Source organism: Xanthomonas axonopodis pv. maculifoliigardeniae (assembly GCF_041519315.1).
Classification (GTDB): domain Bacteria; phylum Pseudomonadota; class Gammaproteobacteria; order Xanthomonadales; family Xanthomonadaceae; genus Xanthomonas; species Xanthomonas euvesicatoria.
Genome location: NZ_CP167998.1, coordinates 4,300,870 through 4,358,540, shown reverse-complemented (window position 1 = coordinate 4,358,540; position 57,671 = coordinate 4,300,870). Strand labels below are relative to the sequence as shown.

Here is a 57,671-nt window from a genome sequence, read left to right as displayed (position 1 = left end):
GGCAGGGTGCTGCCGAGCGTATCGATCAGCATCTCCGCATCGCGGCCCATATAGGCGCCTTGCGTGATGGCGTGGACGATGACCTCGCTGCGACCCAACGGGTCGAACAGGCGATAGACGCCGGGGACGAGCACCCGCTCGAACCGACGATTGCGATACACCAGGCCGCGCTCGCCGTCACCGATCACGACCCTCTTGGTCCAGAACATGGCACTTCTCCTTAGGTTTGGCTCTGGTGGTCCGATCCGGGAATGCAAGCGTTCCGCCGCCCGGATCGGACTGCTGGCGGAACGTGTGCCGATGCAACGCGGCGTTGAAGGGTGGAAACGCCCGTGACGGCGGCCGTGCGGGGCGCAATGCGCTGTTGGCGCCTGCAGGTGCGTGGCTGATGCGGTGCGATGTCTTGCACAACGGCAGCGAACGGCGCAGCACGCGCGTTCAGGACAAAGGCCCGGCAGGGGCGCCGCTGCTGCAGGCAGTCAGGCGATGGCTTGCCTGTTTGCCTGCGGCATGGGCGTTTCCGTAAAGGGACTTGCGTCCCGAGGAATGACCGAAAAGGTCATGCATGGAGCGGGATTCGAACCCGCGACTAACAGATTACAAATCTGCTGCTCTACCAATTGAGCTATCCAGTGGTGGGTATTCCGGAATTGAACCAGGCCTACGGCTTGCGCCGCCGCTCCACCAGGAGCCGATACCCGTAACGAGAAACATGAAAAAGAGTTCGGTATACGCCACGGCATTGCCGCGCGCACCAGCTGGAATAAATTCCAGGCCGCTGAATATCTTTCGCAATGTTTCTGATTACCGTTTTATTCAAACGGCAATTCTTGTATGCGCATGACCACGCGCCACCCGTGCCCGGCACGTAGCGCTTTGGCGCCTGGTCGCGTGCAACGTCCGTGTTGTCGGGCAATTCCATGCCCGGGTACCTGGAGGGTCATCCACAAGAGTCGGTGCGAACGCATACGAAAACGCCCCCGGATGCTGCATTCGAGGGCGTTCGCTTGCCTCGGAGATCGGGTGACCGATCTCCTTGTCAGGACATCAGTCGAAGAGGGTGATGCGCACGTCTGCTTTCTTAGTGCGCACACACGATGCCGCGCGGTGAGCGCTGGGCAGTCGGTTGAGTGTGGCGGAGTTGAGCAGGGACATGAGGCCGATTGGGTAAAAGTGCAGACGTGGCTGCCGAGGGCGCGAACATTACCCGTGTCTTTTTAGCGATGCAAGCACTTTATGCAATTATGTTCTGGATTATCTCTCTGGCGGTCGGAGTCGGTCGTCGGAAACAGAATCGAAATCGCGTCGCGGCAGCAGGCGAGAGCCATTGCGTGGGATGGTCGACACAAGCGATGCCACGATTTCGAAATTCAGGACCAGGCGAGCCGATGCGGCGCGCGGCGAGCAATCGACATGCAATTCAAGCGGCGCGCTGTTGGCCGGTGCAGCCCGTGATCCATGTCCACGCGGACACTGGACGCGCTCACGCGGCCTGCAGCCTTGTGGATTTGTAGGCCATGTAAGCCTTCGCCTGCAGCGCTTCCATCGCTTCGAGAGAATGGGGCGGCAGCTAGAGTCTTTGCACAGATGCCGCATGCGTCGCATTGGGCGAGGCATCGCTCGTCGCGCATCGATGCTGCGGGCCGTTTCGCCTCTGTGCCGATGACAGAGGGACGACACGTCACCGCGCGTTGTGTGCGCCCGCATGTCGCCAGTCACGCAGGATGGCCTGAAGTGTTGGATCAGAGTGGCTCGCAAGAGCGATGCCGCACCCGCCACGTCTTTGAAGATCCGTGATCCGGCACGACGCTGACCGCCTGCGGTGTCCCTTCCGCCCGCACGCCAGCGCGCGCGCCAACGTCAGTGCAGACAATCAGCCTGCGTGGGTGCCCAGCGTGCGCGCGCCGGTCAGGATCATGCGCAGCATCTGCGAGATCTGCTCGATCAGCTCGGGATCTTTTTCCGGTGGCGAATCCATTGCCACCGCGCCCATCGCAAATACCAGCCGGGTGATCGCCTTGGACACCAGGGCAGGCGCGTGCAGCTTGGCGTTGTCGGCCGCGGCCAGGCGAATCAGGTCCACGCGCAGCTCGTCTTCGAAATAGGTGAGTTCGCGCTCCACCGCTTGCTTGAAGGCGTCCGAGCCCACCGCGCCTTCGCGCAGCAGTACGTGCAGCAGCTTGTCGTCGGCGCGCAGCTGTTCCATGAAGGCTTCGACCGAGACACGGATGACGCTGCGGTCGGTGGAGGTCGCGCGCTGGCGCGCTTGGCCGATGATGGTGCGTAGCGAACGCCCGGCCCGATCGATCAAGGCCACGGCGAGCTCGTCCATGTCGCGGAACTGGCGATAGAAGCTGTTCGGCGCGATGCCTGCCTCGCGTGCCACTTCGCGCAGGCTCAGCGTGGACAGGCTACGGTGCGGGCCAATCAAGGACAGCGCTGCAGCGATGAGATCCTCCCGTGAAATCGCCGGCTTGCGGGACGGCGGCGCGTCGTGGGAAGGCAGGGCGATAGAGGTCATGGGGCTGCAGCCGGGCGTGGGCCTGAATCATAGCCCCTCTGGCAATATACAAGTGTATACACGGGTGTGCATGCATGCGTATAGTGCGGCCCATGAACCTGGCATCTCCTCGTAAGTCCAAGTCCCCGCTGCCGGCACGCCTGGCGCGCCGACTGGTGTCGCCGCAACTGTTCGATTTCTGGGCAACCCGGCTCAACCCGTTGTGGACGCTGGAACAGCCGATGGCGCGGCTGGTCCAGCGCACCCCGGCCAGCCGGGACGCGGTGACCCTGGTGTTGCAGCCCAACGGCCACTGGCGCGGCCTGCAGGCCGGCCAGCACGTGAGCCTGGGCGTGGAGATCGACGGCCGCCGGCTGTTGCGTAGCTACAGCCCCACGGTGCAGGCCGACGGCCGGCTGGCGATCACCGTCAAGGCGATCGAGGGTGGGCTGGTGAGCCGCTTCCTGGCGCACGATGCGGCCTTGGGCACGGTGGTCTCGCTGGCCCCGGCCTTCGGCGACATGCTGCTGCCGACCACGCCTACCCCGCTCCTGCTGCTGGCCGCCGGCTCCGGCATCACGCCGATGCGTGCGTTGCTGCAGGCCGCCGCGCAAGCCGGCATGCCGATGGACGTGGACCTGCTGTATTGGGTGCGCCAGCGCGACGAAGCCTGCTTCGTCGACGAATTCGCCGCGCTGGCCGCGGCGCATCCGCGCCTGCGTGTGCAACTGCTGACCACCCGCGAAGGCGAGACTCCTGCAGAACGCGTGGACACCTATTCGTTGGACCACATTGCCGCGCTGGAGCAGCGCCATGTGATGGCCTGCGGGCCGGGTGGTTTTGTGCAGGCCGCGCGCGAACGGCTGCAGGGACGCGTGGCTGCATTTCAGGCCGAAGCCTTCAGCGTGCCGGCACTGGACCAGGCCGAGACCGGCCAGGTGCAGGTCCAACTGTCACGCAGCGGCCGTACCCTGACCCTGCCGCGCGGCCAGTCGCTGCTGGAAGGGCTGGAAGCGCAAGGCCTGCGGCCCAAATATGGCTGCCGCATGGGCATCTGCAACACCTGCGCCTGCCCGCGCCAATCCGGCACCACCCGGCACCTGCTCACCGGTGAACGCAGTAACGAACCCACCGCACAGGTGCGCCTGTGCATTAGTGCGCCAAGCACTGACCTGATCCTGGATCTGTAAGGAATCTTCATGAGCCGAGTCCATAACCGTGCCCTGTCCGCTGCCGAACTGCAGTCTTTCGGCGACGAACTCGATGCCATCCGCGCGCGCGTGCTGAGCCAGGTGGGCGCCGCCGATGCGCGCTACATCCGCCGCATCGTGGCCGCCGTGCGCTGGACCGGCGTGGCCGGTCGTGCGCTGCTGTTCCTGGGTGCGTTCGTGCACAGCGTGCTGGTTCCGGCATGGATCGCCGGCGTGCTGCTGCTGGCGTTGTCCAAGATCCTGGAGAACATGGAGCTGGGCCATAACGTCATGCACGGCCAGTACGACTGGATGGGCGACCCGCAGCTCAACGGCAACACCTACGAGTGGGACATCGTTGCCACCGGCGACAACTGGCGCAAGACGCACAACTTCAAGCACCACACCTACACCAACGTGCGCGGCATGGACGACGACATCGGCTACGGCCTGCTGCGCATCTTCCCCGAGCAGCGCTGGCGCCCGTTCTACCTGCTGCAGCCCTTCATTGCGGTGGTGTTCGCGCTGCTGTTCGAATGGGGCGTGGCGATCCAGGACCTGCGCCTGGGCCGTTGGTTCGCCGGCAAGATGAAGGCGGCCGAACTGCGTGCCTCGTTCCTGCCGGTCGGCCGCAAGATGGGCCGCCAGATGCTCAAGGACTACATCGTATTTCCGCTGCTGGCCGGCCCGTTCTTCCTGACGGTGTTGCTGGGCAACCTGGCGGCCAACGTGCTGCGTAGCATCTGGACCTTCGTGATCATCTTCTGCGGCCACTTCACTGCCGATGCGGAAGTGTTTCCGAAGGAATCCATCCGCAACGAATCGCGTGGCCACTGGTATCTGCGTCAGCTGCGTGGTTCGTCCAACCTGACCGGCGGCAAGCTGATGAACGTGCTGTCGGGTAACCTGAGCCACCAGATCGAGCATCACTTCTATCCGGACCTGCCGGCTAACCGCTATGCGCAGATCGCCGTCGAAGTGAAGCAGGTCTGTGCGCGCTACGGCCAGCACTACAACACCGGCTCGCTGCCGCGCCAGTTCGGCCAGGTGATGTGGCGAATCGTGCGCCATGCCTTCCCGAGCCGGCCCAAGCCGGTGCGGCAGAGCAGCGCTGCATTGCAGGGCGCGTGATCGGATTGCGCAACGCATGATCGACATCGAAAGGCCGCCAATGGCGGCCTTTTTTTTTGCCGGTTCACTGCGTCGCGCTGCGTGCCTGTGCGTAGTAGGCGATGAAACCAGTGGCCGGCAACGCGCGCGAGAACAGCCAGCCCTGCGCCAGATCCACGCCATGGGCGCGCAGATAATCGAGCTGTTCCTGCCGCTCGACTCCTTCGGCGATGGTGCGCAACCGTAGCGTCTTGGCCATCTCGATGATGTGCGCGGTCACGGCGCTGGTGGCCGAGTGGGTGCCGATGGTGTCCACGAACGACTTGTCGATCTTCAACGCGTCCAGCGGCAGGCCCTGCAGATACTGCAGGCTCGAATAGCCGGTGCCGAAATCGTCGATGGAGACCGTATGGCCGGCACCGCGCAGATGGGTGATGGTGGTGCGTGCCGCATCAATGTCCATCAGGCTGCGTTCGGTGGCCTCCACCCACAGCTGGCCGCTGTCCACGCCGGTGCCCCGCAACGCTTGCGCCAGCACGCCCTGCACGCGGCCGCTCTTGATGTCGTCGGCGGAGACATTGATGGCCACGTGCAGCGCTGGATCGGCGGCCAGGGTGGGGCCGAGTTCGCGGATGACTTCGGCCACCACCAGATCGGTGATCGGCAGGATCAGCCCGCTTTGTTCGGCCAGCGGGATGAAGGCGTCCGGCGGCACCAGCACGCCGTCGGGCTGCTGCCAGCGCACCAGCGCTTCGGCACCGACGCAGGCACCGCTGTCGAGCGCGATGATCGGTTGGTAGTGCACGATGAACTCGCCACGCTGCACGGCGATCTCCAGCCGCGCCAGTGGCGACAGCCGCCGCCGCGAGACCCACAGCACTGTACCGACCAGCAGCAGCGCCACTGCAATGCCGACCGGTACCAGCTGCAACCGTGCCGCCGCCAGCGGCCTGCGCAGATAGGCCACCGGTTCGGTGACCACCGCGGCCCAGTCGCCACGACGGTCGCGCCCGAACAACACCTGCGACAGCAAGAGGTCGCCCGGCTCACGTGTGGCGGTGGGGTCGGTCAGCAAGCGTTCGGCGGCGGTACCGGTGCTGCTGAGGATCTGCCCGTCCGGCGTGCCGATCGCCAGTTGCAGGCCAGGTGGAATATTGATGTCGGCCAGCGTGTTGGGGTTGATCAGGGCGTTGTAGTCGCCCAGTTGCAGTGCCATCAGCGGACGCTGCGGATTGGCCAACGGCAGCAGCCGCGTGGTCACCGCGATGCCGCGCTTGACCACGAAATCGGCGGTGCGCTGCGGAATGGTATTGCGCAGTTGGCCCCATGAGGTGCAGCTGAGACGACCTTGTTGAAACCGTCCCAGCTCGACGATGTAGTGGCTGGTCAGCACCAGGGCGCGCATCTGCGCCAGGTGCGCAGGCGAGCACGGCGGCAACCGCGAGCCGGCCATGCTCAACAATGCGCCATGCGCCTCGTCGAAGGCGGTTTCAGTACGCCGGATCGACAGCGCAGCCAGCTGGCTCAGCCTGCCCTCTTCGCGCGCCAAGGCCAGCCGCCAGGCCAGGTAGTAGGACAGGCCGATCGGCAGCGTTGCGCTCAGCAACACCAGCAGCACGGTGACACTGATGATGCGTTGGCGCTTCACCTCACCACCTGCGACGGCTGTGCTGCCGGTTCACGCATGGCTCCTCGAGAAATGCCGCCAGCGCAGGCTTGGGCAGATGGAAGGTGCACGCCAACCGGGTACGCGCGAACGGCGCACGTAGCGATTGGTGACGCACGGCATTGATTGATGAGGCTGCACGTCGCGAATGTACGACACACGCGTGCATTGCGCGCGTTTGCGGAGCGAAGCGGCTGTGATTTTTTTCCGATCGTCCTGCGTCGCATCCTGGCAGTCGGGGCCGCCTGCGGATTCACGCCCCTGCACGCACTACCGCGCTACGGTCGGATCGTCTGCGCTCCCGCCCGGGAGCGGCGGGACAACGGTCCCACGCAAGGCGCTTTCACTGGAGGAATCACGCATGACAACGCAAAAAGAACGCGTCGGCGGCACCGATGCGGTGCCGATCTTCAAGATGCAGGAAACAACACGCGACGGCGAGCTGACCAAGTACGTGGTCGGCGATACCGGCGTGGCCTTCGACAGCCTGGAAGGTGCACAGGCCGCTGCCAGGGATCTCGGCACGCTCGACGATTGAGAGGACGAGCGCTGGCCTGCGCGATGGAAGGGCTAGGCCAGTGCGCTGGGTCGCCATGGCCGTGGACATGGCGATTGCGTCGGTGGGCGACTGTCGTCTGGCTGGTCGTTGAGAGCATCGCGTGCCTGTCGTCCCTTGGTCGGTGCCTCGATGCGACCGGGGTTGCAGGCGCGACGGTGCTGCCGTTGCCGGTTTGACCAGTTCCCCAACCAGCCGGGGTCGCCTACGGAAGCGGTTGCTCGGTCAGCCGCCCGGTATGCGGGGTGTGGATCAGTGGCGCCAGGTCGAAGCCCTGTTCGCGCGCATGCGCCAGATAGGCCTGGGCGATGTTTTCGTCCAGCTGCGGCAAGCGTGCCAGTAGCCAGAGGTACTTGCGATCGGGGCTGCCGACCAGTGCAGCGGTGTAATCGGCATCGATGCGCATCACCCAATAGTCACCCTTGGTGAAAGGGATCCAGCGCAGACCTTCGGGCAAGAAGGTCACTTCCAGGCGGCTGTGCGTGTCGTCGATGGCGCGCGCCTGGCCGATCGCTTCTTCCAGCTCGCCTTCCGCGGTGAAGCAGCGATTTTGGACGCGCACGCTGCCGTCCTCTTCCAGGGTGTAGTGCGCCGACACATCGGTGCAGTCGGCATCCTCGAAGCGGGTCGGCAGGCGGGCGATTTCGTACCACGTGCCCAGGTAGCGATTCAGATCCAGCGAAGGGACCGTGGCGAGTTCGGGATGGTGGCTCATACAGGCCTCTGCACAATGGAGTGGCGCCTGTTGTACGTGTAGCGCCATGAAATGCATGTTGGGATGTTGCGCCAGCGGTCGTGCAGCGAGGGCGGGCGTCCGCGAGGGCACCGGCTCGGTGCGCACGGCCGGTTGGCACGATGTCGCTCGTGGGCCGATTCCGCGCGAGCGATCAATTGGCTGCATCCGATGAACTCCGTGGCGGCGAATGAGGTTGCGCACCGACACCGAAACCGAAACCGAAACGATGCCCTGACAATGCGGGCGCTTTGCGGTACCAAGGTGTCACGCCAGCGGATGGCGTGCGAATCGCGCGCGCCTGTCGACCTGCCGAGCACGCTACGCCGCGCTGGCGGTGCCAAGCGCACGATCCAGTTTGCGGTAGCCGATCGCTTCGGTGAGATGGCGTGTGGCGATGTCCGGGCTGTCGTCGAGATCGGCGATGGTGCGCGCAACGCGCAGGATGCGATGCATCGAGCGTGCGGACAGCTGCAGGTGTTCGATGGCGCGCTCCAGCAGCACCTGATCGTCGTGTTGCAGGCGGCAATGGCGGTCGGTGTCGGCCTGGTCCAGTTGCGCATTGGGCAGCGCACCGCGTGCAAGCTGTCGCTGTCGCGCGGCGACCACGCGGGCACGCACGCAGGCGCTGTCTTCACCGAGGTTGCCGCTGCGCAGCGCCTGCGGAGGGAGGCGCGGCACTTCGACATGCAGATCGATACGGTCCAGCAACGGGCCGGAGATGCGGCTGCGGTAGCGACGGATGCTGTCGCTGCTGCAGCGGCAGCGCCCGCTGCCATCGCCTGCCCAGCCGCACGGGCAGGGATTCATGGCGGCGACCAATTGAAAGCGCGCCGGAAAATCCACGCTGCGTGCCGCGCGCGCGATCGTGACCACGCCCGACTCCAAGGGCTCGCGCAACACTTCCAGGGTTTGCCGTTGCCACTCGGGCAATTCGTCCAGGAACAGCACGCCGTTGTGAGACAGCGAGATCTCGCCGGGGCGCGGGTGCGTGCCGCCGCCGACCAGGGCCACTGCGCTGGCGGTGTGGTGCGGGGCGCGGTAGGGGCGTTGCCGCCAGCGGGCCAGATCCAGCCCACGGCCGCTGATCGAGGTGATCGCAGCGGTTTCCAGTGCTTCTGCTTCGCTGGCTTCGGGCAATAGACCGGGCAGGCGCGAGGCCAGCAGGGTCTTGCCGCAGCCAGGGCTGCCGACCAGCAACAGGTGGTGACCACCGGCAGCGGCGATCTCCAGCGCGCGGCGGGCGTGCGGTTGCCCGCGCACGTCGGCCATGTCGGGCAGGGCGCGGGCGCCGAGCGCCTGCACTGCCAGCTCGGCGGCGGGCGCTTTCTGGCTGCCGTTGAGCGTGGCGCAGACATCCAGCAGGGTACGCGCGGTGAAGGCTTCGACGTGTCCGGCGATGGCCGCTTCGGCACCGTTGGCGAGCGGGACGATCAGCCGTCGTCCGGCCTGCGCGGCCGCCAGCGCCGCGGGCAGCACGCCGTCGACGCCGCGCAGCTCGCCGGTCAGCGCAAGCTCGCCGAGGAATTCGTAATCGGCCAGGGCCTGGCGGTCGATTTGCCCGCTGGCAGCCAGGATACCGAGGGCGATCGGCAGATCGAACCGGCCGCCTTCTTTCGGTAAATCGGCCGGTGCCAGGTTGATGGTGATGCGCCGGGCGGGAAATTCGAACTGTGCGCACAGCAGGGCGGCACGCACGCGTTCGCGCGATTCGCGCACTGCCGCTTCGGGCAGGCCCACGATCTGGGTGGAAGGAAGACCGCCGGAGAGATGCACTTCCACCCGAACCTCAGGCGCATGCACCCCCACGCGGGCACGGCTGTGCACCAGCGCCAGACTCATGGTGGTGGCCTTCGCTCAGGGGATGGTGGGCGGTGCAGCGGGTGGCGTGCCGGGCGCGCGCGCCTCCAGTGCGGCGACGGTCTGCTCCAGCGCGTCGAGTTTTTCGCGGGTGCGCAGCAAGACCGCGCGCTGCACGTCGAACTCTTCGCGGGTGACCAGGTCCAGCTTGCCCAGGCCGGCCTGCAGCGCGCCCTTGAAGGTGCTTTGCAGTTCTTCGCGCGATTGGCGCAGGCCCGGCGGCACCAGGTCGCTGAGGCGGCGGGCGAGGTCGTCGAGCTGGTTGAAATCGATCATGGTGTTCTCCGCAGGTCCGTAGGAAGCCTAGTGCAGGCCGGGACACGCGGGACATCGGCAAGGCAGTCGGCAGGCGGTAAGGATAGTCCCATTCGGCTGTCGTCCGCGGTGATGGCGGCGCGCGGTTGGATGAGTGTTGCGCCCGTCCACGGTATGCTGCGCGGCCGTCATGCCCTGGGACCTGCACCGATGAAAATGATCATGGCCATCGTCAAACCGTTCAAGCTCGACGATGTGCGCGAAGCGCTCGCCGGCTGCGGGGTGGCGGGCATCACGGTGACCGAGGTCAAGGGCTTCGGCCGGCAGAAAGGCCATACCGAGCTCTATCGCGGCGCCGAATATGTGGTCGATTTCCTGCCCAAGGTGAAGATCGAAGTGGCGGTGACCGACGACCAGGCCGAGCGTGTGGTCGAGGCGATCGTCGCGGCGGCCGGTACCGGCAAGATCGGCGACGGCAAGGTGTTCGTGTACGACCTGGGCACGGTGGTACGCATCCGTACCGGCGAGCTGGATAGCGACGCGCTGTAGGTTCGCAACGCGGCGCCCGCTGCTTGCCGGATGTGCGGTGGGTGGTGAGGGGTTTGCTGCCCTCTGCCGGCGCAACGACGATGCCCGGGCCACGTATTGCTGAGCCAGCACCGCAGCTAGTGGCGCTGGATCAGGCGCATTGCAGGCATTGCACGACTCACAGGAACCCGACCGCCCAAGTTCTGCGGCGCGCCACGTGCGCTGACTGCGTTGGCTGTGCGCGCATCACCGCGGCTGATGCACGGCTGGGTGCATCCGCGCCAGGCCGCTCTCAGGCGCAAACGCCCCACTTTTCATACCATTTCAATACCGCCATGTATCGCTGCCGCACCTTTCTGGATTGCGATGCAGAAACGGGCTGAAGTCACCGCACGGCAGCCCAGCGCTGGCCAGAATGGAAATCCCGGCCGCGCTTGTCGCCGCCGCCCGACTTGCCTACTCTAGGGCGTAATACCATTCCAATACCGGAGTTCGAGATGAAGCCACGCAACAGTACGCCGGGCGTGCGCCTGCTTTCGGTATTGGTGGCGTTGGGCCTGGCTGCTCCGGCGTTGGCACAGGCCGTGACCGAACCGGTCACCCAGCCGGCGATCTATCCGACGCCGGTCTCGATCACGCTGGATGGCGCAACCGTGACCTTGGGCCGCTCGGTGGTGCTGGTGGTGGCCCCTGGCGCGGACAAGGCCACGGTGGCGCTGGTGCGCCGCATTCTCGACAGCGCCGGCGTCACCAAGATTGCGACCGCCACACGCCTGCCTGCCGCGTTGGACCGCCCGCACATCGTGCTCGGCACCGGCGATGCGGCCGTGGTGCGCGATGCGCTGACGCGCAGCAAGGCGACCCAGGACACCCATAAGGAAGGCTACACGTTGGCCAGCGTCGCGCTCGATCGCGGCAGCCTGATCACGCTGGCCGGCCACGACGACGATGGCCTGTTCCATGCGGCGCAGACGCTGCGGCAGCTGGTCGAGCGGCCGGCCATCCCGACGTTGACGATCCAGGATTACCCGGCCATGCCGATCCGCGGCACCATCGAAGGCTTCTACGGCGCGCCGTGGTCGATGAGCGATCGCAGCAAGCACATCGATTTCCTCGCCCGCACCAAGGCCAACACCTTCATCTATAGCCCCAAGGACGACCCTTACGCGCGCGATCGCTGGCGCGAGCCGTACCCGAGGGCGACCTTGAAGGCGCTTGGCCAGCTGGCCGCTACCGCCAAGCGCAATCACGTCGATTTCGTCTATGCGATTTCGCCTGGCCCCACCGTGTGCTTCTCCGATCCGGCCGATGCCAAGGCCTTGTTGCGCAAGTTCGATGCGTTCCGTGCGCTGGGCGTGCGCAGCTTCTACGTGGCGCTGGACGATATCGAATACACCAAGTGGAATTGCGAACGCGACAAGACCACCTTTGGCGAGTCCGGCGCGCAGGCGGCCGGTATCGCGCAGTCGCATCTGCTCAATCTGGTGCAGGCCGATCTGGTCGCGCGCCACGATGCGGCCGCTGAACTCATCATGGTGCCGACCGAGTACTACGACGCCAAAGAGAGCCCGTACAAGGAAGCCTTGCGCAAGCATCTTGACCCGAAGATCGTGGTGCAGTGGACCGGCACCGATGTGGTGCCGCCGGCTATTTCCATTCCCGATGCGCGCGCGGCCACCAAGGCGTTCGGTCGCAAGACGCTGTTGTGGGACAACTACCCGGTCAACGATTTCGAAACGTCGGCCGGGCGCCTGCTGATGGCGCCGTATGCGCGGCGCGAGGCGGGTCTGTCGGCCGAGTTGTCGGGCATCGTCTCCAACCCGATGAACCAGGAAGCGCCCAGCCGCGTCGCGGTGATGGGTGTGACCGCGTTCGCCTGGAACGACAAAGACTACGACGCGCAACGCACCTGGCATGCGGCGGCGCGCGATCTGGCCGGCGGCGATGCGCGCGTGGCTGCGGCCTTGCTGACCTTCTTCGACACCCAGCATCTGGCGCCAACCTTTGGCAGCCAGCCGTGGCAGGAACAGGCTCCACGCTTGAAGGCCGTGCTCGATCATGTGCGCGAGGCAATCGCGCTTGGCGATGCGGCAACGCGCACGGAGGCGATTGCCGAACTGGCACGCGCTGCCGACGAACTGGCTGCGGCACCGCAGATCATCCGCGACGGCGTCGCCGACAAGGGCTTTGCCGAGCAATCGCGTCCCTGGCTGGAGGCAATGGAGGATTGGGGCCAGGCCCTGCAGAAGACGGCAGCCGGGCTGGATGCGGCAAATCGCGGCCACACGCAGGCGCCGGCCTTGTTTGCCGAGGCGGCTGCGATCGCCGCCGTCGCAAGCCAGATCCCAACGATTCCCGGCGCCACGCGCTTCGGCGGCCCGGTCAAGCTCGCTGACGGCGTGCTCGACCGCTTCATCGCGCAAGCGCCGCGCTTGATCGCCTATCGCGTGCCGGCGGTTGCCGACTCGGCAGCAGCAAAGTGATGGGGGAGTGCAATAACACAGCGACGCGCATCGGGAATTGCTCGCGTCGCTGTGCCTGCAAATGCGGGAGCGCCATTGCCACTGCATCGCAGCACCCGGCATGGCGCGCTCGAAGGATGTCTGTGCTGCAGATCAAACCGAAGACATCAGCGCAGTAGCTGGGCGTAACGGTGTGCCCAGTCGCCGTGAGCCAGCAGCGCTGATCACGCCTTGCCTTTCAAACGCCGATATAGCCGCTTCCAGCCGCTGCGAATCGCCTGCACCCAGCGCGGTTCGGCACTGCGGGCCGATTCGTCGGCAGTCGGTGCGATGCCGGCAAGGCGCTGGCGCATTTTCTGAAAATTGGCCACGTCGCTGCGCTGCAGCTGACGCGCCAGCGTGCCGCGCCGCAGCCAGCGCGGAAATCGCCACGCCGAGGTGAAATCGATCAGCACCGGCACGCCGGCACTGACCACCACATTGGTGCCGTGCAGATCGTTATGGGTGATGCCGAACGCATGCAGCCTGCGCAGCGCCTGCTGCAATTGCTGGAAGACCTCCTGGCCCACGACGGTGCTGGCGCTGAGCGTGTCGCCTGGAATGAATTCCATGCCCAGCGCCAGCCCGCCCAGCGTGCCGAGCAAGGCCGGTGCATGCCGCCAACCCTGCAACTGCCGCAGCATCCTGGCCTCGTGGCGCACCATGAGCCGGGCGATCGGCGACAACAGCGTGCGGCGATAGCGGCCGTAGTCCTTGACCACTGCCGGTTGCCCGTTCACATGGGTGCGGTAGACGTCCGGCTCGAGCAGCCGGGTGCCTTGCTTGAGCAGAACGGGAGTGACGAGGTGCAGGCTGGACACGTCCAGCGGCTGGTAGTGCATGGCAGTTCTCCAGACCTTGGCGGCGCGGAGCTGTCACGCGTTGCGCAGGTTCACGGTGATCGCGAGGATCGGTCTGCCCAATTTTAGAACTTGTGAGTATGGAAATTATATTTATTTAACAAATGAAATGTTCCGGGAGTGGAACAGCTTTTGGAATCAGGTGTTTGGCGGACCCCATCAGAATCGGCATGTGCCAGCGACTGCATGCAGACCTGCCACTCCAGGCCATGGTGTCGTCCCGCCAGCGTTGCGTCCTGCCTCAAGACAGGCACTGTCAGCGCAACCCGGCGTGCGGTAGCGGTCACGCCGCTTCTTGACAGCGATTGAGACTCCAGACACTGTGCCGGCTGCGGTCAGGGGGCTGCAGCACGCGTTAACACGGGCACGCTCTTCGAGCGTCGCCTGCATCGATGTCGTACGACATCCAGGTGATGCCGGGTGCGCCTCCGAATGCGACCGCAACTGCGCCACTTCCAGACGCCGTCAGGTGCCACCTGCGTGCGCAAGGATGCGGAAACGATGGAGTACGACTCATTGGGGATGCAATGAAAAGGACCGCAACAGTGCTGTTGGCTTGCACGGCGTTCGGCGTCACGGCTCAGGCCTCGGCGCAGTCGTTGTCGCGCGGCTGGGACAGCTACCGTCAACAGCAAAAGCAGCAGGCCGGCACCCAGCGCGCCACCGCGCCTGCAGCGCCATCCTCGCGCCCGGCGCAAGCGGGCGTTGGCGGAGCGCCGGCCGCTGTCGGTGGAAGCGGCAGCCAACCTGGTGCGTCCGGCGGGTTCACTCCGGTGACCGAGCAGACTGAGGCGGTGGCAGTTCAGCCTGCCGCTGCTTACCCTGCAGCGCCTGTCCCCGCAGCGCGCTACACACGGGTGGAGGAATCGCGCATTGAAAGGGGCGCGTTCATCGGCGTGCAGCGTGGTCGAGGTGAGGTTTTCAGTGGCTATAAGCAAGACATGCTTGGCCTCAGCGCCGGCTATCGCTGGCGTGCTGGCTCGGTCACGTTGATCGGACTTGAGGGATCGATTGGACGCCTGGAACGCGGCGATACAACCGACGATGTCTTTATCCCCGCAGTGAAGTTTGGCGGCATCGGGGGTACGGCACGTTTCAATTTTGGTGACACTCCGCTGTTCGCGGTAGTCCGCCTCGGCTCATGGTATGCCGAGGTCGCAGACATGAGCGACGAAATCTTTGGTGGTTACGCAAGCCTCGGCCTGGGCGTCGATATCGGCAAGCATGCGAGCGTGAGCGCGATGTACACCAACTACGTCTACGCCAATGACTACTACGACTATGCTCAAGACACCACCATCAACCGTGCAGAGGTACTGAACGCAGTAGTGGAAGTCCGCTTTTAACTAGCGATGTCGAAGGGCGGGCAGCAGCGCTCACCCTTCCCCGTCACGCGGCATGCAGCGCGATGCCGCGGACGGCAATCCATTTGAAGCTGCACCGCAAACGGTCATCGGCATTGCACAGCCATCCATGCGGCTTGCTGTAGTGTCTTGGTCAACGCACTGATTCAGCCATGGGCGAGGGCAGATGGACGCATTGGCGCAGTTCTTGACAGACGAACAGGACCCGGTGGCGGTGGGCAAGATCCTGCCCAAGATCACCGAGTTGCTGACCCGCGACGAGCAGGTCGAGTACATCGCCGTGCAGAAGAAGATGGTGATGAACCTGTCGCCGGATGCGGTGGTGCTGACCAACCGTCGCTTCATCGTGGTCTACCCAAAGCTGCTCGGCATGACCTTCCGCGATTTCCCCTGGCGCGAGGTGCTCGATGTGCACATGAGCGAACAGATGCTCGGAGCCACCATCATGTGCCGCACCACGCAGGGCGCCTACGCATCCATCGACAGCCTGCCCAAGAGACAGGCGCGGCGCGTGTACGCCTATGCGCAGCAGGTGGAAGAATCCGCCTACGAACAGCGCCAGCAGCTGGAGATCGACAAGTTGCGCGCGGCGGCCGGTGGCGTGGTGGTGCATGCGCCTGGTGCGCACGGCGCAGCAGTGCCCTTGCAAGCCAGTGCCGTTCCTGCAATCGACGATCCGGTGCAGGTGCTGAGCAAGCTCAAGCAATTGCTGGATGCGGGGCTGATCACGCGGGACGAATTCGACGCCAAGAAGACAGAGGTGCTGGCTCGCTTATAGCGTGCGCAGGACATCCGCGCATCGGTCGGCTTCAACTACGTCGGCCCATGGATCGCAGTGACGCAGCAACTGACGCGTCCATCGCACGGCGGCGCTGTCGGTGGATCGCCGCGCCAGAAGGCTGCTGGCCGCGCACTGGCCTCACGCTCCAGCAGCGCCGCGCGACCACGGCAGCCTGATCGGTGCGAATGCATCAGCCCGCGCGCTGTAAGCACGCAGGCCATGTCACGCGAAAAAACCAGCAAACCGGCCGGGCTTATCGCCAAGCGGGCGCGGCCGGCTGCCGTAACCCGCCACGTCCATCCAAGCGCCACGATTCAACGAATGTCGTCTGCGCTTTTTGCCGGCGATGCTCGGCCAACCGCGATTACTCGCCCAGCGCCTTGGCCACGAACGGCGGGGCAACCAGCACGCCGGTGTGCAAGTGGGCGGTGTAGTACAAGGTGTCGAAGCCCTTGGCCTGCGCGTCCGCTTGGCGGAAGGCGAAATCGGCGTTGGCCTGCTTGCTGGCCATGGTCACGCTCCACCAGCCGGTGGGGTAGCACGGCTGCGGGAACGGCAGGGTCTTGAACGACTGGAAGCCGGCCTTGCCCATTTCGGTGCGCATTTCGTTGATCAGGTCCAGCAGCGCCAGCGGCGATTCGGACTGCTGCACCAGGATGCCGTCGTCCTTCAAGGCCTTGAAGCAGCTTTCGTAGAAGGCCTTGTTGAACAGGCCCTCGGCCGGGCCGACCGGGTCGGTGGAATCGACGATCACGATGTCCACGCTGCCGGCCGGGCAATTGGCCATATAGGCCACGCCGTCGTCGAACAGCAGTTCGGCGCGCGTGTCGTGGTTGGCATCGCACAGCTCGGGGAAATACTTCTCCGACATGCGGGTGACCTGCTCATCGATATCGCATTGGGTGGCGCTTTCCACGCCCGGGTGCTTGAGCACCTCGCGCAGCGTGCCGCAGTCGCCGCCGCCGATGATCACCACGCGCTTGGGCGCAGGGTGGGTGAACAGCGCCGGGTGGCTGATCATCTCGTGGTAGAAGAAATTGTCGCGGCTGGTGAGCATCACCGCGCCGTCGATCAGCATCAGCTTGCCCCAATCGGTGGTCTGGTAGATCTCGATCTTCTGGAACGGGGACTGCACCTCGTCCAGCTTGCCGCTGACGCGGAAGCCGATCGCCGAGCCGGTCGGCTGGAAGTGTTCGATATACCAGTTGTCGTTGGTGCTCATGCGGACGTCCTAATCGAAAAGAAGCGGGCGGTTCCTTCTCCCGGCGGGAGAAGGTGGCGCGTAGCGCCGGATGAGGGTCGGGTGCAGCCCCGTGCAGCCAAACTGCGCGGCGGCTGACCCTTCAGCCAAACTGCGCGGCGGCTGACCCTTGCTCGGCCCCGCTCCAACCAGGAGAGGGGCGTGAAGTCGGCGCGGATTGTAACGGACCCTGCGCATGCCAGGCGTTACACTTCACGCCCTTTTTTATTCCAGCCGAGACAGCGAAATGAGCGATTGGTCCCTCGACCAAGCCCGCAAGACCTATTCGATCCCGCATTGGGCCGACGGGTATTTCGATGTGAACGCTGCCGGACACGTGGTGGTCACCCCGACCGCCGATGGCCCGGCGGTGTCGCTGCCCGAGGTGGTGGATGCCGCGCGCGCAGCCGGTGCCAAGCTGCCGCTACTGGTGCGCTTCCCGGACATCCTGGGCCAGCGCCTGGGCAAGCTGCAGGCAGCGTTTGCGCAGGCGCAGTCGGAGTGGGATTACGCCGGAGGCTATACGGCGGTGTATCCGATCAAGGTCAACCAGCATCGTGGCGTGGCCGGCACCCTGGCCGGTCACCACGGTGAGGGCTTCGGGCTGGAAGCGGGCAGCAAGCCCGAGCTGATGGCGGTGCTGGCGCTGTCGCGTCCGGGCGGGCTGATCGTGTGCAACGGCTACAAGGACCGCGAATACATCCGCCTGGCGCTGATCGGCCGCAAACTCGGCCTGCAGACCTTCATCGTCATCGAAAAGCCCTCCGAACTGACCCTGGTGCTGGAAGAAGCACGCGCGCTGGACGTCAAGCCCGGCCTGGGCGTGCGCATGCGCCTGGCCTCGCTGGGCGCGGGCAAGTGGCAGAACAGCGGTGGCGACAAGGCCAAGTTCGGTCTCTCGCCGCGCCAGGTGCTGGACCTGTGGAAGACGCTGCGCGACACCGAGTACGCCGACAGCCTGAACCTGCTGCATTTCCATATGGGCTCGCAGATTTCCAACGTGCGCGACATCGCCAACGGCATGCGCGAGGCCACGCGCTATTTCGTAGAGCTCTCGCGCCTGGGCGCAAAGATCAGCCATGTGGACGTGGGCGGCGGCCTGGGCATCGATTACGAAGGCACGCGCTCGCGCAGCTATTGCTCGATCAACTACGGCCTGCACTCGTATGCCAGCAACATCGTGCAGCCGTTGGCCAGCGCTTGCGAAGAGCATGGCCTGGCCCCGCCGCGCATCGTCACCGAGTGCGGGCGCGCAATGACGGCGCACCATGCGGTGCTGATCGCCAATGTGTCGGAAGTGGAGCAGGCGCCGGAAGGCCGCGTGCCGGTTGCGCACGACGATGAGCCGGCCGCGATCCGCCACCTGCGCGAGATCCATGACGAGCTCGATGTGCGCCCGGCGGTGGAGCTGTTCCAGGAAGCCCAGCATTTCCATGCCGAAGGTTTGAGCGCGTATGCGCTGGGCCAGATCGACCTGCCGCAGCGCGCGCGCATCGACGATCTGTTCTACGCCATCGCACATGGCGTGCGCGCACGCCTGAGCTTCGATGAAAAGAGCCATCGCCCGGTGCTGGATGAGCTCAACGAGCGGCTGGTGGACAAGTACTTCGTCAACTTCAGTGTCTTCGAATCGATCCCGGACGTGTGGGCGATCGATCAGGTGTTCCCGATCGTGCCGATCGAGCGCTTGAACGAAGCGCCGCAGCGGCGCGGCATCATCGCCGACATGACCTGCGATTCCGACGGCATGGTCAAGACCTATGTCGAGAACGAAAGCCTGGACAGCTCGCTGCCGCTGCATGGTTTGAATGCCGGCGAGAGCTATCGCATCGGTTTCTTCCTGGTGGGCGCCTACCAGGAAATCCTGGGTGATATCCATAACCTATTCGGCGATACCGATGCGGTGGAAGTCGTGGTGAATCGCGATGGCTATCGCATCGCACAGCAGCGCCGCGGCGATACCACCGACGTGATGCTGGACTACGTGGGCTATCAGCTGGACACGCTGCGTGCCACCTATGCCGAGCGCATTGCTGCCGCAAATCTGTCGCCCGAGCGGGCGCAGGAACTCGGCGCTGCGTTGGAAGCGGGGCTGACCGGCTACACCTATCTGTCCGACGAGCCGCTGAGCTGATCCGCAGTGCGCTGCGGCTGGGCCGCAGCGCTGGCTGTGCGCGACATGGCCCATCTTGCACGCGCTCCTGCCGCGAGCGCCGCTTGCAGCAGCAGGGACATCACCGGCATGGACGCTGCAGGTTCTGCAACACGTCGATGCGCCATCGCGCCGACGTCGGGTGCGATCTCGCACTTCAAGTCGACCTGTTTCGTCGCATCGAGCAAGAGCGCCTGCGCTTACCTTGCGCGACGCCGTCGATCGGTTCGACTCACGCTTTTCGCGCGTTTGTGCTGCATGCCGATGACAATCAGGCGACCATCGCGTGATCGTGCGCTTGTCGAGGCAGACGCGTTGAACGCGTCTTTTTTCTCCTGAAGTGATTTGCCGAATACCCTAATTCCGGCAACGCTGATTTGGAATTGGTCTTATTCAATGCGGCTTTTTATCTGCCGTGGTGCGCGCATATTCGCCTTGAAGCCCATGCGTATCGTCGGCCATGCCCTACGCCGGATGCGGCGCGGAAATTGATCGGATGTATGCATGCAGAACACTAGTTCAAATCACACTTCAGTGAAAAAATTTTAGGTATCACGCGATTTCCGTGATTTTTTGCACGGTTTCGGCCCCGCGCGAATTGTTAGTGTTCGTTTAACTTGTCGGGATACAAGTGCTTCAACGAGTCACCCGCACACCGTTGTTCGATTGTGCGATTCGCTGTGCTGTGCGTCTTCATCATGCGTTTCCATCGCGTATTACCGGCAATTGTCGGTGGTCGGCGGTGTTTCTTACCCCTCGTTTTCTTAGGCCAGGTGCTGATTCGGCGTCCATCGACCGTATGACGGTTGAGGGGTGTCGACGGACTGCGCGCCACACCAGAAGGATGCACGCAATGCACGCTGACGCCTCTCCCGTTTTTCCCCTGACCAAGGCGCAACGTGGCCTTTGGGTGGCCAACAAGTTGCATACCGACAACACCTTGATGTTGGCCGAAGTATTGGAAATGTTCGGCCCGCTCAATCCCCAGGTGCTGATCCGCGCCAGCATGCAGCTGACGCACGAGTTCGATACGCTGCGCCTGTGTATCGTCGAGCGCGAGGGCGTGCCTTCGCAGGTGGTCTTGCCCGCGTACAATGGCACGATTCCATACTTCGACGTCAGCTCAGATCCTGCTCCGCGTAATGCCGCCGAACATTGGATCGACGAAGAAATCCGCAAGCCGGAAGACCTGCAGAACGGGCCGCTATGGCATTGCGCGGTGTTCCGTCTTGGCGAGGATCATCATTTGTGGGTGCAATGCGTGAGTCATCTGGTGATGGACGGCTATTGCGCGTCGATCATGATGCAGCGCATGGCCGTGCTCTATAACGCCTACCTGGCCGACGTGGAGCCTGCGCCTGCGCAGTACGGCAGTGCACTGTCGCTGCTCGAAATGGAACAGCACTATCGCAACTCCGATCGGTTCCAGCGCGATCGCGAGTACTGGATGCAGCAGTTGGCCGATCTGCCGCCGCCGGCGACGCTGGCGCGGCCGGGCAATCAGCTGTCCACCGGGTTGTTGCGCGGCACCGGGCAGTTCTCGCCGCAGCAGGTGGTGCGTCTGCGCGCGCTGGGCAAGGAGTACGGCGCCAGCCTGCCGCAGATGCTGATTTCGCTGATTGCCGCGTACTACTACCGCTGCACCGGTGCCGAGGATCTGGTGCTGGCGATGCCGGTGACCGGCCGCATCAATGCGCGCTACCGGCAAACCGCAGGCCTGGTGGCCAACGTGATTTCGCTGCGCCTGAAGATGGACCCGCAGCAGCCCATCCATACCTTGTTCGCGCAGGTGTCGTCGGTGGTTCGGCATGCATTGCGCCATCAGCAATATCGCTTCGAGGACGTGCGCCGCGATCTGGGCATGTTCGGGATGGAGCAGAAGTTCGCACGCCTGGCGGTGAACATCGAGGCCTTCGACTACACCTTGCGCTTCGGCGAGGCGTACGCGGTGCCGCATAACCTTTCCAACGGCCCGGCCGACGACCTCACCATCTTCTGCTACGAACGCGGCGATGGGGCAGCGCTGCGTTTCGATCTGGATGCCAACCCGGCGCTGTACGACAGCGAGGAGCTGGCCGAACACTGCCGTCGTCTGACCCATCTGGCCGACGCGGTATTGGCCGATCCGGAATGCGCGCTGGGCCAGGTCGATGTGCTCGGCGATAGCGAGCGCCGGCGTTTGCTGCATACCTGGAACAACACCGCAGCGCCGCTGCCGGAACCGGCCACGCTGTTGCACGGCATGCTGCAACGCGCCGAGTTGATGCCTGCGGCCGTGGTTGCGCAATACGATAACCGCACGCTCGACTACGCCACGCTGTGCGAGCTTGCCTCGCGCATCGCTGCGCAATGGGTGGCCGATGGCGTGCGCCCTGGCGATGTGGTCGCGGTGGCGTTGCCGCGCAGCGAACAATTGCTGGTGGCGTTGCTGGCGGTGATGTGGAGCGGGGCTGCGTATCTGCCGCTGGATCCGGAGAGCCCGGCTGCACGCAACCGCCAGATGCTCAACGATTCCGGTGCCATTGGCCTGGTCTGCGAGCCAGCGCTGTGCGAGCGCTATCTGCTCGGTGGCATGGTCTGGCTGGATCCGCGCCCGGCCGTGTTGCCGGAGGCAATCGCACCGCTGGCGACGCCCGACGGCACCGCGTACGTGCTGTACACCTCCGGCTCCACCGGTGCGCCCAAGGGCGTGGAGATCAGCCATCGCAACCTGTTCAATTTCCTGCATGCGATGGAGCACGAGCTGGCATTGCGCCCGCGCGACCGTGTGCTGGCCGTCACCACCATCACCTTCGATATCGCCGGGCTGGAGTTGTACCTGCCGTTGCTGGTGGGGGCGCGCGTGGTCATTGCACCGGCCGGTATCAGCCACGACCCGCGCGGCCTGTCGCGGTTGATCGCCGACGAACACATCAGCGTGGTGCAGGCCACGCCATCGCTGTGGCGCATCCTGCTGGCCAATGAGGATCTGGTGCTGGATCGCATCCATGCGTTGATCGGCGGCGAGGCGTTGGTGCCGGAACTGGCCACCCAACTGCTCAGCCGGGTGGGGCGCCTGACCCAGTTGTACGGGCCTACCGAAACCACGATCTGGTCGACCATCATGCCGTTGCAGTTGACCGATGCCGCCGCACCGCCGATCGGCAGGCCGCTGCTCAATACGCGCGTCTATGTGCTGGATGCGCAGCGGCAACCGCTGCCGACCGGTGCGATCGGCGAGCTGTATATCGGTGGCGCAGGCGTGGCCAAGGGCTATCGCGGCAAGCGCCAGCTGACCAGCGAGCGCTTCATGCGCGACCCGTTCGCCGACGACGGCAGCAGCATGTACCGCACCGGCGACCGCGTGCGTCAACGCAGCGATGGCCTGCTGGAATTCATCGGGCGCGCCGATGCGCAGCTGAAGATCCGCGGACATCGGGTGGAGCCGGCCGAAATCGAAAGCGCCCTGCTGTTGCATTCGCAGGTGGCGCAGGCGGTGGTGGTGGGCCACGGCGATGGCGAGCATGCCTTGCAACTGCTGGCCTATGTGGTGGGCAAGCACGGCAATACGCCGTCGATCGAGTTGTTGCGCGCGCATCTGCAGCAGCGCCTGCCAGCATCGATGATTCCCACCCTGTGGGTGCCGCTGGAGGCGTTGCCGCTGACCCCCAACGGCAAGCTGGACCGGCGCGCGTTGCCGGCGCCTGGCGCATTGCCGCAACGCGCGCACCTGGCGCCGCGCGATGCGCTCGAACGCCAGCTGGCAACGATGCTGCAGGAGGTGCTGGGCATCGAAGTGGTGGGCGTGGACGACAATTTCTTTGAGCTTGGCGGCGATTCGCTGCGTGCGGCGGAAATGGCCGCGCGTTTCCCGCAGATGTTCGGGGTGGAACTGCCGCTGGGCACGTTGTTCCATGCGCCGACGGTCGCCGGCCTGGCCGAGGTGATCAAGCGCAGCGCACACACGCCCAACGACCCGTTGAGCGTGCTGCTGCCGCTGCGTGCAGGCACCGCCGGCAGCACGCCGCTGTTCTGCATCCATCCGGTCATCGGTCTGGGCTGGTCGTATCTCACCTTGCTGGGTCAGCTGGATCCGCAGTGGCCGGTGTATGCGCTGCAATCGCCGGGCTTGAGCGACCCGCAGCACCGTCCGGAGAGCATCGAGGCGATCGCGCGCGATTACCTGGCGCGTCTGCGCAGCGTGCAGCCGAGGGGGCCGTACCGTCTGCTGGGCTGGTCGCTGGGCGGTTTGATCGCGCACGCCATCACCGCCGAATTGCATGCACTGGGCGAAGAGGTCGAGGTGTTGGCCATGCTCGACAGTTACCCGCATCTGGAACAGGCCGCAGCGTTGTCGGAATCGGAGAACGTGCGCGCCTCGGTGCACGCGTTGGCCTTGCATCTGGCGCCGGGCCAGTCGATGCCGACCACGGTCGCCGAGCTGGCGAGCCTGTTGTGCGATCACTACGGGCTGAACGAATTGCCTGCGGTGCGCCAGTTGCTGGAGCAACGTCCCACCTTGCTGGACGATCTGGGCGCCCTCACCCAGCATCACCTGCAGCTGGCGCGGCGTCATCGGCCCAGGCAGCTGGACCAGGATGTGGTCTTTGTCGAAGCGAGCGTGCGCATGAGCTCCGGCGGCGACGATGCGCTGTGGGTGGATTACCGTCCCCAGGCGTGGCACCCGTACGTGCGCAACCTGCAGCTGCACGTTCTGGACAGCGACCACCATTCAATGCTCTCGCCGACGCATGCGGCCACGCTCAGCACCTTGCTGCACGCGGCCACCGCAGAGTCCACCCGGGCTGTGCGGCCGGTGGGACAGGCCGGCCGTGGCGCGGTCGCCGGCGACGGAGTGACCGAATATGCCTGAGTCCAGCGCCGATCCGTCACGCCAGCGCCCGGTGGTGATCGCCACCCTTGGCACGCATGGGGACGTGCGCCCGATCATTGCGCTGGCCCTTGGCCTGCAGCGGCGCGGTTATCCGGCGCGGGTGCTGACCAGTTCCAACTTCGAGTCGTTGATCCGTGCGCACGGCCTGGAATTCTTCCCGCTCAGCGGCGATCTCCAGCAACTGTTGCACGACCATCCGGACGTTGCCGAGATGCGCGGTGCCCCTGGCATCTTGCGCAAGAAGTTGCTGGAGTGGGCGCGCGATTGGCCCGCGCAGGGCCGCGCGGCGTGTGCCGATGCCGGCTTGATCCTGGGCGTGGGCAGTGCCAGTTTCCTCGTCCATAGCCTGGGCGAGGCGTATGGCGTGCCGGTGGCGTTTGCGCAGTTGCAGCCGCTCACCGAGTCGCGCCACCTGCCGTTGATGCTGATGCCCAACCTGCGTCTGCCGGGACGTGTCAACGTGGCATTGCATCGCCTGATGCGCTTTGTCGGCTGGCAGCTGATGCGGCCGGCCTTCAACGATATCGTGCGTCCGGCGTTGGGGCTGCCGGGATATCCGTGGAGCGGTCCGGATCGCAGCGCACTACGCGTGATCTACGGCTATAGCGCGCACGTGTGTCCGCGCCCGCCGGACTGGCCGCAGAGCGCGCAGGTGTGCGGCTTCTGGCAGCTGCCGCCGTCGCAGTGGCAACCGCCGGCCGCGCTGCAGGCGTTTTTGCAGGCCGGGCCGCCGCCGCTGTATATCGGCTTCGGCAGCATGACCAGCAGCGCGGTCGCGCAGCTCACTGCCACGGTCAAGGCAGCGGTGCGACTGACCGGGCAGCGCGCGTTGCTGGCCAGCGGCTGGGGCGGTCTGGGGGCCGGGGACGCCGCTGTCGCCGATGACGCCGAGCGCTTCTTCCATCTGGAACAGGCACCGCACGATTGGCTGTTCCCGCGCGTGGCGGTGGCCGTGCATCACGGTGGCGCCGGCACCAGCGGTGCCGCGTTGGCGGCGGGCATTCCCTCGGTGGTGCTGCCCTTTGGCTACGACCAGTCGTTCTGGGCCCATTGCCTGGCCCAGCGCGGCGTTGCGCCGCCAGCGCTGGCGCGTGCCGGGCTGCAGCCCGAAGCCCTGGCCGCTGCCATCCGGCAGGCGGGCACGCCGGCCATGCGTGCGGCTGCGCGCGCACTCGGTCAACGGATCGGCCAGGAAGACGGCGTCCGCAATGCGGTCGATCAGCTGGAAGCCTGGCAATTGCTTGAACCCGCGGCAGTGACGCCCGCGGCGGCCGCACGGACCGAGCAGCACGCCATCGCATAAGCATGGCGATGCTGCGCATCCGCCGCAGCGCTGATGCGCGCACTGCGGCGCGGTGGAGCAGTGCGTGGTTGGTGGCGACGCCCTGCGCGCTGCCGGCATGCGGCACAATCGGGCTCCCTCGGTTGATCTGGCCCGCATGCGCTATCCCGCTTTGGACCTGTTGCGTGGCATCGCCATCGTCTGGGTGATGCTGTTCCATTCGTTCGTGGTCGGCGGGTTGGGTTCGGACTGGGAATGGCTGTCGCGCTACGGCTGGATGGGGGTAGACCTGTTCTTCGTGCTGAGCGGCTTTTTGATCGGCACCCAGGTGCTGACCCCGCTGTCGCGCGGCAAGCCGCTGGACTTCGGCGATTTCTACCTGCGCCGCGCATTCCGCATCCTGCCGGCGTTTTTGGTGGTGTTGGCGATCTACATGGCATGGCCGGGTTTTCGCGAATCGCCCGGGCTGGCGCCATGGTGGATGTTCCTCACCTTCACCTTGAATCTGTTCGTCGATTACGCCGAGCAGGCGGCGTTCTCGCACGCATGGTCGCTCTGTGTGGAAGAGCATTTCTATCTGGTGTTTCCGTTGCTGGCCACGTTGTTGTTGCGGCGTCCATCGGCGGCACGCGTGGTCGCGGTGTGCGTGGCGGTGGTGGTCGCCGGCATCGCGTTGCGCACTAGCGTGTGGCTGCACAACACGGCGCTGGATCAGATCGGCAGCGGCCAGCAGCGCAACTGGTTTGTCGAAGATCTCTATTACCCCACCTGGAACCGGCTGGACGGTTTGCTGGCCGGTGTGGTGCTGGCAATGACGAAGGTCTTCCGCCCCCGCACATGGCAATGGCTGCAGCAGCGCGGCAACACCTGGGCGCTGGCCGGCGTGGCCATGCTGGCACTGGCGATGTGGCTATTTCGCGAGCGCACCGGTTTGATCGGCAACGCGGTGGGCTGGCCGGTGCTTTCGCTGGGGCTGGCCTTGCTGGTATTGGCAGGCACCGCGACCGACAGCGCACTGGGCCGGTTACGCGTGCCGGGTGCCGCCTGGTTGGCCGCCATTTCCTACAGCGTGTATCTGACCCACAAGGCGATGTTCCATGTGACCCAGGGCTGGCTCGGCGCCACGCTGGACGGCCGTGGCGTCCTGGCCTTTGCAGTGTATGGCGTGGTGGCGCTGACGGCGGGTGCGCTGCTGCATTACATGGTTGAACGTCCGTTCCTGCAGCTGCGCGGCGCGTTGCTGCGGCGGCGCGCAGCCGTGCGCCGCGATGCCGAACGTGCGTGATGCGATGGTGGCGGAGAACGGCGAGCGTGCACGGGTGGCGGCGTGGCGGCCGCCGCTGCAGCACCTGGTGTCGGGCAACCGGTCTGCGCAGTTGCTGCGACCATGCAGCGCTGATGTAACGAAAAGCCGCGCAGTGCGCGGCTTTTCGATGCTTCGTTCGATGCTCGGTAGGGCTTGCGCGGCGCAGCGGGGGGTGCGGCTGGCGCGCTGCACGCCCACCGCCTAAGCCCTTGCTTCGGTGCACGCCTCACTGCGCGTCGCGGGCCACCTGGAACCCCGCAAAAGACTGCGTCACCGGCATGATTTCCAGGCGGTTGATGTTCAAATGCGCCGGCAGGCTGGCGACATAGAAGATCTGTTCGGCGATGTCTTCGGCCGTCATCGGGGTGGCGCCACGGTACAGCGTGTCGGACGCGGCCTGGTTGCCGCCGGTGCGCACCAGGGTGAATTCGGTCTCGGCCATGCCCGGTTCGATCGAGGTCACGCGCACGCCGGTGCCGTGCAGGTCAGAGCGCAGGCCCAGCGAAAACTGCTGCACGAAGGCCTTGGTACCGCCGTAGACGTTGCCGCCGGTGTATGGGTAGGTTGCCGCCACCGAGGCGATGTTGATGATGGCGCCGCGGCGCGCAATCAACGCCGGCAGCAGGCGGTGGGTGAGGGTGACCAGGGCGGTGACATTGGTGTCGATCATCTGCTGCCACTGCGCCAGGTCGGCCTGCTGCGCCGGCGCGGTGCCCAGCGCCAGGCCGGCGTTGTTGACCAGTACGTCGATGTCGGCGAAGGCCGGCGGCAGCGCGTCGATCGCATCCGACAAGGCGTGTGCATCGCGCATGTCGAACGCGGCGGTGTGGACCTGCCCGGCCGGCAGTTCAGCGGCCAGCGCCTGCAGGCGTTCGGCGCGCCGGCCGGTGGCGATGACCTTCCAGCCGGCTGCAGCGAAGCGGCGCACGGCGGCGCTGCCGAATCCGGAGGTGGCACCAGTGATCAGGACGGTCTTGGACATGGGGAACTCCAGGGGGACAGGGGGCGGGAACCAGATTCAGTGAGCAGGCCGCGGCTTCGCCGTTGCGGCATGCCGCGCACGCAGTCGCTCTTCGGTCAGGGTCTGGCGTGCGACGACCTGGCCACGCCGCAGCTGCAGCACCACGTACGGGGCCGGTGCGTGCGCAGCGCTCGTCGCGGTGGCGGGCAGCGCGACGATCAACTCACCATCCACCCAGACGGCGGGCACGGGCGCTGGCTGGCCAGGGAACAGCACATCCAGCGGCAGGGTGGGCGGCGCGTCGTTACAGGCGCCCAGGACCACGCGGTCGAGCACCAGCTGTTGCCCGTCCAGACGCCAGTGGGCGCGGTAGCCGCGCCAGTTGGCGCTGCAGCTGCCCAGCGCGCTGCCTGCGTGCGCCGCAAAACGCTTCCAGGTGGCCGGGTCGTCCAGTGGGCCGGACAAGGGTTCGGCCAGCAGCGTCGCCTGCTGGCCGTCGATCTGGATCAGGTCGGGAAGTTGATCGGTGGCCTGCGCCGGGCCGGCCCACGCCAGCACGCCCAGCAACACGCCAGCGCTACGTCGCAACACGGGCGTTTACTGCGCCTTGATCGCGATGGCGGACAGGCCACTGCCGGTGAGCTTCTGCTTGGCCTCGGCAAGCTCGCTGGCACTGCCATAGGGCCCCATGCGCACGCGGTAGACCGTCTTGCCGCTGATGTCGGCCGATTCCACGCGTGCGGCCAGGCCCATCATCGCCAGCTTGGCCTTGGTGGATTCGGCATCGCCGGAGGCGCCGAACGAGCCGGCCTGCAGGATGTAGCGGGTGTTGTCGGCGACCGCCGGCGCTGCAGCCGCGGGCGCTGTTGCAGCGGCGGCGGTTGCAGCGGGCTTGGGCGCGGCAGCGCCCGGTGTGGTGAGTGCGGCGGTGCTGGCCGGAGCCGGCGTGGCGGCCGGGCGTGCCGGTGCGGTTTCCGGCAGCGGCTTGGGTGCGCTGGCGGCGGTTTCCTTCAACGGCGTCGGGACGCTGGCCGCCGGTGTGGCGGCTGCCACGCTGGCGCCGGGTGCGGGGGGCACGGGTTTGCCTTCCAGCGCCGCACGCGCACGCGCGGCCTCTTCGGCGCGCGCGCTGGCCGCCAGTTCGGCGTCGGACATCTGCACTTCCTTGCCGGGCAGCAAGGTGTAGAAGTCGTACTGGGTCTGCGCATCGCCGGGTTTGGCCTGCGGCTTGGGCGGCTGCGCGCTGGGCTTGGGCAGTTCGGCCGGCGTGTCCACGTCGGCATCGGCCACCGGCTCGGGCTGCGCATCCGGATTGGCACGCGGGCCCACGCGCAGGAAACCGTCGCCGTCCTTCTTGAACAGGTTGGGTGCGGCCAGGAAGATCACTGCCGCAATCGCGGCGCCAGCCACCAGCCACACCCAACCGGGGGTGCCATTGCTGGTGTTGCGCCGGGCCTGACTCTTACCGCGTCGTGCTGCCATCTACCACTTCTCCGAATCGTGTCGTTGCGGGCCCGCTGGCCCGGCTTGCTGTGGCAATGCGCGCCGTTGCGCTGATTGCCCGGTGAGCGCCATCGGCGCCCGAGGTGGCAGGCCGGCGCCTGCCGCAGTGCCACGCGCTGCGCCGCTGCCTGCGCCGGCACCCGGGAGCTGCCGCCTGTCTACATCTTTTCCGGAGCGCTGACGCCGAGCAGTTCCAGGCCATTGGCCAGCACCTGTTGGGTGGCGACCGCCAGGGTGAGCTTGGCGTCGCGCTCGGCGGCATCGTCCACCAGCACCTTGCTGTTGTGATACCACGTGTGGAAGGCGTGCGCCAATTCACGCAGGTATTGCGCGATCTGGTACGGCTCCAGCGCCTGGCCGGCGATTTCCACCACTTCCGGGTAACGCGACAGCTCCAGCATCACCGCCAGCGAGTGTTCGTCGTCCAGGCATGCGAGCTCGGCCAGGCCGTGGGCCTGGTCGTACTTGTAGCCCTTTTCCTGCGCCTGGCGCAGCACGCTGCACACCCGCGCATGCGCGTACTGCACGTAGAACACGGGGTTGTCGTTGCTTTGCGCGCGCGCCAGGTCGATATCGAAGGTCAGCTGCGAATCGGGCTTGCGCGCGATCAGGAACCAGCGCACCGCATCGGCGCTGGTTTCTTCGATCAGGTCGCGCAGGGTGACGTAGCTGCCGGCGCGCTTGGACAGCTTCACTTCCTCGCCGCCGCGCATCACCGTGACCATCTGGTGCAGCACGTATTCCGGCCAGCCTTGCGGGATGCCCAGTTCCATCGCCTGCAGGCCGGCGCGCACGCGCGTCAGCGAGCCGTGGTGGTCGGCGCCCAGTTCGGTGATGGCGCGCTCGTAGCCGCGTTGCCACTTGGTCAGGTGATAGGCCACGTCCGGCACGAAGTAGGTGTAGGTGCCGTCGGACTTGCGCATGACGCGGTCCTTGTCGTCGCCGAAGTCGGTGGACTTCAGCCACAGCGCGCCGCCTTCTTCGTAGGTATGGCCGGAGGCGATCAGCTTCTGCACCGCTTCTTCGACCTTGCCGTCCTTGTACAGCGAGCTTTCCAGGAAGTAGATGTCGAAATCGACCCGGAACGCGGCCAGGTCGTGGTTTTGCTCGTTACGCAGGTACGCCACCGCGAAGCGACGGATCGATTCGAGATCGGCTGGGTCTTTGGTGCCGGTGACCAGATGGCCTTCCAGGTCGACGGTGTCGCCGGCCAGGTAGGCACTGGCCACATCGGCGATGTAGTCGCCGCGGTAGCCGTTTTCCGGCCAGCCGTCGCTGTCGGGGGTGAGCCCCTGCGCGCGTGCCTGGACCGACAGCGCCAGGTTCTCGATCTGCACGCCGGCATCGTTGTAGTAGAACTCGCGCTTGACGTTCCAGCCGTTGGCGTCGAGCACGCGCGCCAGGCTGTCGCCGATCGCCGCGGCGCGGCCGTGGCCGACATGCAGCGGGCCGGTCGGGTTGGCCGAGACGTATTCCACGCCCACCGAACGGCCGTTGCCGGCCAGCCCGCGGCCGTAGTCGTGGCCTTGCTTGATCACATGCGCCACTTCGCGCTGATACGCGGTGGGGGCCAGATGGAAATTGATGAAGCCCGGACCGGCGATATCCACCTTGGCTACGTCGTCGCTGGCCGGCAGCGCGGCAACCAGCGCCTGCGCCAGTGCGCGCGGATTGCTGCGCGCAGCCTTGGCCAGCAGCATCGCGGCATTGGTGGCGAAGTCGCCGTGCTCGCGGGTCTTGGGTCGCTCGACCACAAAATCCGGCGGCAGGGTGTCGGCGGGCAGGGTGCCATTGGCGCGCAAGGCTTCAATGCCTTGGCCGATCAGTGCGCGGAGTAGGGCTTTCACGTGGGATCTGCTTGGAACCAAACCAGCGATTTTACCCGACCGCGCGGCGCAGGGTCCGACCGATGGTTCAGGTCAGCGCACCACTGCTCATTCCAGCCAGCCGCGCTCGGCGAACGACACCGGTCGACCATCGCCGATGACGAAATGGTCCAGCAGGCGGATATCCACCAGCTCCAGGCTGTCCAGCAGCCGCTTGGTGACCGCGCGGTCGGCCTCGGAGGGCTCCGGATTACCCGACGGGTGGTTGTGCCCGACGATCACCGCCGCGGCGTTGTGCAGCAGCGCCCGCCGGACCACTTCGCGCGGGTGGATGTCGGCCCCGTCGATGGTGCCGGTGAACAGTTCCTCGAAGGCGATGGCGCGGTGGCGGTTGTCCAGGAACAGCGCGGCGAACACTTCATAGGCCCGCGCGCGCAGCCGCTGCGAGAAATAGCGGCCCACGCTGGGCGGGTCGCTGAGCGCCTCGCCGCGCTCCAGCGCGCTCATCAGGTGCCGCTGGGCCAGCTCCATCGCGGCGGCAAGCTTGCAGGCCGAGGCCGGGCCCAGCCCGGGCAGGCGCGCCAGCGTCTTGGCCGGGCGGTCCAGCAACAGACGCAGCGGGCCGTGCCGGTGCAGCAGATCGCGCGCGGTCTGCACCGCATCCTGGCCGCGCAGGCCGGAGCCGACGAAGATCGCCAGCAGCTCGGCATCGGACAAGGCGGTGGCCCCGCGCGCCAGAAGTTTCTCGCGCGGGCGTTCGTGGGTGGGCCAGTCGTGTATGTGCATATGGCGAGATTGCCGGTGCTCATCGCCGACGCCCATCAGGCCAAGCGGAGGCATCGGCTAATCTAGTTGTCCTTGTAACCGTAGGACGACCCCGACGTGATCGGCTCCACTCAGGCCCGCCCCCTGGACGGACAGCGTTTGCTGCTGTGCGTCGGCGGAGGCATCGCCGCTTACAAATCGCTCGAACTGGTCCGTCGCCTGCGCGACGCCGGTGCGCAGGTGCAGGTCGCCATGACCGGCGGTGCGCAACAATTCGTCACCCCGCTCAGCTTCCAGGCATTGTCCGGGCAGCCCACCCGCACCACGCTGTGGGACAGCGCCGCCGAGCAGGCGATGGGCCACATCGAACTGGCGCGCTGGGCCGACCGGGTGATCGTTGCCCCGGCGACCGCCGACCTGCTAGCGCGTCTGGCGCATGGTCTGGCCGACGATCTGGTCACTACGCTGTGCCTGGCCACGACCGCGCCGCTGACCGTGGCGCCGGCCATGAACCACCGCATGTGGCTGCATCCGGCCACCCAGGCCAACATCGCCACCCTGCGCGCGCGCGGGGTGGCGGTGGTAGGCCCTGACGACGGCCCGCTGGCCGAGGGCGAATCCGGCCCCGGCCGGCTGGCCGAACCGGCGGCGATCCTTGCGGCGCTGGCCGGCGGCGCGGCGGTCGCCAGCGCAGCCCCGGAGGGCGCCAAGAGCGTCGCCGCGCCCGTGTTCATCCCCAGCAGTGCCCAGCTGGAAGGCCTGCGCATCGTGATCAGCGCCGGCCCCACCTTCGAGGACCTGGACCCAGTGCGCTACGTCGGCAACCGCAGCAGCGGCAAGATGGGCTACGCCCTGGCCGCCGCCGCTGCCAGGCAGGGTGCCGATGTGGTGCTGGTCAGCGGGCCGGTGCACCAGACCACCCCGGAGGGCGTGCAGCGCATCGACGTGCGCTCGGCCGCGCAGATGCGCGACGCAGTGCTGGGTGCATTCCCGGCCGACATCTACATCGGCGCTGCCGCCGTGGCCGACTACACCCCCAAGCGGGTGGTGTCGCAGAAGATCAAGAAGACCGGCGAAACGTTGACCCTGGAGCTGGTACGCACCCCGGACATCCTGTCCGAGGTCGCCGCACAGACCGGGGCGCTGAAACTGGTGGTCGGTTTTGCTGCCGAAACGCACGATGTGGAGCATTACGCCCGTGGCAAGCTGGCGGCCAAGCGGCTGGACCTGATCATCGCCAACCAGGTGGGGATCGAAGGCGGCGGATTCGAAAGCGACAACAATGCAGCCACGGCCTATTGGCAGGGCGGCGAGCGTGTGTTCCCCAGCAGCAGCAAGACCGAGTTGGCAGACCAACTGCTGGCCCTGATCGCGGAGAGATTGCAGGCATGAGCCCCCCAACCCAGTCCTTGCAGGTGAAGTTGCTCGACCCGCGCTTCGGCGATCTGTGGCCGCTGCCGGCCTACGCCACCGAATCCAGCGCCGGCATGGACCTGCGCGCCGCGCTGGAGGCGCCGATGACGCTGCAGCCGGGCGATGCGGCGCTGATCCCCAGCGGTATCGCGATCCATCTGGCCGACCCGCAGCTGTGCGCGGTGATCCTGCCGCGCTCGGGGTTGGGCCATCGCCACGGCATCGTGCTCGGCAACGGCACCGGTTTGATCGATGCCGATTACCAGGGGCCGCTGCTGATCAGCACCTGGAATCGCGGCCGCGAGGCCTTCACCATCGAGCCGGGCGACCGCATCGCGCAGCTGGTGATCCTGCCGATCGTGCGTATGGGCTTGCAAGTGGTGGATACTTTCGTCGACAGCGCGCGGGGAGCGGGTGGATTCGGCCACACCGGCGTGCGCTGACAGGGGAAATTACATGAGCAAGGCGAACGAGCGCAGGCAGGGGATGTCCAGCGTGCGTACGAGTGGTCCGGTGTTGGGAGGCATATTGCTGCTGCTGGCTGCCTGGTTCGGCTGGAACAGTTATGCGCAATGGCGCCAGGACGCGGTGGCGCAAGGGCTGGAGCAGGCGCGCGACCGCGCGGTGCAGGACGTGGGCCAGGCCATGGCCACCCAGGCCAGCCAGCTCGACGCGGTGCTCAAGCAGCCGCCGGTCATCGCTGCGTTGGCCGGTGGCGACGCGCTGGCGGCCGCATCGGCCATCCGCGAGCGCTTCAAGGGCGCCGAGGATGTGCAGGTGCTGCCTGGCGACCTTGCCGCGGCCTATGCCAACCCCAAGGATTTCGGTTACGCGCGTCTGAGCCTGCTCGAATCGGCGCAGGTGGCCGACCGGGCGCAGGTCCGGGTGGTACGCGAGGCCAAACAAGTCCGCCTGGGCGTGGCTGCCGCGGTGCGCCTTGGCGGGCAGCCGGCGGTGGCGTATGCGCGGTTGCCGTTACTGCGCCTGACCGGCCCGCTGGATGCAATCGCGGCACCGGACAGCGCCTACCTGGCCGTGCGCCAGGGCAGCTACAACGTGGCCCAGCAGGGCGATATGGCATTGGCCGATGCGGCCGAAACGCTGGCCAGGCCGCTTGGGACCAGCGGCTTGCGCGTGGCTGCGGCGGTGCCGCAAGGCGACAGCGGCCCACTGGGCCTGGGCGCCGTCGGTTGCGCCATCGTGGCGGCATTGCTGCTGATCATTGCGGTACTGCTGGTGCTGGCCAGCCGGGGTCAGGTGGCCTTGCCACGGCGCCGGGGTGCCGACCAATCCGGCGCCGATGAACCCACCTTCAGTCAGAGCCTGCAGCACGACGCCAGCGTTGCCAGCGAGGCACGCGCGCTGGACGCCGAGGCACCGCCGGCACCGCCAGCGCTGGTGCCGGCGGTGCAGGTCGCCACCGAGATGTTCCGTGCCTACGACATCCGCGGCGTGGTCGGTAAGGACCTCAACCCCGGCGTTGCCGCCTTGGTCGGCCAGGCCATCGGCAGCGTGATGCAGGCACAGGGACTGCGCGATGTGGTGGTCGGTCGCGACGGCCGGCTGTCCGGGCCGGAGCTGAGCAACGGCCTGATCGAAGGCCTGCGCCGCGCCGGCTGCAACGTCACCGACATCGGCCTGGCACCGACGCCGGTGGTGTACTTCGGCGCCTACGAGCTGCGTGCCGGCAGCTGCGTGGCGGTCACCGGCAGCCACAATCCGCCGGACTACAACGGTTTCAAGATCGTGATCGGCGGCGAGACCTTGTCCGGCGCCGCCATCGCCGAACTGCACCAGCGCATCAACGAAGGTCGCCTGCATACCGCCGCCACGCCTGGCGAACTGGAACAGCGCGACATCAGCGATGCCTACATTCAGCGTATCGCCGACGACGTCCAGCTCGATCGCCCGATCAAGGTGGTGGTGGACGCCGGCAACGGCGTGGCCGGTGAGATCGCACCGCGCCTGCTGGAAGCGATCGGCGCCGAAGTGGTGCCGTTGTACTGCGACATCGATGGCACCTTCCCCAACCATCACCCTGATCCGAGCGAGCCGCACAACCTCAACGATCTGGTGAAGATGGTGCAGCGTTTCGATGCGGATATCGGCGTGGCGTTCGATGGCGATGCCGATCGCCTGGGCGTGGTGACCAAGGAAGGCGCGATGGTGTTCCCCGACCGCCTGCTGATGCTGTTCGCTGCCGATGTCCTGCAGCGCAACCCTGGCGCATTGGTCATCTACGACGTGAAGTGCACCGGCAAGCTGTCCGACTACGTGTTGCGCAACGGCGGTAGTCCGCTGATGTGGAAGACCGGGCATTCGCTGATCAAATCCAAGATGCGCGAGACCGATGCCGAACTGGCCGGCGAGATGAGCGGCCACTTCTTCTTCAAGGAGCGCTGGTACGGCTTTGACGACGGCATCTACGCCGCCGCACGCCTGCTGGAAATCCTGGCCCAGCGCGAGGAAACCCCGTCCGACGTGCTGGACGCCCTGCCCGAGAGCGTCTCCACGCCGGAGATCAAGGTGCCGGTGGAAGGCGATGCGCATGCGCTGGTGGCGCGCTTTGTCGCGCGTGCGCAGACCGGCGAAGAATCGCCGTTCGAATCGGCGCGGCTGTCGACCATCGACGGGCTGCGCGCGGACTTCATCGACGGCTGGGGGCTGGTACGCGCCTCCAATACAACGCCGATCCTGGTGCTGCGGTTCGAAGCCGACAGCGAGGCCGCATTGCAGCGGATTCGCACGCTGTTCCGCAACGAACTGCAGACGTTGTTGCCGGAGCATCCATTGGCGTTTTGATCGCCGGATGCGCGGACCGTCCGCTGCGTTGCCTGGGCAGGGGCAGCGCAGCTGGGCCGGCGGGCGACGCGGCGGGCCGTTATCCGGCTCGCTTCGGTGTACGCGATCAACCGTGTGTTGCGCCTGTTCCGGTTGGCTCGGCACGATCGCAGTGCGTGGTGATCGACGCGGCGTCGTGACCGTCCGTCAATAGCCAGACTGCGTCCCAGTACGGATACTCGCCCACCTGCTCGGCCAGGCCCGCCCGCAGGGGCAATGCGACCAGCGTGCGCGCGAACTGTCGATGATCGCTTTGCTGCGGGAGCGCCGAGACCTGCATCTGCGGCTGCCACACCGTTCCACCACGCCCGCGTGCGCGATTGACTGCATCGGCGGTCCTCAGTCGCGCCGTCGCGGCCAATTGCAGCAACACCGCCTTGCTCGGTGCCTGCAGCAACCCGCACCACGCCTCAGGCAACAGCACCCAGCACAGCAACTGCGCACCTTGCCAATGGCGTGGCAGCGCCAGGCTGGCCGCCGCGGCGCGAGCGCAGCGCCAATCGGCGAATAGCGGCACGCGCTGATGCGTGGGTAGCCGCAGATGCCAATACGTGGCTTCAAGCGTCGGCGTGGACAGGAGGCGATGACGGAGCGCAGTGGACATGGTCACAGGTTGCCCGCGGCGCGAGAGCGGCAACATCGGCGGGCAGTCCATCATCGCGTCGGCCGCGCGCGCAATGGCGTGTCCGAAAAGCGGGCATCAGCGGTCAGCGCTATCGCCACGCCTCCGGCAAGCTGCGCTGCATGGGGTGGATGCCGCAGGTGGCGTCAAGGCGCGTAGGCGCACATCAATCACGCTGCATCGCACCCCAAAACCTTGTCAGTGAGATGCAGTGCAGCCGTATCGCTTGCGTACGCTGAGGCATCGCCAACCACGATGGATCACCGAACATCGGATGCAGCAACGCGCTTTGCAGCGCACCGGGATCATCTCGATCCGCCGCGGATCACCAAGAGCGTTAGATCACCAGTAACCATCCGGACCAAGTGATTCGAATCCCGAATCCCGAATCCCCGCCTCAATGACCGGCCCGGTCGCGTTTCCACCCGCGATGCTTCACATCCAGATACAGGCTGTAAAACGCGGTAAACGCCGGGAACAGGTTCTGCAGCACACCGACCGAATCCTGCTTGGCCGAAAACACGAAATAGCTCAGCGTCATCAGGCTGCCGACCACGCTCATGTACCAGAACAGGCGCGGAATCACCGGCTTGCCGGCGCGCTTGGAGGCAACGAACTGCACCAGCCAGCGGCCACCGAACATCAGTGCGCCGACATAGCCGATCAGCTTCCACCCGGTCACATGGATGCCGGTCCAGTACAGCCAGGTCAGTTGTTGGTCGAGCAAGGACGGGTCCATCAGCGTTCCTGCACCACGGTGCGCTTGCTGCGGGTGATCAGCCAGGCCACGCCGCGCAGGTCGCGGATGCCGACCAGGGCGCGATTGAGATTGTTGTACTTGGACACGCCGGCGGTGCGGTGGCGGTGGTTGACCGGCACGCTCACCGTGCGCCAGCCGGCGCGCTGCATCAACGCCGGCAAATAGCGATGCATGTGGTCGAAGTACGGCAGGTCCAGGAACGCCTCGCGCTCGAACAACTTGATGCCGCAGCCGGTGTCGGGCGTGTTGTCGCGCAGCATGCGCGAGCGGATCGCATTGGCCCATTTGCTGGCCCAGCGCTTGGAGCCGGAATCCTGGCGGTTGACCCGCCAGCCGGCGAACAGCTTCACCTGCGGCTCGGCCTGGCTGCGCGCGATGAGCAGCTTGGGGATGTCGGCCGGGTCGTTCTGGCCGTCGCCATCGAGCGTGGCGATCCAGCTGGCGCGCGCGGCCTTCACCCCGCTGCGCACCGCCGTGCTCTGGCCGCTCTGGGTCACATGATGCAGCACGCGCAGTTCCGGCGTGGTGCTCTTCAGGTCTTGCAGCACCGCGAGCGTGTCGTCACGCGAATGGTCATCGACATACACGATTTCGAAGGCCACCACGCCGCGCAGGGCGCGGACGATTTCGCCCACCAGCGTGGCGACGTTATCGCGCTCGTTGAATACCGGGACGACGACGGACAGCTGAGGTTGGCTCATGGATGCGGGGTAGCCGGATGAAGGCTGAGCGAAAAAGATCGGGCATTGTGCCCTGACTCTCTGAGTCAGGCATGAAGCATGCACGCGTTATGCGCATTGGACCGGTTGGAAGCAGCCTGTAGCGTACGGTGGGAACGTGGCAGGGCTGCGAAGGCGTGGGCCAGCGGGCCGATCACGCGTCCTCTTCCGGTGCATCAGCTGGCACATCGCCATGCATTGCGTGGCTGCCATGCGGTCGTACGCCCGGGCGGCTGCTGGAAGGTAGGCCCTGCATCTGGCTCGCATGGCAGCCTCGGCGCTCCGCGCTCCGTGCGCCCATCGAGCCTTCGCACCTCCCCCCGTAAATCCCGCCAAGCGCTAGGTGCGCTCGCCGAAATACTGCCGGCACCACTCCACGACCTGCGGCAAACCACGCTCAACCGGGGTCGCCGGATCGAACCCGAAGGCCGCCTGCGCACGCTGCGTATCGGCCATGGTGCGGATCATGTCGCCCGGCTGCATCGGCCGGTAGACCTTTTCGGCTGCGCGGCCGGCGGCCTGCGCAATCACGTCGATGAAGGTCTCCAGCTCCACCGGCGTGTGGTTGCCCAGGTTGAACACCCGGTGCGGCACCGGCGCGGTGCTGGGCGTGTCCAGCGCGCCCAGCACACCGGCCACGATATCGTCGACGAAAGTGAAATCGCGCTGCATCTTGCCGTGGTTGAACACCTCGATCGGCCGCCCCGCCAGCACCGCACGGCTGAAGATCAGCGGCGCCATGTCCGGCCGGCCCCACGGCCCGTACACCGTGAAAAAGCGCAGTCCGGTCGCGCGCAGGCCATACAGCTGCGCATAGGTGTAGCCCATCAATTCGTTGGCGGCCTTGGTTGCCGCATACAACGAACGCGGTTGGTCCACGCGCTGGTCTTCGGAAAACGGCGGGGTGGCCGAATCGCCGTAGACCGAACTGCTCGAGGCATACACCAGGTGCTGCACGCCGCGGTGCCGGCACAGCTCGAGCATGTTGACGAAGCCAACGAGGTTGCTGTCCACGTAGGCGTGGGGGTTTTCCAGCGAATACCGCACGCCCGCCTGCGCAGCCAGATGCACCACGCGGGTCGGCTGGATCTCATCGAACAATGCGGCCAGGCCCTCGCGATCGGTCAGGTCCAGCGTGCGGATATCGATGCCGGGGCACAGCGCCGCCACCCGGTCATGCTTGAGCTGCGGGTCGTAGTAGCTGTTGTAGTTGTCCAGCCCCACCACCGTCTCGCCGCGGGCTGCCAGCGCGCGGCAGGTGTAGGCACCGATGAAACCGGCAGCGCCGGTGACGAGAATGGTCATGGCTGTGATCCTGGGAAATGCGGAAACAAAAGGCTGGCGCTCCGGATGCGCATGCGCGGCGCATTGCAGGCGCCGCTGCGAGCGGGTTCGGCATCTCTATGCTGCCAACGCGCCTGCCGTGCGCAGCGTGCCAGGCGCGATCTGCCGCGGTCGCCGCGCATGCGGCGCTCGAAATCAAGGCTGCAGCGCGCCACGCGTCTTCGTTCACCGCAGCGCGAGCGGCGCTTCGCTGGCAAGCTTGGCCTTGCGCTCGGCGCTGAACTTCCACCACGGCTGCGCCGCCTCGCCGTCCATGAAGCGCACGATCGACAGGAACACATCGATCACGCAGGGGTCGTGCAGCACGCCGGTGCGCAGGCACAGCTGTGCGTGCATGTCGTAGGCATCGCGACCGCGCAGCTGCGCAGGCACGCGGATGCCGATCAGGCGCAGGTCCTTTTCGCAGGCCGGCCCGACGTTGGGCAGGTCGGTCAGCTGCAGCAGGTGCTGGCGGTCCACCTTGGCGGGATTCATGGCCGACGAAGATCCTGTTGGATGTGCAAGCGATCAGCTGCGCTGCATGCGCAGGCGTTCGAGCACGCCGTCCAGCGTGTCCAGATCGGTGTAATGGATCACCAGCTTGCCCTTGCCGCCGCGGCCATGATTGAACACCACCTTGGTGCCCAGCGACTCGGACAGTTCGGTTTCCAGCGAGGCGATATCGGCCTGTGGGGCCACCGGCGCCGGCTTGCCCTTGCGCAGCGAGCCGGGCACCTTGCCGGCGGCAAACTGCTGCGCGCGGTGTTCGACCTCGCGCACCGACCAGCCCTGGTCGGCCGCTTCCTGCGCCAGCTTGCTGGCCAGCTCCGGCGCCAGGGTGAGCAGCGCGCGCGCGTGGCCCATTTCCAGCCGGCGGGTTTCCAGCAACACGCGAATGGCCACCGGCAATTCCAGCAACCGCAGCAGATTGGAGACCGACGCACGCGAGCGTCCCACCGCGCCGGCGGCCTCGGCATGGGTCAGCGAAAATTCGTCGATCAGCCGCTGCAACGCCTGCGCTTCTTCCAGCGGGTTGAGGTCTTCGCGCTGGATGTTTTCGATCAGCGCCATCGCGATGACGGTGCGGTCGTCCAGCTCGCGCACCACCACCGGCACTTCGGTCAGCCCAGCCAGCTGCGAAGCGCGCCAGCGACGTTCGCCGGCCACGATCTCGAACTGCCCCGGCGCCAGCTCGCGCGCCACGATGGGCTGGATCACGCCTTGCGCCTTGATCGACTCGGCCAGCTCGGCCAGCTTGACCTCGTCCATCTCCCGGCGCGGCTGATACTTGCCCGGCTGCAGCTGGGTCACCACCAAGGTGCGCAGGGTATCGCCGGGCTGCAAGGCCTGTTCGTCGGCACCGGCCGGTGCGGCGGCGGCGGCCGCGCCCTTGGGCCCCAGCAGCGCTTCCAGACCACGGCCCAGGCCACGCTTCTTTGCCAGCGGCGGCTTGCTCATCAGACGGTCTCCACGGGCCGGACGGCCTTGTTGCGGTCGTTCTGGCGGCGCACGATCTCACCGGCCAGGCCCAGGTAGGCCACCCCGCCACGTGAGGTGCGGTCGTAACCGACGATGCTCTGGCCATGGCTGGGCGCCTCGGCCAGGCGCACGTTGCGCGGCACGATGGTGCGAAACACCTTGTCGCCGAAATGCTCGGTCAGCTCGGCCGATACCGCATTGGCCAGGTTGTTGCGGATGTCGAACATGGTGCGCAGCACGCCTTCGATTTCCAGCGTCGGGTTGAGGTTGGCGCGCAACGCTTCGATGGTTTCCAGCAGCGCGGTCAGCCCTTCCAGCGCGTAGTACTCGCACTGCATCGGCACGATGATCGAATCGGCCGCGGTCAGCGCATTGAGCGTGAGCAGCGACAATGCCGGCGGGCAATCGATCAGGATGAAGTCGTACTCGTCGCGGATCGGCGCCAGGGCGCGCTTGAGCCGCTGTTCGCGTTCGCCCTGGTCCATCAGCTGGATCTCGGCAGCGGTCAGGTCGATGTTGCCTGGCAGCAGGTCGAAGCCTTCCGGCGCGGTCACCCGGATCTGCGCGGCGGTGTTTTCGCCCAGCAACAGGTCGCAGGTGGAGGCGGCCACATCGCGCTTGTCGATGCCGCTGCCCATGGTGGCGTTGCCCTGCGAGTCCAGATCCACCAGCAACACACGCTTGGGCGCGCGCGCCAGGCCGGCCGCCAGATTGACCGCGGTCGTGGTCTTGCCGACGCCGCCTTTCTGGTTGGCAATGGCGATGATCCGGGCCATGCGGGAGAGCCTCGTGGGCAAAGAGTAAGACCGGCCATTATGCGGGCAGGGCGTCGGATCGGGAAATGCCGCCCGCGGCGGTGCGCCGCACGGCCGGAATGACGCAGGCGCCGGTCAGCCGGCGGGCGGGGTGCCGGCGGGTGGCTCCTTCATGGCCCGGTAGCGCTGCAGGATGTCGGCGATCTCGCCATCCAGCGCCACCCGTTGCTGCTCGAAGCTGATCTGCAGACGCAACTGCGCCATCAGATCGCGATGGCGCTGCTGGATGTCGCCGGCCAGCTTGTCAGCCACTGCCTGGCCGGCCAGCTCGCGGTCGCCGGCGCTGCGCAGCAGGCTGGCCAACCCCTCGCGCAGGCTGGTCACGTTGAAGCGCGCGGTATGGATGTTGTTGTCCACGATGGCGATGCGCTCCTTGAACACCCGGCGCAGGTCGTCCTCGCTCTGATAGGACATCAGCATCGCCTGGTCGGTGCGCTGGCGCATCTGCTCGGCGGCCAGATCGGCCTGGCGTTGCTGCTCGCTGGCCGCAGCGGCAGCGCGCTCATCGCTGCTCATGGCGCGCTGCACCTCGGCGCTGCGCATCCCGCTCTTGACGTTGAATTCGTCGCGCGCCTGGTTCACCGCCTCCGGGGGCAGCGTATCGCTGCACACGCGGGCGCCGTTCTGGTTCCAGCAATACAGCTTCTTGCCGGCCGGCTTGTCTTGCGCGCCGGCCGGCGCCGCCATGACCAAGGTCGCAGCGACAGCCGCCGCAACGGCGAACAATGCCGAACGTGTATGTATTGGCATCATCGCAGCCCCCTGTCGCCTGCCGTCAGCCTGTGGTGTCGGTCCCGTAGCGGCCACGATAGGCCAGCAGCGGTTCCTGGAAGCCCACAAGGTCGGCGTTTCCTGCCGCAAAAGCAAGCAGGTCGCCCAGGTTGGCCACCGCGATCACCGGTATGCCGGCCTCGGCCGCCACCGCCTGGGCGGCGGAACGGCGGTCCTGATCGGACGCGATCTCCTGCCGGTCCAGCGCCACCACGATTCCCGACGGCATGCCGCCGGCGGCGCGGATGATGGCCAGCGCCTCGCGGATCGCGGTGCCGGCGGTGATCACGTCATCGACGATCAATACCTTACGGCCGGCCAGCGGCGCGCCGATCAGGGTGCCGCCTTCGCCATGGTCCTTGGCTTCCTTGCGGTTGAACGCCAGCGGCAGGTCGCGTCCGCGCCCCGCGTAGGCGCAGGCCAGCGCGGTTGCCAACGGAATGCCCTTGTAGGCCGGCCCGAACAACAGGTCGAAGTCCAGCCCGGCCGCATCGATCGCATCGGCATAGCACTGCGCCAACTGCGCGGTCTTGGCTCCCGAATCGAAGCGCCCGGCATTGAAGAAGTACGGGCTGAGCCGCCCGGACTTGAGCGTGAACTCGCCAAAGCGCAGGGCATCGGCGTCCAGGGCCAGCTGCAGGAAACGGGTGCGGTGGTCGGTCATGTGACGAGATTGGGGAGTAGGGATTCGGGATTGGAAAGCATAGCCGGTCGCGCCTTGCGGCATCCGCTGATGCGGTACGCTTTGACGAATCTCCAATCCCCATTCCCGAATCCCGGCTCTTCATCCATGCGCATCATCAGTTTCAACGCCAACGGCCTGCGTTCGGCCGCCAGCAAGGGTTTCTTCGCGTGGTTCGCCGCCCAGGACGCCGACGTGCTGTGCGTGCAGGAAACCAAGGCCCAGGAGCATCAACTGGCCGGGCCAGACTTCCTGCCCACCGGCTACAAGGCCTGGTTTCGCGACGCCAGCACCAAGAAGGGCTATAGCGGCGTGGCGATCTACAGCCGGCACGAGCCCGACGAGGTGCGCACCGCGCTGGGCTGGCCGGAGTTCGACGAAGAGGGGCGCTATATCGAAGCGCGCTTCGGCAACCTCAGCGTGGTGTCCTTCTACATCCCCTCCGGTTCCTCGGGCGAATTGCGCCAGGACTACAAGTTCCAGGTGATGCAATGGCTGCGGCCGATCCTGGAGCAGTGGCTGGCCAGTGGCCGCCAGTATGTGCTGTGCGGCGACTGGAACATCGTGCGCACGGCGCTGGACATCAAGAACTGGAAATCCAACCAGAAGAACTCCGGCTGCCTGCCGCCCGAGCGCGATTGGCTCAACGGCCTGTGCGCCGACGCGCCAGAAGACACCAACCCCGCCGAAGGCCGCGGCTGGGTCGACAGCTACCGCGTGCTGCATCCGCAGGGCCAGGACTACACCTGGTGGAGCAACCGTGGCGCGGCGCGCGCCAACAATGTCGGTTGGCGCATCGACTACCAATTGGTCACCCCCGGCCTGCGCGACACCTTGAAGGCCTGCTCGATCTACCGCGAAGAGCGCTTCTCCGACCACGCGCCGTACATCGTGGATTACGCGCAGTGAGGCAGGCCAAGGCTATGGTTTCGGTCATAGCGCGCCGGCATGTTGCAGAACGGGGCCAAGACTTCGCCGGCAACATCGCCATCCGGCGGCAGCTCGGCCACTGCAGCACGCGCGGCGGCTCTCATTGGCCCTTACGCAGTCGTCCGATGCCTTTCGCAACGTTCTGCTTCGGCACGGGAGTGCGTCGTTACGGTCCTGCACAGACCGCTCAAGACAGGACGCGTGACGCCATGACGGCCCTCCGCGGCGGGCTGCATGCAGCGGTGCCGTGGGCCGCGCCGGCCACGACCACTGGCGTTCGTGCTCGCCGGAGTGACGCATGACCACGTCTGCACCGGGCTATAAGGGCTGGCGTGGTATCCAGCGCGCCTTCGCCACGCCATCGGCGGCGACCATGGCACTGCTGGGCTTCGGAAGCGGCTTGCCGTTCCTGCTGATCGCCTCGCAGACCTTGTCGACCCGCTTGCGCGATGTGGGGCTGGACCTGGGCAGCATCGGCTTGATCAGCCTGGCCAGCTTCTTCTATCTGCTCAAGTTCCTGTGGGCACCGCTGATCGACCGCTATGCGTTTCCGCTCACCGCGTTTCTGGGGCGCCGTCGCTCCTGGCTGCTGGTGGCGCAGATCGGCGTCACCATCGGCCTGTTCGCGCTGGCATTTTCGCGCCCGGACCTGAGTGTTACGGGATTGGTGGGCTGGGTGTTGTTCGCCTCGTTCTGGGGCGCGACCCAGGACTCGGTGGTGGATGCCTACCGCATCGAAATCGCTCCGGATGCCGCGCAGGCCGCGTTGGCGGCGACCTACACGCTGGGCTACCGCATCGGCCTGATCCTGGGCGGTGCCGGTGCGTTGTACATGGCCCAATACCTCGGCTGGACGTGGGCGTACGTCGGCATGGCCGCACTGATGCTGGTGCCGATCGTCACCACCTTGCTATGCCGCGAGCCCGACCGGCCCGAGGCGACGGTCGTGCGCCGCGTGGACGTCGCCGGTGCGTTCTGGCAACCGATTTCCAGCTTCTTTTCCAGCAATGGGCTGGCGCTGGGCATCGTGCTGCTGCTGTTCGTGGGCCTGTACAAGTTTCCCGACCAGGTGATCGGCGTCATGGCCGGTCCGTTCTATCTGGATTCGGGCTTCACCAAGGCCGATATCGCCACCGTCTCCAAGCTGTTCGGCGTCTGGATGGGCATTGTCGGCGCCTTCGCTGGCGGCGCGGCAATTGCCGCGTTCGGGTTCCGGCGCATGTTGCTGGTGGCCGCGCTGGGGGTGGCCTTGTCCAACCTGGCGTTCCTGCTGATGGCGCACAACCCCGGCAAGCTGTGGGCGTTCTATGCCGCGCTCAGTGCCGATAATCTCTTCCAGGGGTTCGCCGCAACGGTGCTGGTGGCTTTCATGTCCTCGCTGACCGACCGCAACTTCACCGCAACCCAGTATGCGTTGCTGGTCTCGCTGGCCAACCTGCCGGGCAAGTTTGCCGGTGGCGTGTCCGGGTTCGTCGTCCAGGCGACCTCCTACAGCACCTTCTTCATCCTCAGCGCCCTGACCGTCATTCCCACGTTAATGCTGCTGGCCTGGCTATGGCCGCGGCTATTGGCGCACGACAGGCGGCCGGATTGAAACGTCCGCCAAGGTTGCCGATGATGCGCGCGGAGCAGCGCATTGCACGAGGCAGGGCATGACCGATCTGGTATTGCGTGACATCGACCCGGTGCTGGTGGACCGTATTCGCCGCATTTCCGTCGCACGGGGCTGGACCCAGCACCAGACCGTCATGCATCTGCTCGAACAAGGCCTGTTCGCCAGCGAATACGAAGTCACCGGCGGCCTGCAGCACCCGGAGGTCGATGCCCTGGCCGAGGCGATTGCCGCGCTCAAGGCGCTGCCGGCGGGAAATAATCCCTAGCGCTGCCGCAGCTTCATCCCGGCCAGCACAGGCCAACGGGCTCACGCCGGATAGATCGCCCCCAACAGCCGAGGCCCGGCCGCCCCGGTCACCGCGGGCAGGTTGGCCGCGCGTCCGGCCAGCAGCTCGGCTGCCAGCCAGGCAAAGCCCATCGCCTCCAGGTAATCCGGGTCCAGTCCGTATCGCGCGCTGGATTCCACCACCATGCCCGGCAGCCGCGCCGCCAGTCGCGCCAACAGCACCGGGTTGCGCACGCCGCCGCCGCAGACTAGGACCCGTCGCGTGGTTGGCTGCAGCCGCAACAAGGCATCGGCCACGCTGACAGCGGTGAGTTCGAGCAAGGTCGCCTGCACATCGGCAGCATCCAACCGCGCGCTGCCCATCGCCTGCACGGCCCAGTCCAGATGGAATTGCTCGCGGCCGGTACTCTTGGGCGGCGGCAACGCAAACCACGGATCGGCCAACAGCGCCTGCAGCAAAGCCGCATCCACGCGCCCACTGGCGGCAAACGCACCTTCGGCATCGAACGGCGTGCCGTGATGGCGTTGGCACCAGCTGTCCAGCAACGCGTTGGCCGGGCCGGTATCGAATCCCAGCACCGCGCCATCGCGCGGAATCAAGGTCAGGTTGCCGATGCCGCCCAGATTGAGCACCGCGCGGTCTTCGTCGCCTGCGCCCAGCATGGCCAGATGGAAGGCCGGCATCAGTGGCGCGCCCTGGCCACCGGCGGCCACATCGCGGCGGCGGAAATCGGCCACCGTGGTAATACCGGTGTGCTCTGCAATCCGGCTGGCATCGCCAATCTGCCAGGTGAACGCCGGGTTGGCGTTGGGCCGGTGGCGGATGGTCTGCCCATGCGAGCCGATCGCACGAATCTGCCGGCGCTCCACGCCACTGTCGCCGATCAATCGATTGGCCGCCGCCGCGAATGCCAGCCCCACCTGCGCGTCCAGCTGGCCCAGCGCATCGATGGCCACCGTCTCGGCGCCCTGGCCGAGCGCCACCAAGGTCTCGCGCAGTTGCGGCTCCCACGCCACCGTCGTCCCGGCCACCAATTCGCAGCGGCGGTGGGTGGCATCAGCAAAGCGCACCAGCGCGGCATCGATGCCATCGGCGCTGGTTCCCGACATCAGGCCCAGATACAAGGGGGAGTCAACGTGTTCCAAGACAGACATGCCGAAGCCAGAAAGACACGGCCGGCCAGCTTGTGCAGCCGGGCCGGGTCCGTCAACCGGTCTTACCCCGGTGGCAGCCGTGCAGTGGGCGCGTCATCGTCGGGCCACGTGCTGCAATCGCTGCCGCGAGAATGACCCACGCCTCGAGATTCCCCGCCCACTTCAGGCATCGTCAAGGTCTGCAGTCGCCTCAGAAGCTGTCGGTCGACAGCCAAGACCAGGTGCCGCATGGGGACATCGCAGCGTTCAGCACCTGCAGTGCACCGCAACCCGTAGCTGCACGGCAACTACCAGGCGACACGGCTGGAGGCAGCGCCGAACCCGCCCGCCACCCACCTGCGCAGCCGCAACGCAGCTGACGCAGTGACCAGCCGCAGGCCTCAACTGCGCGACTTGCCCTTGGCCGGCTTGCCGGCGTCGGCGTAGATCAGCTTCTCCATGCCCTCGATACGGGCCATGGCCGGCGCCGTCTGCGCGCGGAACGCCGCCAGTTCGGCGCCCTGCAGCGGCTCCGGCGGCGGCATCGTCACCGACATCGGGTTGCGCTGCTGCCCGCCCACGCGGAATTCGTAATGCAGATGCGGGCCGGTCGCCAGGCCGGTCATGCCGACATAGCCGATCACCGTGCCCTGGTTGATGCGTTGCCCGGCCTTGATCTTGCCAAAGCGCGACATGTGCCCGTACAGCGTGCTGTAGTTCTTGCCGTGATCCAGGATCACCACGTTGCCGTAACCGCGCTGGGTCCCGACAAACACCACCCGCGCATCGCCGGCTGCCATGATCGGCGTGCCCGAGGCGGCCGCATAGTCCACACCCTTGTGCATGCGCATGGTGCCCAGCACCGGATGCTTGCGCGCACCGAAGGTGGAGCTGATCCGGCTATAGGCCACCGGCATGCGGATGAAGCTCTTCTTGAGCGGGCGGCCAGTGATGTCGAAGTACTCGGCCGGTTTGCCGGCGCGCTCGAAGCGAAACCCCGTATAGGTCTTGCCGCCAGTGGTGAACGTCGCCGCCAGGATGTCGCCGGTGCTGATCCGCTCGCCTTCGCGCCAGGTCTCATCCATGACCACGCTGAACCGGTCGCCGGGCTGCAGATCCTTGTCGAAGTCGATGTCGTACTTGAAGATCTCGTCGGTCATGATCGCCACCGCCGCCGGCGACAGTCCGGATTTGCCGGCCGAGGCATACAACGAACTGCTGATCTCCCCGCTGGCCACTACCGTGCGCGTGGTCGTCGCCCGCTCGGTCACGTTCTCGCGCACGGCGTCGCCCAGCAGGCGCAGTTCCACCCGATGACTGTCGTCGCGATCGAAGCGCAGTGCGCGCAGCTGCCCCGGCGTCGGCATGTCGAAGGCGATCTCGGTACCCGGACGCAGCTTGGTCAGCGCCTCCTTGGTCCCCGGGTGCGCCAATACCTGGTACATCACCGTGGTCGGGATTCCCAGCTCGCCGAACAAGGTACTCAGGGTCTGGCCCGGCTTGACCTGCAGAATTTCCCAATCGGTGCTCGGTGCCAGCTGCTTGCGGCTGGGAATCAGCGGCGGCAATGGCAATGCCAGCGTGGAATGGCTGGAAAGCGGTGCGTCGATGGCGTTGGAAAAACCCGGCACGATCGTGGCGACCAGCGCACCGATGGTGGCGAACAGGCTGGCGTGAATCCAGTGACGGCGTGTCCAGCGGTCATTGAATGCCGCCGGCAGATGCGCCTTGAGCTTGCGATGCAGTGCAGTGTCGTGGAGGACGTGGAGGCGTTCGTGAAAGCGCCGCTTGCGTGCACGGCCCTGCTCTGAGTTCTGCATCGTTCAAATTCCTCGCTGGCTCGAAGTGCGAGCCCAATCGCCGGTACCATAGACAGCCTGTAACAGCGCGTCAAACCATTGAGCCTGTTCATTATTTTCACTTGGCGCGGAATTAACCCGCGTTTAACATCATTCACGTTTTTGACGGCAAGCGCCGCTGGAGTCTGTGGTTGGCCACTATCGAAGAATCCCTCGCACTCATCGGCCGTGGTGCCGAAGAGATCCTCAAGCTCGATCAGCTGCAGGCGCGGCTCGCCACCGGTAAGCCGCTGCGGGTGAAGGCCGGCTTCGATCCCACCGCGCCGGATCTGCATCTGGGCCATACCGTGCTGCTCAACAAGATGCGGCAGTTCCAACAGCTTGGCCATCAGGTGATCTTCCTGATTGGCGACTTCACCGGAATGATCGGCGACCCGAGCGGCAAGAACGCCACCCGCAAGCCGCTCAGCCGCGAGGATGTGCTGGCCAACGCACGGACCTACGAAGAGCAGGTCTTCAAGATCCTGGACCGCGAACGCACCGAGGTGCGTTTCAACTCCGAATGGTTCGGCCAGATGAGCGCGGCCGACATGATCAAGCTCTCTGCCCAGCACACCGTCGCGCGCATGCTCGAACGCGACGATTTCGCCAAGCGCTTCGGCAGCCAGCAGCCGATCGCCATCCACGAATTCCTCTACCCGTTGGTGCAAGGCTACGATTCGGTCGCCCTGAAGGCGGACGTCGAGCTGGGCGGCACCGATCAGAAGTTCAACCTGTTGATGGGGCGCGGCTTGCAGGAGCATTACGGTCAGGCGCCGCAGATCGTGCTGACCATGCCGCTGCTGGAAGGCCTGGACGGCGTAGCCAAGATGTCCAAGTCGTTGGGCAACTACATCGGCATCAACGAGCCGGCCATCGACATCGTCACCAAGACGATGAAGATCGGCGACGAGCTAACCTGGCGCTGGATCGACTTGCTGTCCTTCGATATCAGCCTGGCCGAAGCGGCGCGCCTGAAAGAGCAGGTCGCTGCGGGAGAGCTGCATCCGCGCGAGGTCAAATTGCGCCTGGCACGCGAGCTGGCCACCCGGTTTCACGATGCCGCAGCCGCAGAGCAGGCCATTGCCGGCTGGCATGCGGTGGTGACGGGGCAGGGCGACACCAGCCTGCTACCGCTGCAGGAAGTGGTGGTTCCCGATGAGGGCCTGCGCCTTGCCGGGCTCCTGACTGCCGCCGGCCTGACGCCCAGCAACTCCGAAGCCACCCGCAAGCTCAAGGAACGCGCGGTCAAGATCGACGGCGAAGTGGTAGAGGATCCCAGCCGCGTCTTTACGCACGGCTTTGAAGGGGTCATCCAGGTGGGCAAGCGTAATTTTGCCCGCGTATTGCTCGTCACTGCCTAAAGCGCACCGAGGTTGCCGCAGGGCGGCAATCTCGGTGATCTCACGCGTCTTACACGTTGGATAGAAGTGACAGTCCCCAGGCCCTCAAAGCTTTTCTGCTGGCGTGACTGGGGCATAGCGCCAGTTTTTGGCAACTTCGTGAAAAATTTTTCACAAAACGCTTCCCAAATCGGATCGGTGGGCATATAGTTCGCCTCCCCCGACGCAACGGCCTCCGCAAACGCGGAACCAGAGCGAAAGGGTTCGAAAACGCCTTGAAATAAGGTGTTGACGAAACGAAAAAGCCGGCTATGATGGGCGGCTCGCTACACGGAAAGACGCTACGGCGGATTGAGGTGCAGCGGCGGCAACTTCCTCTTCACGAGGGGTTGACGAGGATGAAAAGCCTGCTAATATGGCCGGCTCGCTTCGCAGAAAACCTTCGGGTTCAAACGAAGCAGCGTCAACCGCCTCCAAATGAGGTGTTGACGGCAAGAAAAAGTCCGCTATAATGGGCGGCTCGCTTCGACGGAAACGGCGAAGCTGACGGGAACGGCGCTGAGGCCACTTCCCCATGTTCTTTGACAGTGTGCGCAGGTAATTTGTGCGGACGCCTGCAGGAAGGATGATTGTCCATCTTGCAGACGTTTAATCAAGCAACATATTAATTGCTTTGCAAGCGATAAGTTGCCAGTGGTTGGACTTCTGCAGCTAAAGTATTTGCCTTCGGGCATGTAATTTTAAGTGAAGAGTTTGATCCTGGCTCAGAGTGAACGCTGGCGGCAGGCCTAACACATGCAAGTCGAACGGCAGCACAGTAAGAGCTTGCTCTTATGGGTGGCGAGTGGCGGACGGGTGAGGAATACATCGGAATCTACTCTTTCGTGGGGGATAACGTAGGGAAACTTACGCTAATACCGCATACGACCTACGGGTGAAAGCGGAGGACCTTCGGGCTTCGCGCGGTTGAATGAGCCGATGTCGGATTAGCTAGTTGGCGGGGTAAAGGCCCACCAAGGCGACGATCCGTAGCTGGTCTGAGAGGATGATCAGCCACACTGGAACTGAGACACGGTCCAGACTCCTACGGGAGGCAGCAGTGGGGAATATTGGACAATGGGCGCAAGCCTGATCCAGCCATGCCGCGTGGGTGAAGAAGGCCTTCGGGTTGTAAAGCCCTTTTGTTGGGAAAGAAAAGCAGTCGGTTAATACCCGATTGTTCTGACGGTACCCAAAGAATAAGCACCGGCTAACTTCGTGCCAGCAGCCGCGGTAATACGAAGGGTGCAAGCGTTACTCGGAATTACTGGGCGTAAAGCGTGCGTAGGTGGTGGTTTAAGTCTGTTGTGAAAGCCCTGGGCTCAACCTGGGAATTGCAGTGGATACTGGATCACTAGAGTGTGGTAGAGGGTAGCGGAATTCCCGGTGTAGCAGTGAAATGCGTAGAGATCGGGAGGAACATCCGTGGCGAAGGCGGCTACCTGGACCAACACTGACACTGAGGCACGAAAGCGTGGGGAGCAAACAGGATTAGATACCCTGGTAGTCCACGCCCTAAACGATGCGAACTGGATGTTGGGTGCAATTTGGCACGCAGTATCGAAGCTAACGCGTTAAGTTCGCCGCCTGGGGAGTACGGTCGCAAGACTGAAACTCAAAGGAATTGACGGGGGCCCGCACAAGCGGTGGAGTATGTGGTTTAATTCGATGCAACGCGAAGAACCTTACCTGGTCTTGACATCCACGGAACTTTCCAGAGATGGATTGGTGCCTTCGGGAACCGTGAGACAGGTGCTGCATGGCTGTCGTCAGCTCGTGTCGTGAGATGTTGGGTTAAGTCCCGCAACGAGCGCAACCCTTGTCCTTAGTTGCCAGCACGTAATGGTGGGAACTCTAAGGAGACCGCCGGTGACAAACCGGAGGAAGGTGGGGATGACGTCAAGTCATCATGGCCCTTACGACCAGGGCTACACACGTACTACAATGGTAGGGACAGAGGGCTGCAAACCCGCGAGGGCAAGCCAATCCCAGAAACCCTATCTCAGTCCGGATTGGAGTCTGCAACTCGACTCCATGAAGTCGGAATCGCTAGTAATCGCAGATCAGCATTGCTGCGGTGAATACGTTCCCGGGCCTTGTACACACCGCCCGTCACACCATGGGAGTTTGTTGCACCAGAAGCAGGTAGCTTAACCTTCGGGAGGGCGCTTGCCACGGTGTGGCCGATGACTGGGGTGAAGTCGTAACAAGGTAGCCGTATCGGAAGGTGCGGCTGGATCACCTCCTTTTGAGCATGACGTCATCGTCCTGTCGGGCGTCCTCACAAATTACCTGCATTCAGAGATGCGTATCGGCACAGGCCGATATGCGAAAGTCCCATCATGGGGCCTTAGCTCAGCTGGGAGAGCACCTGCTTTGCAAGCAGGGGGTCGTCGGTTCGATCCCGACAGGCTCCACCATTTGAGTGAAACGACTTTGGGTCTGTAGCTCAGGTGGTTAGAGCGCACCCCTGATAAGGGTGAGGTCGGTGGTTCGAGTCCTCCCAGACCCACCACTCTGAATGTAGTGCACACTTAAGAATTTATATGGCTCAGCGTTGAGGCTGAGACATGTTCTTTTATAACTTGTGACGTAGCGAGCGTTTGAGATATCTATCTAAACGTGTCGTTGAGGCTAAGGCGGGGACTTCGAGTCCCTAAATAATTGAGTCGTATGTTCGCGTTGGTGGCTTTGTACCCCACACAACACGGCATATGACCCTGAGGCAACTTGGGGTTATATGGTCAAGCGAATAAGCGCACACGGTGGATGCCTAGGCGGTCAGAGGCGATGAAGGACGTGGTAGCCTGCGAAAAGTGTCGGGGAGCTGGCAACAAGCTTTGATCCGGCAATATCCGAATGGGGAAACCCACTGCTTCGGCAGTATCCTGCAGTGAATTCATAGCTGTTGGAAGCGAACCCGGTGAACTGAAATATCTAAGTAACCGGAGGAAAAGAAATCAACCGAGATTCCCTAAGTAGTGACGAGCGAACGGGGAGCAGCCCTTAAGCTGGAATGGCTTTAGAAAAACAATCTGGAAAGATTGGCCATAGAAGGTGATAGCCCTGTATTTAAAAGGGCCACTCCAGTGAAGACGAGTAGGGCGGGGCACGTGAAACCCTGTCTGAATATGGGGGGACCATCCTCCAAGGCTAAATACTCCTGACCGACCGATAGTGAACCAGTACCGTGAGGGAAAGGCGAAAAGAACCCCGGAGAGGGGAGTGAAATAGATCCTGAAACCGTGTGCGTACAAGCAGTAGGAGCTCGCAAGAGTGACTGCGTACCTTTTGTATAATGGGTCAGCGACTTACTGTTCGTGGCAAGCTTAACCGTATAGGGGAGGCGAAGGGAAACCGAGTCTGATAAGGGCGCATAGTCGCGGGCAGTAGACCCGAAACCGGGTGATCTAGTCATGGCCAGGGTGAAGGTGCCGTAACAGGTACTGGAGGCCCGAACCCACGTCTGTTGCAAAAGACGGGGATGAGCTGTGATTAGGAGTGAAAAGCTAATCGAACCCGGAGATAGCTGGTTCTCCTCGAAAGCTATTTAGGTAGCGCCTCATATGTATCCTCTCGGGGGTAGAGCACTGTTATGGCTAGGGGGTCATCGCGACTTACCAAACCATTGCAAACTCCGAATACCGAGACGGACTGTATGGGAGACACACGGCGGGTGCTAACGTCCGTCGTGAAAAGGGAAACAACCCAGACCCACAGCTAAGGTCCCAAATTCACTGCTAAGTGGAAAACGATGTGGAAAGGCATAGACAGCCAGGAGGTTGGCTTAGAAGCAGCCACCCTTTAAAGAAAGCGTAATAGCTCACTGGTCGAGTCGGTCTGCGCGGAAGATTTAACGGGGCTAAGCAGTGAACCGAAGCTTGGGGTGCATAAAACTTGTTTTATGCGCGGTAGAGGAGCGTTCCGTAAGCCTGCGAAGGTGGATTGAGAAGTCTGCTGGAGGTATCGGAAGTGCGAATGCTGACATGAGTAACGATAATGCGGGTGAAAAGCCCGCACGCCGAAAGCCCAAGGTTTCCTTGCGCAACGTTAATCGACGCAGGGTTAGTCGGTCCCTAAGGCGAGGGCGAAAGCCGTAGTCGATGGGAAGCAGGTTAATATTCCTGCACCTCGCGTGAGTGCGATGGAGGGACGGAGAAGGTTAGGTGTACCGGGCGTTGGTTGTCCCGGGGAAAGGCGGTAGGTTTGGATCTTTGGCAAATCCGGGATCCTTTAAGACCGAGCACCGAGACGAGCCTTTATGGCGAAGTCACTGATACCACGCTTCCAGGAAAAGCTCCTAAGCTTCAGCTCACGAAGACCGTACCGTAAACCGACACAGGTGGGTAGGATGAGAATTCTCAGGCGCTTGAGAGAACTCGGGTGAAGGAACTAGGCAACATGGCACCGTAACTTCGGGAGAAGGTGCACCCTTTTTGGTGGCTCGTGCGAGCTATAGCTGAAGAGGGTCGCAGAAACCAGGCCGCTGCGACTGTTTATCAAAAACACAGCACTCTGCAAACACGAAAGTGGACGTATAGGGTGTGACGCCTGCCCGGTGCTGGAAGGTTAATTGATGGGGTCAGCCGCAAGGCGAAGCTCTTGATCGAAGCCCCAGTAAACGGCGGCCGTAACTATAACGGTCCTAAGGTAGCGAAATTCCTTGTCGGGTAAGTTCCGACCTGCACGAATGGCGTAACGACAGCGGCGCTGTCTCCACCCGAGACTCAGTGAAATTGAAATCGCTGTGAAGATGCAGCGTTCCCGTGGCAAGACGGAAAGACCCCGTGAACCTTTACTATAGCTTTACACTGAACGTTGAGTTCGTCTGTGTAGGATAGGTGGGAGGCTATGAAACTGTGGCGCTAGCTGCAGTGGAGCCATCCTTGAAATACCACCCTGTCGTGCTTGACGTTCTAACCTAGGTCCGTTATCCGGATCAGGGACCGTGTATGGTGGGTAGTTTGACTGGGGCGGTCTCCTCCTAAAGAGTAACGGAGGAGCACGAAGGTACGCTCAGCGCGGTCGGACATCGCGCACTGTGTGCAAAGGCATAAGCGTGCTTGACTGCAAGATCGACGGATCAAGCAGGTACGAAAGTAGGTCTTAGTGATCCGGTGGTTCTGTATGGAAGGGCCATCGCTCAACGGATAAAAGGTACTCCGGGGATAACAGGCTGATACCGCCCAAGAGTTCATATCGACGGCGGTGTTTGGCACCTCGATGTCGGCTCATCACATCCTGGGGCTGTAGTCGGTCCCAAGGGTATGGCTGTTCGCCATTTAAAGTGGTACGCGAGCTGGGTTCAGAACGTCGTGAGACAGTTCGGTCCCTATCTGCCATGGGCGTTGGAAGTTTGAGAGGGGCTGCTCCTAGTACGAGAGGACCGGAGTGGACGAACCTCTGGTGTTCCGGTTGTCACGCCAGTGGCATTGCCGGGTAGCTATGTTCGGAAGCGATAACCGCTGAAAGCATCTAAGCGGGAAGCGCGCCTCAAGATGAGACTTCCCGGGGCACAAGCCCCCTAAAGGAACCATGTAGACTACGTGGTTGATAGGTCAGGTGTGTAAGTACAGCAATGTATTGAGCTAACTGATACTAATGATCCGTGCGGCTTGACCATATAACCTCAAGTTGCCTTGGTCCCAACGAACGTTGGTAGATCATCAAATGCAAGCTACGTCACAAGTTAACTCTGCGAGACTGGGCGCCTTAATCCGTTTCTTGGATGGCGACGCTCCAACCGTCTCCCTGGTGAAATTAGCGCTGTGGAACCACCCGATCCCATCCCGAACTCGGAAGTGAAACGCAGCTGCGCCGATGGTAGTGTGGCTCAAGCCATGCGAGAGTAGGTCATCGCCAGGGGCTTTACCCCGAAACCCTCAGTCCAAACGGACTGAGGGTTTCTTTTTTGCGCGAGCGCTGCATAGCGCCGCGCGCAAACGCGCCTCGCATCCCCCACGCGTTACCACGCAAGGCGCTGGCGCATCTGCGCCGCTTGCCGACCGGCACCGATGTCATGCCGTACGTACAGTACCGCCGGGGCCGGTAGCCCGTCAGGACGCTGGCACCAAGCCTCGCCACACACGCCACGCGCCCATCTCTTGGAGAAAAGGGCGCGATCCATCTGTTGGCCAAAAACCTGCCTGGCCAATGCCAGATGCACGGGTGCGGTAGTGGCTGAAGCCGATAACAGACATCGCCCATGACAGCCTCGCTCGGCCGACGTCCTAGTGCGCATATCCTCGATACAAAGAACGGCCTGGAGCGGGTCGATCACGGCATCAGTAATGGGTCCCACATCCTTGGTGAGACAAGACGCAAGGCAGATGTTTCACACATCTCTGTTGAGACCAAATGCAAGACCAGTGGCAGCGCCAGGCGCGGTGAAGGCGTTCGATAAATCTCGGTTCGAAGCCAGCGATGTGTATCGCGGGGCGCACGCCCGAAGCCGTCGACTCGAACAGCCGGCGAAGCGCACCGCGAAGGCGCGCCGTTGTCGCCAGGTTGGGGGCGATGATTTATGTCGTTGGGATACTCACCACGACTGACGGCTTGAAACGTTGCGCCCAACCAACAAAAAAACCCCGCCTGAGCGGGGTTTTTTTGTTGGTACAGTCGGTACATCTGGCTGCAATCGGGTCATGACGGACCGACCAGCGGGCGGACGCCGCTATCTGCTGGCCGGCATCAGTCACCCAACGTCAATAGCGAGGCGTTGCCGCCTGCCGCGGTGGTGTTGACGGTGACGACCTTCTCGGTTGCGAAGCGCAGCAGGTAATGCGGGCCGCCCGCCTTGGGACCGGTGCCGGACAGGCCCTGCCCGCCGAACGGTTGTACGCCGACCACGGCGCCGATCTGGTTGCGATTGACGTAGACGTTGCCTACCGCCACGCGCGAGGTGATGCGGTCGATCGTCTCATCGATACGCGAGTGGACACCCAACGTGAGGCCGTAACCGGTCGCGTTGATCTGCTCGATGACGGCATCGAGCTGGTCGGCCTTCCAGCGAATCACGTGCAGCACCGGCCCGAAAATCTCGCGCTGCAGCTGGGACAGCGATGTCAGCTCATAGGCGCGTGGAGCGAAAAAGCTGCCATGCGCGGTGCTGGCGTCCAAGGTGGTGCTGCCGATCAGACGCGCTTGGCGATCCATGCGTGCCGCGTGATCGTCGAGAATCTTGAGCGCATCAGCATCGATGACGGGGCCAACGTCGGTCGAGAGCAGGCCCGGATCGCCGATCTTCAACT

At 64.8% G+C, this 57,671-nt stretch carries 44 protein-coding genes, 2 tRNA genes and 3 rRNA genes (2 of these 49 only partly in view); 24 read left to right on the top strand and 25 right to left on the bottom strand.

The window, feature by feature from the left end; genetic code table 11:
• Together ACDH77_RS18580 and fabR are read right to left on the bottom strand one after the other, a co-directional pair.
• Nucleotides 1–209 carry the 5' portion of a slipin family protein gene (locus ACDH77_RS18580; RefSeq protein WP_372353587.1) on the bottom strand. 916 nt of this gene lie to the left of the window's left edge, so the window shows 209 of its 1,125 coding nt (coding positions 1–209); the start codon lies at nt 207–209; its stop codon lies beyond the left edge, outside the window.
• A gap of 1,664 nt (nt 210–1,873) precedes the next feature.
• Nucleotides 1,874–2,521 (bottom strand): HTH-type transcriptional repressor FabR, encoded by a 648-nt coding sequence (gene fabR, locus ACDH77_RS18575; RefSeq protein ID WP_008574825.1) that lies wholly within the window; start codon nt 2,519–2,521, stop codon nt 1,874–1,876.
• Nucleotides 2,522–2,613: 92 nt separating this feature from the next.
• Here fabR and ACDH77_RS18570 point away from each other — a divergent pair, with 92 nt between their 5' ends.
• Nucleotides 2,614–3,690: a ferredoxin reductase gene (locus ACDH77_RS18570; RefSeq protein ID WP_372353586.1), complete on the top strand. Its 1,077-nt coding sequence runs from the start codon at nt 2,614–2,616 to the stop codon at nt 3,688–3,690.
• Between the two features lie 9 nt (nt 3,691–3,699).
• The gene (locus ACDH77_RS18565; protein WP_057681260.1) at nt 3,700–4,821 is read left to right on the top strand and encodes an acyl-CoA desaturase; all 1,122 of its coding nucleotides are present in this window, start codon (nt 3,700–3,702) and stop codon (nt 4,819–4,821) included.
• 64 nt (nt 4,822–4,885) lie between these two features.
• On the opposite strand, the gene ACDH77_RS18560 is transcribed toward ACDH77_RS18565, so the two are convergent.
• Nucleotides 4,886–6,448: an EAL domain-containing protein gene (locus tag ACDH77_RS18560; RefSeq protein ID WP_372353585.1), complete on the bottom strand. Its 1,563-nt coding sequence runs from the start codon at nt 6,446–6,448 to the stop codon at nt 4,886–4,888.
• 379 nt (nt 6,449–6,827) lie between these two features.
• Between ACDH77_RS18560 and ACDH77_RS18555 the strand changes: the two genes are divergently transcribed.
• Nucleotides 6,828–7,004: a hypothetical protein gene (locus ACDH77_RS18555; protein WP_008574834.1), complete on the top strand. Its 177-nt coding sequence runs from the start codon at nt 6,828–6,830 to the stop codon at nt 7,002–7,004.
• 223 nt (nt 7,005–7,227) lie between these two features.
• On the opposite strand, the gene ACDH77_RS18550 is transcribed toward ACDH77_RS18555, so the two are convergent.
• From ACDH77_RS18550 to ubiK, 3 genes are all read right to left on the bottom strand, one after another.
• A complete protein-coding gene (locus ACDH77_RS18550) occupies nt 7,228–7,737 on the bottom strand; it encodes a lipocalin family protein (RefSeq protein WP_008574836.1) in 510 nt (169 codons plus the stop codon).
• Nucleotides 7,738–8,076: 339 nt separating this feature from the next.
• Nucleotides 8,077–9,597: a YifB family Mg chelatase-like AAA ATPase gene (locus ACDH77_RS18545; RefSeq protein WP_277574346.1), complete on the bottom strand. Its 1,521-nt coding sequence runs from the start codon at nt 9,595–9,597 to the stop codon at nt 8,077–8,079.
• Between the two features lie 15 nt (nt 9,598–9,612).
• A complete protein-coding gene (gene ubiK / locus ACDH77_RS18540) occupies nt 9,613–9,891 on the bottom strand; it encodes a ubiquinone biosynthesis accessory factor UbiK (RefSeq protein ID WP_008574840.1) in 279 nt (92 codons plus the stop codon).
• A 153-nt stretch (nt 9,892–10,044) separates the two neighbouring features.
• Between ubiK and ACDH77_RS18535 the strand changes: the two genes are divergently transcribed.
• Both ACDH77_RS18535 and ACDH77_RS18530 read left to right on the top strand, forming a co-directional pair.
• Nucleotides 10,045–10,419, top strand: a complete 375-nt coding sequence (locus ACDH77_RS18535) for a P-II family nitrogen regulator (protein ID WP_008574841.1) — start codon at nt 10,045–10,047, stop codon at nt 10,417–10,419.
• 476 nt (nt 10,420–10,895) lie between these two features.
• Nucleotides 10,896–12,881 (top strand): beta-N-acetylglucosaminidase domain-containing protein, encoded by a 1,986-nt coding sequence (locus tag ACDH77_RS18530; protein WP_011348871.1) that lies wholly within the window; start codon nt 10,896–10,898, stop codon nt 12,879–12,881.
• A 203-nt stretch (nt 12,882–13,084) separates the two neighbouring features.
• Here ACDH77_RS18530 and ACDH77_RS18525 read toward each other — a convergent pair whose 3' ends face one another.
• Complete coding sequence (locus ACDH77_RS18525) at nt 13,085–13,741, bottom strand: RIO1 family regulatory kinase/ATPase (protein ID WP_014091297.1); 657 nt, start codon at nt 13,739–13,741, stop codon at nt 13,085–13,087.
• 545 nt (nt 13,742–14,286) lie between these two features.
• Here ACDH77_RS18525 and ACDH77_RS18520 point away from each other — a divergent pair.
• Both ACDH77_RS18520 and ACDH77_RS18515 read left to right on the top strand, forming a co-directional pair.
• Nucleotides 14,287–15,105, top strand: coding sequence for a hypothetical protein (locus ACDH77_RS18520; protein WP_031424634.1), 819 nt, complete (start codon nt 14,287–14,289; stop codon nt 15,103–15,105).
• 184 nt (nt 15,106–15,289) lie between these two features.
• Nucleotides 15,290–15,901, top strand: a complete 612-nt coding sequence (locus ACDH77_RS18515) for a PH domain-containing protein (protein ID WP_029820830.1) — start codon at nt 15,290–15,292, stop codon at nt 15,899–15,901.
• 367 nt (nt 15,902–16,268) lie between these two features.
• On the opposite strand, the gene speE is transcribed toward ACDH77_RS18515, so the two are convergent.
• Nucleotides 16,269–17,126, bottom strand: a complete 858-nt coding sequence (gene speE, locus ACDH77_RS18510) for a polyamine aminopropyltransferase (RefSeq protein ID WP_029820829.1) — start codon at nt 17,124–17,126, stop codon at nt 16,269–16,271.
• Nucleotides 17,127–17,391: 265 nt separating this feature from the next.
• Between speE and speA the strand changes: the two genes are divergently transcribed.
• From speA to ACDH77_RS18485, 5 genes are all read left to right on the top strand, one after another.
• Nucleotides 17,392–19,278, top strand: coding sequence for an arginine decarboxylase (gene speA, locus ACDH77_RS18505; protein ID WP_039417250.1), 1,887 nt, complete (start codon nt 17,392–17,394; stop codon nt 19,276–19,278).
• Nucleotides 19,279–19,415: 137 nt separating this feature from the next.
• Nucleotides 19,416–19,586, top strand: coding sequence for a hypothetical protein (locus ACDH77_RS18500; protein WP_195903647.1), 171 nt, complete (start codon nt 19,416–19,418; stop codon nt 19,584–19,586).
• Nucleotides 19,587–20,206: 620 nt separating this feature from the next.
• Complete coding sequence (locus tag ACDH77_RS18495; protein ID WP_372173673.1) at nt 20,207–24,148, top strand: amino acid adenylation domain-containing protein; 3,942 nt, start codon at nt 20,207–20,209, stop codon at nt 24,146–24,148.
• Complete coding sequence (locus ACDH77_RS18490; protein ID WP_372353584.1) at nt 24,141–25,472, top strand: glycosyltransferase; 1,332 nt, start codon at nt 24,141–24,143, stop codon at nt 25,470–25,472. The genes ACDH77_RS18495 and ACDH77_RS18490 overlap by 8 nt, the downstream gene beginning before the upstream one ends.
• Before the next feature lie 136 nt (nt 25,473–25,608).
• Nucleotides 25,609–26,736: an acyltransferase family protein gene (locus ACDH77_RS18485; RefSeq protein ID WP_372353583.1), complete on the top strand. Its 1,128-nt coding sequence runs from the start codon at nt 25,609–25,611 to the stop codon at nt 26,734–26,736.
• A 247-nt stretch (nt 26,737–26,983) separates the two neighbouring features.
• Here the strand turns inward: ACDH77_RS18485 and ACDH77_RS18480 are convergent, their stop codons facing one another.
• From ACDH77_RS18480 to radC, 5 genes are all read right to left on the bottom strand, one after another.
• Nucleotides 26,984–27,739, bottom strand: coding sequence for an SDR family NAD(P)-dependent oxidoreductase (locus ACDH77_RS18480; RefSeq protein WP_029820822.1), 756 nt, complete (start codon nt 27,737–27,739; stop codon nt 26,984–26,986).
• Nucleotides 27,740–27,775: 36 nt separating this feature from the next.
• The gene (locus ACDH77_RS18475) at nt 27,776–28,309 is read right to left on the bottom strand and encodes a hypothetical protein (protein ID WP_372353582.1); all 534 of its coding nucleotides are present in this window, start codon (nt 28,307–28,309) and stop codon (nt 27,776–27,778) included.
• A 6-nt stretch (nt 28,310–28,315) separates the two neighbouring features.
• The gene (locus ACDH77_RS18470; RefSeq protein ID WP_372353581.1) at nt 28,316–29,200 is read right to left on the bottom strand and encodes an SPOR domain-containing protein; all 885 of its coding nucleotides are present in this window, start codon (nt 29,198–29,200) and stop codon (nt 28,316–28,318) included.
• A 179-nt stretch (nt 29,201–29,379) separates the two neighbouring features.
• Nucleotides 29,380–31,068, bottom strand: coding sequence for an arginine--tRNA ligase (gene argS, locus ACDH77_RS18465; protein WP_008576503.1), 1,689 nt, complete (start codon nt 31,066–31,068; stop codon nt 29,380–29,382).
• A gap of 87 nt (nt 31,069–31,155) precedes the next feature.
• Nucleotides 31,156–31,833 carry a RadC family protein gene (gene radC / locus ACDH77_RS18460; protein ID WP_011348857.1) on the bottom strand — a complete coding sequence of 226 codons (678 nt, stop codon included), beginning with the start codon at nt 31,831–31,833 and terminating at the stop codon, nt 31,156–31,158.
• Nucleotides 31,834–31,929: 96 nt separating this feature from the next.
• Between radC and coaBC the strand changes: the two genes are divergently transcribed.
• Genes coaBC through ACDH77_RS18445 form a run of 3 tightly spaced genes read left to right on the top strand, consistent with a single transcriptional unit; the run spans nt 31,930 to nt 36,027 of the window.
• Entirely contained in the window at nt 31,930–33,204 is a 1,275-nt protein-coding gene (gene coaBC / locus ACDH77_RS18455) for a bifunctional phosphopantothenoylcysteine decarboxylase/phosphopantothenate--cysteine ligase CoaBC (RefSeq protein WP_029820818.1), read from the top strand.
• The gene (gene dut, locus ACDH77_RS18450; RefSeq protein ID WP_007964142.1) at nt 33,201–33,668 is read left to right on the top strand and encodes a dUTP diphosphatase; all 468 of its coding nucleotides are present in this window, start codon (nt 33,201–33,203) and stop codon (nt 33,666–33,668) included. The genes coaBC and dut overlap by 4 nt, the downstream gene beginning before the upstream one ends.
• 13 nt (nt 33,669–33,681) lie before the next feature.
• Entirely contained in the window at nt 33,682–36,027 is a 2,346-nt protein-coding gene (locus ACDH77_RS18445; protein ID WP_031424616.1) for a phosphomannomutase/phosphoglucomutase, read from the top strand.
• Between the two features lie 106 nt (nt 36,028–36,133).
• On the opposite strand, the gene ACDH77_RS18440 is transcribed toward ACDH77_RS18445, so the two are convergent.
• The 9 genes from ACDH77_RS18440 to pyrE form a co-directional block, all read right to left on the bottom strand.
• Nucleotides 36,134–36,706 carry a hypothetical protein gene (locus ACDH77_RS18440; protein WP_372183772.1) on the bottom strand — a complete coding sequence of 191 codons (573 nt, stop codon included), beginning with the start codon at nt 36,704–36,706 and terminating at the stop codon, nt 36,134–36,136.
• A gap of 379 nt (nt 36,707–37,085) precedes the next feature.
• Nucleotides 37,086–37,427, bottom strand: a complete 342-nt coding sequence (locus ACDH77_RS18435; protein WP_008571195.1) for a lipid-A-disaccharide synthase N-terminal domain-containing protein — start codon at nt 37,425–37,427, stop codon at nt 37,086–37,088.
• The gene (locus tag ACDH77_RS18430) at nt 37,427–38,149 is read right to left on the bottom strand and encodes a glycosyltransferase family 2 protein (protein WP_008571194.1); all 723 of its coding nucleotides are present in this window, start codon (nt 38,147–38,149) and stop codon (nt 37,427–37,429) included. Before ACDH77_RS18430 ends, ACDH77_RS18435 begins: the two co-directional genes overlap by 1 nt.
• 357 nt (nt 38,150–38,506) lie before the next feature.
• On the bottom strand, nt 38,507–39,472 hold the full coding sequence (locus ACDH77_RS18425) for an SDR family NAD(P)-dependent oxidoreductase (protein ID WP_008571193.1): 966 nt from the start codon (nt 39,470–39,472) through the stop codon (nt 38,507–38,509).
• 204 nt (nt 39,473–39,676) lie between these two features.
• Entirely contained in the window at nt 39,677–39,985 is a 309-nt protein-coding gene (locus tag ACDH77_RS18420) for a helix-hairpin-helix domain-containing protein (RefSeq protein WP_008571192.1), read from the bottom strand.
• 33 nt (nt 39,986–40,018) lie between these two features.
• Nucleotides 40,019–40,948, bottom strand: a complete 930-nt coding sequence (locus tag ACDH77_RS18415; protein ID WP_008571191.1) for a ParB/RepB/Spo0J family partition protein — start codon at nt 40,946–40,948, stop codon at nt 40,019–40,021.
• Complete coding sequence (locus ACDH77_RS18410; RefSeq protein WP_029820813.1) at nt 40,948–41,745, bottom strand: ParA family protein; 798 nt, start codon at nt 41,743–41,745, stop codon at nt 40,948–40,950. Before ACDH77_RS18410 ends, ACDH77_RS18415 begins: the two co-directional genes overlap by 1 nt.
• A 114-nt stretch (nt 41,746–41,859) precedes the next feature.
• Nucleotides 41,860–42,510 (bottom strand): hypothetical protein, encoded by a 651-nt coding sequence (locus tag ACDH77_RS18405; protein ID WP_031424609.1) that lies wholly within the window; start codon nt 42,508–42,510, stop codon nt 41,860–41,862.
• Nucleotides 42,511–42,559: 49 nt separating this feature from the next.
• Nucleotides 42,560–43,219 carry an orotate phosphoribosyltransferase gene (gene pyrE / locus ACDH77_RS18400; protein WP_011348851.1) on the bottom strand — a complete coding sequence of 220 codons (660 nt, stop codon included), beginning with the start codon at nt 43,217–43,219 and terminating at the stop codon, nt 42,560–42,562.
• A 126-nt stretch (nt 43,220–43,345) separates the two neighbouring features.
• Here pyrE and ACDH77_RS18395 point away from each other — a divergent pair, with 126 nt between their 5' ends.
• The 3 genes from ACDH77_RS18395 (at nt 43,346) to ACDH77_RS18385 (ending at nt 46,047) form a co-directional block, all read left to right on the top strand.
• Entirely contained in the window at nt 43,346–44,146 is an 801-nt protein-coding gene (locus ACDH77_RS18395; protein ID WP_008571186.1) for an exodeoxyribonuclease III, read from the top strand.
• Between the two features lie 319 nt (nt 44,147–44,465).
• Nucleotides 44,466–45,761 carry an AmpG family muropeptide MFS transporter gene (locus ACDH77_RS18390; RefSeq protein WP_011348849.1) on the top strand — a complete coding sequence of 432 codons (1,296 nt, stop codon included), beginning with the start codon at nt 44,466–44,468 and terminating at the stop codon, nt 45,759–45,761.
• Nucleotides 45,762–45,819: 58 nt separating this feature from the next.
• Complete coding sequence (locus ACDH77_RS18385; protein WP_003489057.1) at nt 45,820–46,047, top strand: hypothetical protein; 228 nt, start codon at nt 45,820–45,822, stop codon at nt 46,045–46,047.
• Nucleotides 46,048–46,088: 41 nt separating this feature from the next.
• Here the strand turns inward: ACDH77_RS18385 and ACDH77_RS18380 are convergent, their stop codons facing one another.
• Nucleotides 46,089–47,222 (bottom strand): anhydro-N-acetylmuramic acid kinase, encoded by a 1,134-nt coding sequence (locus tag ACDH77_RS18380; RefSeq protein ID WP_031424604.1) that lies wholly within the window; start codon nt 47,220–47,222, stop codon nt 46,089–46,091.
• A gap of 380 nt (nt 47,223–47,602) precedes the next feature.
• Complete coding sequence (locus ACDH77_RS18375; protein ID WP_031424603.1) at nt 47,603–49,021, bottom strand: M23 family metallopeptidase; 1,419 nt, start codon at nt 49,019–49,021, stop codon at nt 47,603–47,605.
• Nucleotides 49,022–49,191: 170 nt separating this feature from the next.
• On the opposite strand from ACDH77_RS18375, the gene tyrS reads away from it, so the two are divergent.
• From tyrS to rrf, 6 genes are all read left to right on the top strand, one after another.
• Nucleotides 49,192–50,403, top strand: a complete 1,212-nt coding sequence (gene tyrS / locus ACDH77_RS18370) for a tyrosine--tRNA ligase (RefSeq protein ID WP_057681274.1) — start codon at nt 49,192–49,194, stop codon at nt 50,401–50,403.
• A 720-nt stretch (nt 50,404–51,123) separates the two neighbouring features.
• Nucleotides 51,124–52,670 (top strand): 16S ribosomal RNA (locus ACDH77_RS18365).
• 95 nt (nt 52,671–52,765) lie between these two features.
• A tRNA-Ala gene (locus tag ACDH77_RS18360) sits at nt 52,766–52,841 on the top strand.
• Nucleotides 52,842–52,859: 18 nt separating this feature from the next.
• Nucleotides 52,860–52,936 (top strand) — tRNA-Ile (locus tag ACDH77_RS18355).
• Nucleotides 52,937–53,163: 227 nt separating this feature from the next.
• A 23S ribosomal RNA gene (locus ACDH77_RS18350) occupies nt 53,164–56,044 on the top strand.
• A 127-nt stretch (nt 56,045–56,171) separates the two neighbouring features.
• Nucleotides 56,172–56,286, top strand: a 5S ribosomal RNA gene (gene rrf / locus ACDH77_RS18345).
• Together the 16S, 23S and 5S rRNA genes with 2 tRNA genes alongside form the textbook arrangement of a ribosomal RNA operon.
• Before the next feature lie 825 nt (nt 56,287–57,111).
• On the opposite strand, the gene putA is transcribed toward rrf, so the two are convergent.
• On the bottom strand, nt 57,112–57,671 hold the final stretch of the coding sequence (gene putA, locus ACDH77_RS18340; protein WP_109290876.1) for a bifunctional proline dehydrogenase/L-glutamate gamma-semialdehyde dehydrogenase PutA. It continues 2,641 nt past the right edge of the window; the window shows 560 of its 3,201 coding nt (coding positions 2,642–3,201); its start codon lies beyond the right edge, outside the window — the gene reads right to left on this strand; its stop codon occupies nt 57,112–57,114.

Excerpts from the sequence above, each read along its gene's own strand:
- fabR (WP_008574825.1), bottom strand. The coding sequence starts at position 2,521 with ATGACCTCTATCGCCCTGCCTTCCCACGACGCGCCGCCGTCCCGCAAG.
- ACDH77_RS18570 (WP_372353586.1), top strand. The coding sequence starts at position 2,614 with ATGAACCTGGCATCTCCTCGTAAGTCCAAGTCCCCGCTGCCGGCACGC.
- ACDH77_RS18565 (WP_057681260.1), top strand. The coding sequence starts at position 3,700 with ATGAGCCGAGTCCATAACCGTGCCCTGTCCGCTGCCGAACTGCAGTCT.
- ACDH77_RS18555 (WP_008574834.1), top strand. The coding sequence starts at position 6,828 with ATGACAACGCAAAAAGAACGCGTCGGCGGCACCGATGCGGTGCCGATC.
- ACDH77_RS18550 (WP_008574836.1), bottom strand. The coding sequence starts at position 7,737 with ATGAGCCACCATCCCGAACTCGCCACGGTCCCTTCGCTGGATCTGAAT.
- ACDH77_RS18545 (WP_277574346.1), bottom strand. The coding sequence starts at position 9,597 with ATGAGTCTGGCGCTGGTGCACAGCCGTGCCCGCGTGGGGGTGCATGCG.
- ubiK (WP_008574840.1), bottom strand. The coding sequence starts at position 9,891 with ATGATCGATTTCAACCAGCTCGACGACCTCGCCCGCCGCCTCAGCGAC.
- ACDH77_RS18535 (WP_008574841.1), top strand. The coding sequence starts at position 10,045 with ATGCTGCGCGGCCGTCATGCCCTGGGACCTGCACCGATGAAAATGATC.
- ACDH77_RS18530 (WP_011348871.1), top strand. The coding sequence starts at position 10,896 with ATGAAGCCACGCAACAGTACGCCGGGCGTGCGCCTGCTTTCGGTATTG.
- ACDH77_RS18525 (WP_014091297.1), bottom strand. The coding sequence starts at position 13,741 with ATGCACTACCAGCCGCTGGACGTGTCCAGCCTGCACCTCGTCACTCCC.
- ACDH77_RS18520 (WP_031424634.1), top strand. The coding sequence starts at position 14,287 with ATGAAAAGGACCGCAACAGTGCTGTTGGCTTGCACGGCGTTCGGCGTC.
- ACDH77_RS18515 (WP_029820830.1), top strand. The coding sequence starts at position 15,290 with ATGGACGCATTGGCGCAGTTCTTGACAGACGAACAGGACCCGGTGGCG.
- speE (WP_029820829.1), bottom strand. The coding sequence starts at position 17,126 with ATGAGCACCAACGACAACTGGTATATCGAACACTTCCAGCCGACCGGC.
- speA (WP_039417250.1), top strand. The coding sequence starts at position 17,392 with ATGAGCGATTGGTCCCTCGACCAAGCCCGCAAGACCTATTCGATCCCG.
- ACDH77_RS18500 (WP_195903647.1), top strand. The coding sequence starts at position 19,416 with ATGCGCCATCGCGCCGACGTCGGGTGCGATCTCGCACTTCAAGTCGAC.
- ACDH77_RS18490 (WP_372353584.1), top strand. The coding sequence starts at position 24,141 with ATGCCTGAGTCCAGCGCCGATCCGTCACGCCAGCGCCCGGTGGTGATC.
- ACDH77_RS18485 (WP_372353583.1), top strand. The coding sequence starts at position 25,609 with ATGCGCTATCCCGCTTTGGACCTGTTGCGTGGCATCGCCATCGTCTGG.
- ACDH77_RS18480 (WP_029820822.1), bottom strand. The coding sequence starts at position 27,739 with ATGTCCAAGACCGTCCTGATCACTGGTGCCACCTCCGGATTCGGCAGC.
- ACDH77_RS18470 (WP_372353581.1), bottom strand. The coding sequence starts at position 29,200 with ATGGCAGCACGACGCGGTAAGAGTCAGGCCCGGCGCAACACCAGCAAT.
- radC (WP_011348857.1), bottom strand. The coding sequence starts at position 31,833 with ATGCACATACACGACTGGCCCACCCACGAACGCCCGCGCGAGAAACTT.
- dut (WP_007964142.1), top strand. The coding sequence starts at position 33,201 with ATGAGCCCCCCAACCCAGTCCTTGCAGGTGAAGTTGCTCGACCCGCGC.
- ACDH77_RS18445 (WP_031424616.1), top strand. The coding sequence starts at position 33,682 with ATGAGCAAGGCGAACGAGCGCAGGCAGGGGATGTCCAGCGTGCGTACG.
- ACDH77_RS18440 (WP_372183772.1), bottom strand. The coding sequence starts at position 36,706 with ATGTTGCCGCTCTCGCGCCGCGGGCAACCTGTGACCATGTCCACTGCG.
- ACDH77_RS18435 (WP_008571195.1), bottom strand. The coding sequence starts at position 37,427 with ATGGACCCGTCCTTGCTCGACCAACAACTGACCTGGCTGTACTGGACC.
- ACDH77_RS18430 (WP_008571194.1), bottom strand. The coding sequence starts at position 38,149 with ATGAGCCAACCTCAGCTGTCCGTCGTCGTCCCGGTATTCAACGAGCGC.
- ACDH77_RS18425 (WP_008571193.1), bottom strand. The coding sequence starts at position 39,472 with ATGACCATTCTCGTCACCGGCGCTGCCGGTTTCATCGGTGCCTACACC.
- ACDH77_RS18420 (WP_008571192.1), bottom strand. The coding sequence starts at position 39,985 with ATGAATCCCGCCAAGGTGGACCGCCAGCACCTGCTGCAGCTGACCGAC.
- ACDH77_RS18415 (WP_008571191.1), bottom strand. The coding sequence starts at position 40,948 with ATGAGCAAGCCGCCGCTGGCAAAGAAGCGTGGCCTGGGCCGTGGTCTG.
- ACDH77_RS18410 (WP_029820813.1), bottom strand. The coding sequence starts at position 41,745 with ATGGCCCGGATCATCGCCATTGCCAACCAGAAAGGCGGCGTCGGCAAG.
- pyrE (WP_011348851.1), bottom strand. The coding sequence starts at position 43,219 with ATGACCGACCACCGCACCCGTTTCCTGCAGCTGGCCCTGGACGCCGAT.
- ACDH77_RS18395 (WP_008571186.1), top strand. The coding sequence starts at position 43,346 with ATGCGCATCATCAGTTTCAACGCCAACGGCCTGCGTTCGGCCGCCAGC.
- ACDH77_RS18390 (WP_011348849.1), top strand. The coding sequence starts at position 44,466 with ATGACCACGTCTGCACCGGGCTATAAGGGCTGGCGTGGTATCCAGCGC.
- ACDH77_RS18385 (WP_003489057.1), top strand. The coding sequence starts at position 45,820 with ATGACCGATCTGGTATTGCGTGACATCGACCCGGTGCTGGTGGACCGT.
- ACDH77_RS18380 (WP_031424604.1), bottom strand. The coding sequence starts at position 47,222 with ATGTCTGTCTTGGAACACGTTGACTCCCCCTTGTATCTGGGCCTGATG.
- ACDH77_RS18375 (WP_031424603.1), bottom strand. The coding sequence starts at position 49,021 with ATGCAGAACTCAGAGCAGGGCCGTGCACGCAAGCGGCGCTTTCACGAA.